General features: G+C 46.8%; 42 protein-coding genes (2 of these 42 running past the window's edge). 13 read left to right on the forward strand and 29 right to left on the reverse strand.

The window, feature by feature from the left end:
* The 4 genes in view from BUQ91_RS13825 to BUQ91_RS13840 are tightly spaced (at most 27 nt apart) and all read right to left on the reverse strand, a layout consistent with a single transcriptional unit that may run on beyond the window.
* On the reverse strand, positions 1-170 hold the 5' end (the start) of the coding sequence (locus BUQ91_RS13825; RefSeq protein ID WP_072830792.1) for a hypothetical protein. Its footprint begins 1,951 nt before the window's first position; the window shows 170 of its 2,121 coding nt (coding positions 1-170); the start codon lies at positions 168-170; its stop codon lies beyond the left edge, outside the window.
* A 15-nt stretch (positions 171-185) separates the two neighbouring features.
* The gene (locus BUQ91_RS13830; RefSeq protein WP_254842372.1) at positions 186-2,330 is read right to left on the reverse strand and encodes a hypothetical protein; all 2,145 of its coding nucleotides are present in this window, start codon (positions 2,328-2,330) and stop codon (positions 186-188) included.
* 27 nt (positions 2,331-2,357) lie between these two features.
* A complete protein-coding gene (locus tag BUQ91_RS13835) occupies positions 2,358-4,649 on the reverse strand; it encodes a hypothetical protein (protein ID WP_072830796.1) in 2,292 nt (763 codons plus the stop codon).
* Positions 4,650-4,658: 9 nt separating this feature from the next.
* Entirely contained in the window at positions 4,659-5,402 is a 744-nt protein-coding gene (locus BUQ91_RS13840) for a carbohydrate binding domain-containing protein (RefSeq protein ID WP_072830798.1), read from the reverse strand.
* 326 nt (positions 5,403-5,728) lie between these two features.
* Between BUQ91_RS13840 and BUQ91_RS13845 the strand changes: the two genes are divergently transcribed.
* Positions 5,729-6,877, forward strand: a complete 1,149-nt coding sequence (locus BUQ91_RS13845; RefSeq protein WP_072830800.1) for a glycoside hydrolase family 5 protein — start codon at positions 5,729-5,731, stop codon at positions 6,875-6,877.
* Positions 6,878-6,907: 30 nt separating this feature from the next.
* Here BUQ91_RS13845 and lpxA read toward each other — a convergent pair whose 3' ends face one another.
* Complete coding sequence (gene lpxA / locus BUQ91_RS13850) at positions 6,908-7,675, reverse strand: acyl-ACP--UDP-N-acetylglucosamine O-acyltransferase (protein WP_074209690.1); 768 nt, start codon at positions 7,673-7,675, stop codon at positions 6,908-6,910.
* Between the two features lie 34 nt (positions 7,676-7,709).
* Between lpxA and BUQ91_RS13855 the strand changes: the two genes are divergently transcribed.
* Positions 7,710-8,813, forward strand: a complete 1,104-nt coding sequence (locus BUQ91_RS13855; protein ID WP_074209691.1) for a glycosyltransferase — start codon at positions 7,710-7,712, stop codon at positions 8,811-8,813.
* Here the strand turns inward: BUQ91_RS13855 and BUQ91_RS13860 are convergent.
* The 4 genes from BUQ91_RS13860 to BUQ91_RS13875 form a co-directional block, all read right to left on the reverse strand.
* Positions 8,800-10,131, reverse strand: a complete 1,332-nt coding sequence (locus BUQ91_RS13860; protein WP_074209692.1) for a CCA tRNA nucleotidyltransferase — start codon at positions 10,129-10,131, stop codon at positions 8,800-8,802. The genes BUQ91_RS13855 and BUQ91_RS13860 overlap by 14 nt on opposite strands.
* A complete protein-coding gene (locus tag BUQ91_RS13865) occupies positions 10,131-10,496 on the reverse strand; it encodes a hypothetical protein (protein ID WP_074209693.1) in 366 nt (121 codons plus the stop codon). The genes BUQ91_RS13860 and BUQ91_RS13865 overlap by 1 nt, the downstream gene beginning before the upstream one ends.
* 10 nt (positions 10,497-10,506) lie before the next feature.
* The gene (locus tag BUQ91_RS13870) at positions 10,507-12,828 is read right to left on the reverse strand and encodes a ligand-binding sensor domain-containing protein (protein WP_254842373.1); all 2,322 of its coding nucleotides are present in this window, start codon (positions 12,826-12,828) and stop codon (positions 10,507-10,509) included.
* 65 nt (positions 12,829-12,893) lie between these two features.
* Positions 12,894-13,457: an RNA polymerase sigma factor gene (locus BUQ91_RS13875; RefSeq protein ID WP_254842374.1), complete on the reverse strand. Its 564-nt coding sequence runs from the start codon at positions 13,455-13,457 to the stop codon at positions 12,894-12,896.
* Positions 13,458-13,558: 101 nt separating this feature from the next.
* On the opposite strand from BUQ91_RS13875, the gene BUQ91_RS13880 reads away from it, so the two are divergent.
* A complete protein-coding gene (locus BUQ91_RS13880) occupies positions 13,559-15,442 on the forward strand; it encodes a protein-disulfide reductase DsbD family protein (RefSeq protein WP_254842375.1) in 1,884 nt (627 codons plus the stop codon).
* Between the two features lie 244 nt (positions 15,443-15,686).
* Here BUQ91_RS13880 and glgA read toward each other — a convergent pair whose 3' ends face one another.
* The 4 genes from glgA to folE form a co-directional block, all read right to left on the reverse strand.
* Complete coding sequence (glgA, locus tag BUQ91_RS13885; RefSeq protein ID WP_074209695.1) at positions 15,687-16,919, reverse strand: glycogen synthase; 1,233 nt, start codon at positions 16,917-16,919, stop codon at positions 15,687-15,689.
* 250 nt (positions 16,920-17,169) lie between these two features.
* Entirely contained in the window at positions 17,170-18,408 is a 1,239-nt protein-coding gene (locus BUQ91_RS13890; RefSeq protein ID WP_074209696.1) for a poly(ethylene terephthalate) hydrolase family protein, read from the reverse strand.
* 262 nt (positions 18,409-18,670) lie between these two features.
* Positions 18,671-19,960, reverse strand: a complete 1,290-nt coding sequence (locus tag BUQ91_RS13895) for an alpha/beta hydrolase family protein (protein WP_074209697.1) — start codon at positions 19,958-19,960, stop codon at positions 18,671-18,673.
* A gap of 256 nt (positions 19,961-20,216) precedes the next feature.
* A complete protein-coding gene (folE, locus tag BUQ91_RS13900) occupies positions 20,217-20,786 on the reverse strand; it encodes a GTP cyclohydrolase I FolE (protein WP_072831026.1) in 570 nt (189 codons plus the stop codon).
* Between the two features lie 354 nt (positions 20,787-21,140).
* Here folE and BUQ91_RS13905 point away from each other — a divergent pair, with 354 nt between their 5' ends.
* Together BUQ91_RS13905 and BUQ91_RS13910 are read left to right on the forward strand one after the other, a co-directional pair.
* On the forward strand, positions 21,141-21,965 hold the full coding sequence (locus BUQ91_RS13905; RefSeq protein WP_074209698.1) for a TIGR02147 family protein: 825 nt from the start codon (positions 21,141-21,143) through the stop codon (positions 21,963-21,965).
* Between the two features lie 8 nt (positions 21,966-21,973).
* On the forward strand, positions 21,974-24,142 hold the full coding sequence (locus tag BUQ91_RS13910; protein ID WP_074209699.1) for an FISUMP domain-containing protein: 2,169 nt from the start codon (positions 21,974-21,976) through the stop codon (positions 24,140-24,142).
* A 42-nt stretch (positions 24,143-24,184) separates the two neighbouring features.
* On the opposite strand, the gene BUQ91_RS13915 is transcribed toward BUQ91_RS13910, so the two are convergent.
* The 9 genes from BUQ91_RS13915 to BUQ91_RS13950 form a co-directional block, all read right to left on the reverse strand.
* Entirely contained in the window at positions 24,185-24,775 is a 591-nt protein-coding gene (locus BUQ91_RS13915) for a nitroreductase (RefSeq protein WP_074209700.1), read from the reverse strand.
* A 13-nt stretch (positions 24,776-24,788) separates the two neighbouring features.
* Positions 24,789-27,548 (reverse strand): hypothetical protein, encoded by a 2,760-nt coding sequence (locus BUQ91_RS15755; protein ID WP_074209701.1) that lies wholly within the window; start codon positions 27,546-27,548, stop codon positions 24,789-24,791.
* A gap of 1 nt (position 27,549) precedes the next feature.
* Entirely contained in the window at positions 27,550-30,309 is a 2,760-nt protein-coding gene (locus tag BUQ91_RS13925) for a hypothetical protein (protein WP_175566644.1), read from the reverse strand.
* Positions 30,310-30,320: 11 nt separating this feature from the next.
* Positions 30,321-31,991, reverse strand: coding sequence for a hypothetical protein (locus tag BUQ91_RS13930; RefSeq protein ID WP_254794514.1), 1,671 nt, complete (start codon positions 31,989-31,991; stop codon positions 30,321-30,323).
* Between the two features lie 12 nt (positions 31,992-32,003).
* A complete protein-coding gene (locus tag BUQ91_RS13935; protein ID WP_254842376.1) occupies positions 32,004-33,449 on the reverse strand; it encodes a hypothetical protein in 1,446 nt (481 codons plus the stop codon).
* A gap of 111 nt (positions 33,450-33,560) precedes the next feature.
* Positions 33,561-33,713 carry a hypothetical protein gene (locus tag BUQ91_RS15760; protein ID WP_175566645.1) on the reverse strand — a complete coding sequence of 51 codons (153 nt, stop codon included), beginning with the start codon at positions 33,711-33,713 and terminating at the stop codon, positions 33,561-33,563.
* Positions 33,714-33,736: 23 nt separating this feature from the next.
* Positions 33,737-37,852 carry a carbohydrate-binding domain-containing protein gene (locus BUQ91_RS13940; RefSeq protein ID WP_074209703.1) on the reverse strand — a complete coding sequence of 1,372 codons (4,116 nt, stop codon included), beginning with the start codon at positions 37,850-37,852 and terminating at the stop codon, positions 33,737-33,739.
* Positions 37,853-37,986: 134 nt separating this feature from the next.
* The gene (gene argA, locus BUQ91_RS13945) at positions 37,987-39,342 is read right to left on the reverse strand and encodes an amino-acid N-acetyltransferase (RefSeq protein WP_072830966.1); all 1,356 of its coding nucleotides are present in this window, start codon (positions 39,340-39,342) and stop codon (positions 37,987-37,989) included.
* 72 nt (positions 39,343-39,414) lie between these two features.
* Positions 39,415-40,227 carry an FKBP-type peptidyl-prolyl cis-trans isomerase gene (locus BUQ91_RS13950; RefSeq protein WP_083601289.1) on the reverse strand — a complete coding sequence of 271 codons (813 nt, stop codon included), beginning with the start codon at positions 40,225-40,227 and terminating at the stop codon, positions 39,415-39,417.
* A 173-nt stretch (positions 40,228-40,400) separates the two neighbouring features.
* Between BUQ91_RS13950 and BUQ91_RS13955 the strand changes: the two genes are divergently transcribed.
* The 4 genes from BUQ91_RS13955 to BUQ91_RS13970 all read left to right on the forward strand — a co-directional run bounded on the left by BUQ91_RS13955 (position 40,401) and on the right by BUQ91_RS13970 (position 43,654).
* Positions 40,401-40,655, forward strand: coding sequence for a hypothetical protein (locus BUQ91_RS13955; RefSeq protein WP_074209704.1), 255 nt, complete (start codon positions 40,401-40,403; stop codon positions 40,653-40,655).
* Between the two features lie 124 nt (positions 40,656-40,779).
* Positions 40,780-41,619, forward strand: coding sequence for a bifunctional methylenetetrahydrofolate dehydrogenase/methenyltetrahydrofolate cyclohydrolase FolD (gene folD, locus BUQ91_RS13960; RefSeq protein ID WP_074209705.1), 840 nt, complete (start codon positions 40,780-40,782; stop codon positions 41,617-41,619).
* A 268-nt stretch (positions 41,620-41,887) separates the two neighbouring features.
* Positions 41,888-42,727, forward strand: a complete 840-nt coding sequence (locus BUQ91_RS13965) for an alginate O-acetyltransferase AlgX-related protein (RefSeq protein WP_254842377.1) — start codon at positions 41,888-41,890, stop codon at positions 42,725-42,727.
* Between the two features lie 75 nt (positions 42,728-42,802).
* On the forward strand, positions 42,803-43,654 hold the full coding sequence (locus BUQ91_RS13970) for a hypothetical protein (protein WP_074209707.1): 852 nt from the start codon (positions 42,803-42,805) through the stop codon (positions 43,652-43,654).
* A gap of 17 nt (positions 43,655-43,671) precedes the next feature.
* On the opposite strand, the gene BUQ91_RS13975 is transcribed toward BUQ91_RS13970, so the two are convergent.
* From BUQ91_RS13975 to BUQ91_RS13990, 4 genes are all read right to left on the reverse strand, one after another.
* Positions 43,672-44,655 carry an SIR2 family protein gene (locus BUQ91_RS13975; RefSeq protein WP_074209708.1) on the reverse strand — a complete coding sequence of 328 codons (984 nt, stop codon included), beginning with the start codon at positions 44,653-44,655 and terminating at the stop codon, positions 43,672-43,674.
* A gap of 102 nt (positions 44,656-44,757) precedes the next feature.
* Positions 44,758-46,485 (reverse strand): FISUMP domain-containing protein, encoded by a 1,728-nt coding sequence (locus tag BUQ91_RS13980; RefSeq protein ID WP_074209709.1) that lies wholly within the window; start codon positions 46,483-46,485, stop codon positions 44,758-44,760.
* A 277-nt stretch (positions 46,486-46,762) separates the two neighbouring features.
* On the reverse strand, positions 46,763-47,440 hold the full coding sequence (locus BUQ91_RS13985) for a histidine phosphatase family protein (RefSeq protein WP_074209710.1): 678 nt from the start codon (positions 47,438-47,440) through the stop codon (positions 46,763-46,765).
* A gap of 6 nt (positions 47,441-47,446) precedes the next feature.
* Positions 47,447-47,992, reverse strand: a complete 546-nt coding sequence (locus BUQ91_RS13990) for a phosphatase PAP2 family protein (RefSeq protein WP_074209743.1) — start codon at positions 47,990-47,992, stop codon at positions 47,447-47,449.
* A 119-nt stretch (positions 47,993-48,111) separates the two neighbouring features.
* Between BUQ91_RS13990 and BUQ91_RS13995 the strand changes: the two genes are divergently transcribed.
* Entirely contained in the window at positions 48,112-49,293 is a 1,182-nt protein-coding gene (locus BUQ91_RS13995; protein ID WP_072830982.1) for an acetate/propionate family kinase, read from the forward strand.
* Between the two features lie 262 nt (positions 49,294-49,555).
* On the opposite strand, the gene BUQ91_RS14000 is transcribed toward BUQ91_RS13995, so the two are convergent.
* Positions 49,556-52,630 (reverse strand): Ig-like domain-containing protein, encoded by a 3,075-nt coding sequence (locus BUQ91_RS14000; RefSeq protein WP_074209711.1) that lies wholly within the window; start codon positions 52,628-52,630, stop codon positions 49,556-49,558.
* Between the two features lie 90 nt (positions 52,631-52,720).
* On the reverse strand, positions 52,721-54,577 hold the full coding sequence (locus tag BUQ91_RS14005) for an ATP-binding cassette domain-containing protein (protein ID WP_074209712.1): 1,857 nt from the start codon (positions 54,575-54,577) through the stop codon (positions 52,721-52,723).
* A 74-nt stretch (positions 54,578-54,651) separates the two neighbouring features.
* On the opposite strand from BUQ91_RS14005, the gene BUQ91_RS14010 reads away from it, so the two are divergent.
* Complete coding sequence (locus tag BUQ91_RS14010; protein ID WP_074209713.1) at positions 54,652-55,755, forward strand: BamA/TamA family outer membrane protein; 1,104 nt, start codon at positions 54,652-54,654, stop codon at positions 55,753-55,755.
* Positions 55,756-55,846: 91 nt separating this feature from the next.
* Here BUQ91_RS14010 and BUQ91_RS14015 read toward each other — a convergent pair whose 3' ends face one another.
* Positions 55,847-56,239 carry an NADH-quinone oxidoreductase subunit A gene (locus BUQ91_RS14015; RefSeq protein ID WP_072830988.1) on the reverse strand — a complete coding sequence of 131 codons (393 nt, stop codon included), beginning with the start codon at positions 56,237-56,239 and terminating at the stop codon, positions 55,847-55,849.
* A gap of 69 nt (positions 56,240-56,308) precedes the next feature.
* Here BUQ91_RS14015 and BUQ91_RS14020 point away from each other — a divergent pair, with 69 nt between their 5' ends.
* Together BUQ91_RS14020 and BUQ91_RS14025 are read left to right on the forward strand one after the other, a co-directional pair.
* On the forward strand, positions 56,309-57,193 hold the full coding sequence (locus tag BUQ91_RS14020; RefSeq protein ID WP_074209714.1) for an FISUMP domain-containing protein: 885 nt from the start codon (positions 56,309-56,311) through the stop codon (positions 57,191-57,193).
* Between the two features lie 107 nt (positions 57,194-57,300).
* Positions 57,301-57,671 carry the beginning of a TrkH family potassium uptake protein gene (locus BUQ91_RS14025; protein ID WP_074209715.1) on the forward strand. 1,033 nt of this gene lie beyond the right edge of the window, so 371 of the gene's 1,404 nt are visible here — the first part of the coding sequence; the start codon lies at positions 57,301-57,303; its stop codon lies beyond the right edge, outside the window.

Below are 57,671 nucleotides of genomic sequence, written 5' to 3' on the forward strand. Positions count from 1 at the left end.
CCATTAATCTTAAGTCCCAGCACAGCTGCATTGAGAGAATCCAGCTTTTCTAACAGGGATTTCTGTTGCGTAGCAACCTCAGCCTGATTTTCAGCAGCAAAAGCAGATGCAGCCGAGAAAGCAATTGCGGAGGTCAATAAAAGTTTGCGCATGTTCATATTGAAATTCATTCTAGTTACCTCCCATTAAAATTCCACATTAATGGAAGCTTCAAAAATAGACTGACTAAACTTATGCGTGTAAGTTCCCGTAGCACCGTCACCGCTCTTTGCGCTGAAGTAATCCGGCAAGTTACGGATAGATTCGCCAAGAGCAGCCGTATTGTAGTCATTCTGAACCATGATCATGCCGTAGTTGATGGCAAGCCAAGCATTTTCACCAACCAGATAATCAAAGCCAACCATCCAGTGTTTCTGATTGCTCTTTGTAACAGGAACATCCTGACCCACGAACGGATTGATAGAACCGATACCGTAATCGGTATTGATCATCTGGAAGCCAGCGGTAAAGCCGAGACGCGGCAAGAACTGGAACGAGAAACCAGCGTTGATAAAGTTGCTTGTGAGCTTTACAGATTGACCACCCACCAAGCTAGTTTCATTTTCAGAATGTTTGAAAGAACCGGAGAATTCAGCAGGCTTGCTGAAACCAGCGAGCTTAGCGATATCGAACTTTGCACCGGCACCGAATTCCATGTAAGAAACCTTGTCGATTTCAGGAGCGCTTGTCTGGACCTGGTTGAAGAGGCTTACGAGAGCCTGAGCTTCAATCTTATCCTGCCATTCGCCCTTGACCAAAGCGCGAACGCCCTTACGGTTTGCAGTAGCAAGGCCATTCGGCAAAGCAAGTTGGAGAGCCGGATCAATCATCATGTTCAAGAGAGCGATCTGAGCGGCGGAGTAGACATTGGAACCCCAAGAATTCTTGTTGTAGGTAGCAATGTTGTAGCTCTTGCTCTGACCGGCATAGAAAGCATCGTCATCGGTGCCCAAAGTACGACCCACCGGAGAGAACTTCGGAGAGTAGTTGTAAAGAGCATCGAAGGTGGAGTAAAGCGGAGAGTTCACGCCATACTTGACCGTATTACCGTCCTTATCGGAGTTCAAGACGCGCTGAGCGAAGAAACTCGGAGACTGGGCCATGTTGTTGAACCACTTTTCGTTGTTCATCAACACGTCAAGAGTAAGGCCTGCGCTCCAGGAATTATCAACCTTGTAACCTGCATTCACGGTAGCAAGGATAGCAGATCCATTTACGCTTTCTTCTGTTTCAGGAGCAAGAACGATTGTTCCCGTTTCGTCGGTAATAGCCGGAGTCTTAACCTTGTTGATAGACATGGCGTATTCGGCGACGAGATCAAGAGTAAGGTTCTTGTTATTGAGAATGCCAGCAACATCGGCACCGGCACGGGCACTCAGCACAAACGTGTTCTGCGGAGTGGTTTCGTACGGGTTGATTTCCTGACGAACGTAATCGTTAAAATTGATAACATCATCTTCAACCGGATGTCTGTAGACATAAGACTTCGAATTTTCGTTATCGAAAATGAGCATCGGAGTCACGCCGACGTAGACGTTCTTCTGAACCGGCAAGAGTTCGATGTTACCACCGACGAGCCACTTGTCCGTTGCAGAAGCAAGCGAAACACCAGCAACAGAATCATTCGGGAGAATGTTGCCTTCGGCACCGCTCAAGTCAAGCACAGACACGCGATTGACGCGAGCAAAGAATGCTTCGGCACGGAGTTCGCCAATCATCGGGTCGATTTCCTGGCGGAACTGGAGATTCACACCCTGAAGGTTGCGCTTGTTGCCGTCAAGGAGCTGTTCCTTCTGGGCCATGTGGCGCTTACGGGCGAAAATCGTCGGTTCGTACATGATTTCGATACCGGGATTGTAAATAGAGAGCGGGGAGATTGCCTGACGGAAATCACCGACCACCCAGTAGAAGTTCTTGCCGACATTGCCTTCGACGTTGAGCCACTTGGCTTCGAGAGTCTTAGCTGCAGCGGCGAAGTATTCCTGCATGCCGCCACCAAGACGCATAATCACGTTAGCGCGAACGCTTTCGTACGGACGGAAACCGAAGCTCAAGTCTGCACTGACAAACTCATTGCGTTCGACATCCGGCATATTGTTGATGCCGCGATTGTCCTGATCCGAAGAGAAGCTAGAACGCTGAGCAACAGCACGGATGCTACCGCCAATTTCGACACCGCGCTTTGCATTGGCGCTATCAGCCTTGGCTTGCAATGCCTTTTGATTATCCGCAACTACAGATGCCGATGCGGCAACCGATGCGGTAAGAAGGGCGATTAAAATATTTTTCATTTTCATATTCATCTTTAGCATCCTCCCTTAGAACCAAGCCTTGGTTTCGGCAGCAATGTAATGGGAATGCCAATCATTGTCAGATACGGTTTCATCAGAGTGCGTCATGAACTTGTAACGGAAGTGGAGACCCACGCGGTCAGAGAAGTCCCAGTCAAAGCCAAGGCCAATTGCGAAGTCCTTGTAGTTGATCGGAGCTTTCTTGACGAGATAAGAATTCACTTCGTAGATGTAAGTAGTCTTACCAGCCTGCGGTCTACCGAGAGTATTTGTTGCGGCTTCAAGGATGTAGGCCTTATCAGATCTGAACGTTTCGAAACCGAGGATACCCACCATGTGGAAAGTCGGTGTCACGGCGACGGTCGGTTCAAACTGGCCGTAGAAGCTCGTCAAAAGCATGTTGGACTGCTTTTCGGAAACAGCAAGCGGAGCAAAAGAAGTAGAAATACCAGAGAGGGCGAAGTAGCCAGTCATCATGATATTGCGGTCGGTACCGAACCAGTGACCGATATCGTAACCACCCATGAAGGAGAGGTAAGAAGACCACTTGGCATGCATCGGAACACTCGTATGGGCAGCCTGGTCGCCATTATCGTAAGCGGCAAAGGATTCCCACATTTCCCAAGTACCACCATAGAGACCACCGCGCTGACGGTACATCTTGACGCCTTCACCAGAATTCTTTTCAGCGCCAACACGATTAATATAACCAGCATTAGAGCTGTTACCAGAGTCAGCAACGAAGAGCGGCTTATGCTTTGTCCAGGAGTTTGTGCTTTCCCAAATATTGCGGCCGTTCAAACGGTAGTTGAAAGCAATCACGTCTTGACCCGGGTCAATCTGACGATGCTGAGCATACTGGAAGTCAAAGTAACCACGGTTGAAGCTCGGTTCCAACTTGAAGTTGATACCGGCCATGTTCGGGGAGTAGCGGAGCGCACCTGCGTTGAGGTAGGTTTCATCCTTGCGCCAGCCCGTGAAACGGGACGGGTTCGTGAGAGAATACGGAGAATAGAAGCCCGGCTGGAAGAACACGAGTTCAGCAGTCATCGGCCAACCTTCGAGGTACTTGCTCTGAGCCTTTACATAAAGACCGAGCTTCGGGTTTGCCATGCTAGAACGGTAGCCTTCCTTATTTGTGGTATAGCCCTTAGTTCTATTAACAGCTCCGGTTGCATCAACGGCATAATCAAGAGCCTGCGGATCCGGAATAAACACCGTGGAATCCGTAATGCTAACACCCACATCGGCCATCAAGTAGAGTTTCGGGGTAACGTTACCCTTCACATCAATTGTTGCAATGTGAGTATTGAGGAGGGTCGGGAAACCTAAATCGGTATATGTGGTCCACTGCGAACGGAATTCCGGTTCGAAGATGGTTCCCTTATCATAGGTAACACCCATGTAGTTCACACCGACGGTAAGGTTATCAGCAATCTTTTCCTTGGCGATACGGCCATGGAGCACTGTACCGCGGAAATCGTAACCACCGGACATTTCGAGTTCGCCCGGCTGACCACCGTACATACGGAGACCGTCACGAGTTGCCACGTCGGCATCGATCGGCTGGGCAACGAGGAACTGGGCCTTCATGTCGTACGGAAGCTGGTAGACGTTGGCAAAGACACCACCGAAAGAGCGGTTCGTCCAGAATGCACGACCACCTTCCTTGACCGGCTTAAATGCCTTTTCCTTATAGTAAGTAGACACGGTCTTTTCGTCTTCGAAAAGTTCGTACTGCCAAACGAAACGCGGGTTCGTTTCACGTTCCCACATGGTAAGCGGAGAGGCGTTTGCCCAAATAACACCGCCTGCGGTAATGTAGGCACCGAACACACCTGCACGGATATCGACACCAACGTTCAATTCTTCGTTAATCGTCGAAGAATAGTAGTCCGTAGAGTGGTCGAACAAGACACGTTCATTGTCGGCATTAGTCGGGGACTTGGTCGGATTCTTGGCCAAGTAGTTCGTATAAATACCGCTCAAGTCGAACGGGAACATGAGGTTCGTAAACAACGTAATGTAGGAGTTCGGCATTGCGACAACGTTGACGTTCAAGATAGCGTCGACGTTTGTGCGGGCCTTATCGTCCCTGACCCACGGGCTCTGTTCGGAATAGTGGAAATTCTTCAAACGGAAAGCCATGTAACCGGAGACTGCCAGTGGCAGATCGTCCTTACCCAAAAGAGTCGATTCCATGTTACCGGAAAGAGTATCCAACGAAGCGTGAAGGGAATCAAGCTGCAACTGCGGAGGGAGAGCCCACGCAGCACCGAGGCTAGACGCTAGTAAAAGAGAAGAAACTGTTTTGCGCATAAAATCCTCTTAAATCTCGTTGCGGAACGGATAATGAGCCGGGCCTTCGTACGGCTTGCCATGCTTCTTAATCACAATATCGTCGATCCAAACCTTGAAGGATTCGTTTTCATCCTTACGGACTTCGAGACGGAAGCCCTTGAAGTTGGACCATGCGAACGGGAGCATCACTTCGCGCGTGTTCTTTGCATCCCAGTAAACACCGGTATTACCGAAGAGTTTCAGAGGAATGCTGAAGTGCTTCCATTCAGTCGTAATTTCACCAAGACTCTTGGAACGGAGCTTGACCTGGAGGGATTCGCCGTTGCTCTTGACGCCATCGTCAACGAGCACGAACAAGGCGTTTTCACCACCCTGGGCACCCTTGATCCAAAATTCGAGAACACCTTCTTCCAAATAAGGAGTCAAGTCCACGGAACCCGCAATACAAATTGCAACGCCGGAATAGTCACTTGCGATAAGTTCGATTTCCATGGAAAGAGCACCTTCCATAGCGTACTTATCCGTGAGTACCGGTTCGGGGTTTTCACGCGGATACTGGTAGGTATAACCACCACCGCGAGGAATAGCCTCACGCATGACAACGGTGACAACTTCTTTATCAGGACGGAACGGCTTGGGATCCTTCATGACAAAGTGGGACTGGTCGCGGTCGCGGTAATCGCTAAAGCCGTAGCCAGCAAAAGAAGATGAAGCAAGAAGCATCGCCGCTAGAGCGGACTTCCAAATGGCTTTTTTTAAGTTTCCATTCATAATAGGTACAAATCTCCAAATTCGGATCGTCTACAATATAGCTTGTTTTTTGAGAAAACAACGCACCTGCATTGCAAAAAAGGCTTTGCAAACCTCGATCCCTCAACGAAATACCACTATCAAAGCCGCATAAACGCTGGACTCAAGCGTATACAGAAATTTTTAGCATCGCAACGTTTCGGAATGTTTACAAATTAAGATTTTTGATAGGCGTCACATGGACTCAAGCGTAAACACAACATAAGCATGTTTTCATTTTTCTATTTTGCAATTGAATATAGATTTTGAGAACAGGTATTTATAGCGAAACCTTTTTGGGGGTCAACATGTTTAAAAAAGTTCTTTCTTCTTTGGCTATCGGCTGCGCCCTCGGATGCTCATTCTGGGCATGCGACAGCGGGTCTGCAACAATTCCTACTGCACCCACTACCACCAAAGCCACTCCCGTAGACTACACCTTGGGCAGAACCATGAACGCCATTCTCGGGCGCGGTATAAACCTTGGCAATTCTTGGGATTCGGAAGGTGCAGACGACAGCGGTTGGGGAAACCCGATCAACGACGGGGATTTCGCGATTATCAAAGCCGCCGGTTTCAATTCCGTGCGCATTCCGGTTCGCTGGCAATACGGTTCCGATTACGGCACTCATACGGTAGACCCGGACCGCTTAAACGGCGTTCTGGCAGACATTCGACTCGCCATCGCAAACGGACTTGCCGTAGTTGTTAACTTCCACCACTATGTAGAATTGAACTGCGCCGGTGGCGGTGGCACAAAATCGGATGGCTCCAAGTGCAAATACGACGCCAATGAGTTCACAGCCGAAAAAGCGCACTTCCTTGCCTTGTGGGCGCAAGTGGCAGCCGCAATGGCAGAATTTCCCGATAACATGGTCGTTCTTGAAATTTTGAACGAACCTTCGATCCCAAACGCTACGCTCGTAGACCAATTGATGAACGAAGCTTATACCGTTATCCGCACGTATGCTCCGGGCAAAACCATCATGTTTGAGACTTACCACTTGGCAAAGTTCGAAGACATTGAAAGCTTGCACATGCCTGCAGACGGCAACATCATCTTTAGTGGCCACTATTACCTCCCCTACAACTATAGTCACGAAGGTCACGGCTATGAATGCAAGGGCGATGCCACATTGACATCCACTGCAGTTGATGATTTCGCTTACTATGTTTCTCTCGCCTACAAATTCTACCCCGATATAAACGGAATTGACCATATTCCTATGAACATGGGTGAATTCGGCGTTGCCGGTGGAGACAACAGCCCCTGCCAGTGGCAACAAGGTGATGGCCCCAGCGAGACAGGAAAAGCCTACTGGGCCGAAAAAACCGCAAAAGTAGCCGTCCAGTACGGGATATCTTTCCATTACTGGAGTTTCGGTCAAACAGGTGGGTTCCAAGCCTTCGATGGCAAAAATTGGCTTCCTGGATTCCCGGAATCTTTGATCTTCTAGAATCTAAAAACCGCCCCAAAGGCGAAACCACTACGGGCGAACCAAAGTGCCCGACCAGTGTTCATCAAAGAAGGCTTGGAACAGAGGTTCCGGGCCTTTTTTCAATTCTTCGATAACTTCGGCAATCGGGCGTTTGTTGCGGTAAAGTTCACGGAAAGCACGCTCGAAAAACGCAATGCGTTCCGGCGGGAATTCTTCGACATGCAAGCGAAGCGCATGAAGGTTGAGGGATGCAAAGCGAAGCGGGTTACCGAAAGCGCGACTGCACGGAGGAACATCGTAATCGACCTTGAGCGTGCCGCCCACGAAAGCGTAGGCGCCCACCTGATTGCGCTGCTGCACTGCAGTTGTTCCGCCGAGAGTGGCGAACTTGCCGATGCGCACATGCCCGCCAAGCTGGCAACCATTTGCAATGACCGCCCCCTCGCCAATTTGACAATCGTGCCCCACATGAGCATAAGCCATAACGAGGACACGGGAGCCAAGGCGCGTGCAACCACCCCCCTGCGCTGTACCGCGATTGAGAGTCGTATATTCGCGAATGATGCAATTTTCGCCAATTTCCAAGCAAGTCGGTTCACCGGCATACTTGAGGTCTTGTGGAGGCGCCCCTAAAATTGCACCGTCATAAACGTGCGTATTTGCCTTGATGGTCACGCCGCCATACACCCGCACTCGTGATTCGAGTACCACATTTTCGCCAATTTCCGCACCTTCATCAACAACGCACCAGGGGCCAATAATTGTAGACTCGTGGATTTTTGCAGAAGGATGAACGTAAGCGGAAGGATGGAGCATACCCGCAATTTAGTAATTTCCTATATTTCCCCGCATGGGTGGCATTATTATCGCATGCCTGACTGCACTTTACGCGTTCCTGTTCCTATTCTTCATCATAGGACTGTTAAAGACACATCGCTATAAAGGCCCCAAAGCGACCCCGAGCGTTTCTGTGGTCATCCCAATGCGTAACGAAGAGGAATTTGCAGAACGCACGCTCGAAGCAATAGCCGAACAAGACTATATCGGAGAATGGGAAGTTATTTGCGTTGACGACCGTTCTACCGATCGTACACTCGAGATTCTCGAAAAGTTCGCCGCCACGCACCCGCGATTCCGCGTTTTAAGCCTCCCGCAAGATTTACCGCAAATTGCAAGCCCCAAAAAGCGAGCCCTCGAAAGCGCCTTCAAGATTGCCAAAAACGAAGTTCTTTTGACGATGGACGCCGACTGCATTCCGCGCAAGAGCTGGATTACCGCCATGGCCGGACGATTTGTCGATGGCATCTGCATTGTGCAAGGCCCCAAGCAGAACAACGGCACACGCTCCATGCCGCACCTCTACCAGAAACTCGAAACGCTCGGCTACACCGCGATGGAAGCTGCAGGATTTAGCTGGGGCCGCCCGATTGTCGCGAGTGCCGCTTGCCTCGCCTACAAGAAAGACCTGTTCTTTAAAGTCGGCGGATTCGGAGACCTCATCAACCTCTCGAGCGGCGACGACGACATGCTCATCCACAAGATGATGAAAATTCCGGGAACAAAAGTCTGCTACAACCTCGATCGCGATGCAGTAATCGAGACCGCCCCGGTACATACGTGGAAACAATTGTTTAACCAGCGCGCCCGCTGGAGTAGCAACGGCACGAACTACGAAAGCAAATCGTACATTTTGCTCCTCACGCTCATCTACACGTACTACATCTGGATGTTCGTGAGTCCCTGGTGCGCCATATTCCTAGACTTTCCGTGGGAATGGTGCGTGTTCAGCATACTGCCGAAATTCCTTGTCGACTTTATCTTCCTCTCCATCGCATCGTGGAAGTTACATTCCAAGCGCCGCATGTTTGCGTTCTTGCCGGTGGAGCTGATTCAAATTCCGATGATTGTATTCTGCGTTCCCGCAGGAATCACCGGAATGTTTAGATGGAAGTAAGCTGCGGCTTCGCCCAGGCGAGGGCTTCTTCTGCACTCTTGATTTTGCCGTCGAGCTGGAGTTCAAAACTCTGCTTGATAAGTTCTCCCATTTCCTTGCCAGGCTTCATGCCCATTTCCATAAGCATTTTACCCATAAGGAACGGTTGCGGTGCCGAATCAAGCAAGTTAAGCTCTGCAGCCGCTTGCCACAATTTCTCGGGGAAATTCGCATCGCTAGCGTAGAATTCGTGCGGCGTGCTCTTTACAAGCAAGCACAAAAGCTTCAAACCGCCGAGTTTAACAGCGAGGCGGCGAAGTGCAGGCGCATTGTCTACAATGGCAAAGTCAAGATTGCGGTACTCGTTCAAAAGCAGCGGAACGATTTTCAACAAATGAGTTTCATTGGTGATGCGTTCCAGGAACTTGAGCGAAGTTTCCGGATTCCCGCAAAGGAATGCGGCAAACGCAAATTCCATGGCCTGCGCATCCGAAAGCGGCGCGCATTTAACTTTTCCAATAACCTCAGCATGAACATCCGCGAGACTCCTGCGCATGGATTCCATGTTATCAAGCATTTCACCCAAAGCATCCCAAGAATCATGCAGCGGAAAAACTTCTGGGAAAAATTCATTCAGCTTAATATCCAAGAACGCACGGAGGCCCATCGACGGCTTGCCGGGCTTCAAAAGCCACTTTTTGAATTCTTCAAAAAGCCTTTCGATAGAAAGGTCGGCAAGCGAAAGCGTCTTGCAAAGTTCTACCGTCTCGGGCGCAAGTTTAAGCGCAAAGCGGCTCGCGAACTGCACACCGCGCAAAATGCGCAAGGAATCTTCGACAAAAGCAGGCCCCACATGGCGGAGTAGCCCCTTTTTCAAGTCATCGATACCGCCATACGGATCGCAAAGCGTAAGCTCCGGCAGTTCCATGCCCATCGCATTGATCGTAAAGTCACGACGAAGTGCGGCTTCCTTGAACGAAAGTTTCTCGTCCGTATGCACCACGAATCCGCGATGTCCATAACCGACTTTACTTTCTGTACGCGGGAACGAAAAATCAAGCGAAAGGCCCTTCATCGCCAAATGGATGACGCCAAATGCTTTCCCGACCAAATTTGTACGGCCATATTTCTTTAGAATAGGGACAAGTTCATCTTGTGTAAGATCGTAAACTTCGACATCGTAATCGCGGCAATCCTTGCCCAAAAGCGCATCGCGCACCCAGCCGCCCACCAAAAAAGCGCGACCACCGGCTTCACGAATTTCACCAGCAATGGAAAGCAAGCGCCTGGGCAGATCCGGTTCAAACGACTTGCCCGCAAGAGTCATTATGGTTGGCATTACTTATTTGCCTCGACAGACTTATAGCGGTCGTAAATGCTTGTGGTCTTTTCTTCAGAAGAATCCTGCAACAACGTGGAAACAGGAATAACGCTCTTGGACGTATCGCTTATCGAAGAATTTTCCGTATTGGCGTAGCGCTCATAAATGCTCGCATTCGATTGCCCGGATTCATTTTTCTTTCTTGATTCTTCTGCGCGGCAAGTGCGAAGTTCATTTTCAATATAAGCGCGCTGGTCCGGGGAATACGTCTGCGTATTCAAGCGGTATTCGATTTCTTCACAAACAAGTCCCTGGCGTTCACCGGCACAGCCAGCAAACAACACAGCAACAAAAAAGAGAGCAATTCCAACAAACTTATTCATAGCAACCCCATTAATGGATAATCAAGAGTTTTCCTTTTCTCACCTTGGTGCCGCCACGAACAACATACTGATAAACACCGGGCGCCACGATAGATCCATTTTCCATGCGGCCATTCCATTCGGCTCGGCCACCAGAAATCTGATTACCACTCAACGATACCACCAGTTTTCCGCCCCTGTTATAAACGCTAACGATAGCATCATCGGCAACATTGGCAAACGAAACGTACGGCTGTAGCTTCGGTCGGAACGGGTTGGGGTAAACCTTCACGTCTTCGCGGGCATCATCGGTCATGTTATTTTCGGTACTGCGAACATCGTCTCTCTTGTAACGGGTAATTCCATTGTCATGGGCAAACCAGACCATGCCAAGCACAGTATCAACAGCCACATCCTGAATCTTTTCGCTTAAAAGACCATGACGGGACGTAAAATGCAGCACAGACAATGTATCGGGGCTTGTCGGGCGCGGAGTCAAGCGGTAAGCACCTTGCGATGACGTTCCCACCCAGAGATTTCCTCGGCTATCGACATCAAGACTTGTATAGACCGCACCGCTAAGACCATTTGTCGAAAGAGGTGTCTTCAAGTCATTTTCATCTTTATCCCAATACACCAAGGAAGATGTCGTCACCATCCAAACATTGTCCGTCTTCGGTTCATAAACCAAGTCCAGCGGAGTCGAAATGGATTCACCGGAATACGTTTTTCTATAAGTCGTATCGACCCTAGAAATGTCTCCACCCATCTTATTCGGAGGCGGGAAGGTAAACACATCCAGGCCACCATTTGCATCGGTCGTCGTTGAAGCACGGGTTCCTACATAGACAACCCAATTGCCGTTTTCATCGATTCGAGCAAACATCGGCCCACCAATAGGCGCAGAACCGACATTGCTTGCGCAGGACATCGGATTTCCATTTTCGCCAAGTTCAACATAAATCAAGCTATACCCTTTATTCGATGCCGAAGTCGTCAAATAGCCCATGTTGTTAGGCGCAGGCGTTGTAGACACGGCAATCGTAAATCCCGACTTGCTCGTTTCTTCGGTAAAGTCATCCATGCAATAATCTTTTTCCTTATTTGCAAAAGAATACGATTCTGCAAGCGTTTCGGCCCAGCCGCTATACAAAAGATAACCCAACCCCCAAATATGGTAGAAGGTTCCACCCGTAGGGAGCACGGACAATGTTTTCAAGTTATGGACTCGAGCGTCTGTTCCATTCCTAAAGACAGAATACGCCGGCTTAGGATCAGTCCATCTAAAGTTTTTATCCTTGCCAGAGAAATAATAGTACGACAAATAGCCATCTTCGGTAGCGGCCAACACGCCCCCCTGAGGAAGCGCTTGAAGTTCGTAGGTATATCTCAGCGGGAACGGCTTATATTCCGTCAAGTCCGTAAATTTGCCATTATCGTAATAGAGGATAATTTCAGGACCACCCAAGACTGCAACACCCTTCGGCTGCAATGACACCCAACGTACACGGGACCTGTAATAATAACGGTGAGCCTTTTTACCATCAGGACCCTTGATTTCAACAGAATCGCGCTCGTACAGAATGGAATCCTTCAACACCTTTCCACGTACAGAAACCATCGATTCCGTTTCGGTAAACACAGAGAATGTATCAAGAGCAACACGCGTCTCGCCATCCTTGTCCCAGATTCTCATGCCTTCCGTAGCAAACGTCTGGATTTTGCCGTCTTTCCAGGCAATCGACTTGATGGGTTCATTGCTGCTTGACGCGCTCTTGATGATTTTCCAAGAATCCGGGTTATACAGCTGGACATCGGAATCCAAGTTTTCCCAATCCATTTTGCGCATGTAGATGCCACCACCTGCAGCGACAATCAAAGAATCACCTCGAATATCCATCGCACTTACTGTAAAGGCAGAAACGCTAATATCCGCAATACGCTCCACAGTGAGGATGGATGTCATGGTCTTAAGGCTAAAAAACGAAAGTCGGTCTTCAAAAGCAATCACCAGCACCGGGCCGCCCAAGAGCGCCATTCCCGGAACCACATGCGTATTGCTGCCGGCATAAGAGCGGCTAAGGACCTGCCAAGAACCACCCGGCAACATCGTCGAAATAACACCAACATCGCTTACCGCGAACACACCAAGGTCAGAGACCGCAATGGCACTCATAGCCTGGTCGCCAAGACCATTCGATGTCGTGTACAAGTCATCGGCATTATTCGCTCGATAGCGAATGCCTCCTCCCGTAGCCATGAGCAAGCCTTCGCCACTAGGAATCGCAGCCTTGACCGGATAAGGGCTAGAAAAGTTGAGCCACTGGTCTTGCGCCAAAACCGACGTGACCATGGAGAGGATACAAATAAGATGGATTAACGCTTTCACAATCTAAAATTACAAATTTTAAAAACTTTTCAACCAATGTATTCAATAATTTCCCGCAATGAAGCCTCACGTCCCGTTATCATTTTAATCCGGTCTTTCTGCATGGCCATTTTTTCTTGCATTTTTTGAATCGCCACCTGCCGGCGGTGAACAACGCTCCCCTTAGAAAGCCCCGTCAACAGGCTCAAATCACGGAGACTGAGCCCGCCCACAACAGAAAGTTCCAAAATCATTTTTTCAAGCGGGTTTAAGGCCTCGAGCAACAACGAAAACTCGCCCATGACCGCCTCCATGCCAAGATCATCATCGGGAGCCACGCACGCATCGGCTCCACTCGCCTCGTAAGCCGCTTTAGGCTCGGACAGGCAAGAAAAGGGGATTTCGTGAATTTGGTGCCTTTTGCGGTAATCGTTGTAGTGACAATGCAAAAGTACGGTCTGGAGCCACGCAAAGAGATGGATTTGGTTGTTCAACTCCCCTGCATTTCTACAAAAACGTAGTGCCACTTCCTGAAACAAGTCATCAGCTTCGTCTTTTGTCGCACACTTTTGCAAGCACAATTTGTATATTCTGTAGGAATATTTTTTCCACACAGAACCTACCCAATTGGGGGGACGGTTACCAAGGAAACCCTTATATGACATATTTTTTTGAATTCTGATTTATCCGATTACTTTTAAGTGAGATTCAATTTATGAAAATTTTAGACAAATTTAAGGTTTTTGAAAATTTTGCAAACAACCGTTTGCAAAAAGCGTCATTTTGCATCCTATTGTTTGCAGCCGTTGCCTTTGCAGAAGAATTCAACATGAACAATATGCCTCCTCCCGAGGCTAGTTTGCACTATTCTACGGGAGCACTCAAAAAGGGTTCTAGCGTCACGGTAGACATTACCATTCCTGATAATTGGCATGTCAACGCCAACGTTGCCGCCGATGAATTTTTGAAGCCGTCGTCTATCGAAATTTCGGCACAAGGAATTCACTTTGGAGAACCCAAGTGGCCTGAACCCCTCAAGGAATACAGCGAAGCCTTGGATCTCGAGAATCTTGTTTTCAGGGGACATTTCCAAATCCATCTCCCTATCGAAAGCATCGACAACAATTACGATAGCCTCACAACTTCGGCAACATTCCATTACCAGGCATGCGATAATTCCATTTGCCTTGCGCCTTCCCAAGTCACATTTGGGCTAAACGCACTCGGCTTTGCGCAAAAAAGCGGTTTGCAGCCAGCACCTTTAAAAAAAAACGATGACGACGAAACAAGCAACACGCCCAGTTTCCAAGAATCGGTAAACTCGACTGTTGCGAACAAAAGTTTCGCGGGTACGATTATTTTGCTTTTGTCCGCACTGCTCGGCGGTTTGATTTTGAACCTGATGCCGTGTGTGCTGCCAGTGCTTTCGCTCAAACTGTTTAGCTTAATGAAGCAAGCACGGGAAAGCCGCGGGCGCCTACTTCTGTTAGGCGCCACAACGACAGCGGGGATACTTGCAAGTTTCTGGCTGCTCGCCGCTGTCGTTGCCGCCGTCAAGGCGGGCGGCGGAAATGCAGGCTGGGGAATGCAATTCCAGAGTGCAGGCTTTATCGCGTTCATGGTCGTGATTCTGAGCGCCTTTGCGATGAGCTTCTTCGGAGTCTTTGAAATTTGGCTCCCCGGAAGTGCCACAACCAAAATGGACAGCGCCGGTCGCAAGCAGGGAATTATCGGTGCGTTTTTCACTGGCGCGCTCCTCGTTCTCTTGAGCACGCCGTGCTCCGCACCGTTCCTCGGAACTGCCATGGGTTTTGCCTTTACCGCCTCGACCCCTGTGCTGTTCCTGTTTTTCACAGCGGCAGGCGTCGGGCTTGCACTCCCCTACATGCTCGTAAGCGCATTCCCTAAAGTTCTAAAAGTATTCCCGAAACCGGGCGCCTGGATGGTAACGCTCCAAAAGATCATGGGCGTTCTGTTGCTCGCCACCGTCGTTTGGCTTTTGTGGATTGTACACGAACAGTCCGGCAATTTTGGCGTAGGCATCTTTGCAGCGATTTCGCTATTGAGTATAGCCTTGAGCTTTGCCATCGGAAACATCGCGCCACCGGGCGTCGCATTTTTCCGCGAAGTTCTCGCCGTTGGCGGTTCTGTAATTTTCCTCTTCGTAATCTGGTTTGCATTCGCTTCACCAAAATACGAAGATGAAGTAGACGCAAGATTCAAGGCAAGATCGGTACAGCTCGTTACTGAAGACGGATGGTACCGCTACACGCCGGAAGTCATTGAAGAATTCGCCAAGGCCGGACGCACAGTATTCATCGATGCCACCGCAGACTGGTGCATCACCTGCAAGGCAAACGAAGCCGCAGTTCTCAACCGCGAAGATTTTAGACGCGCCATGGACAGCCTAAACGTCGCCCTCGTAAAAGCAGACTGGACTCGCGAAACGCCCGAAGTCACAAAGCTCCTCCGCAGCATGGGCAAGTCCGGAGTGCCGGCTTATGCCATCTACCCCGCCGGTGACAAGAGCAAACAAATTGTGTTGCCGGAACTGCTCACGACAAATGCGATTGTGGAAAAAATAGCCGGCAGTAAATAGCAGAAAGTGGTTGATGATTAGCAAGCCATAGGCTGTGTTTACGTCATTGCGACCCTCGTAGAGGGGAAGCAATCCATCCCATATGATGTATGAAATGAACAGTTTCATCGGAGCAGTCATCCTGAGTGGTTTTAACCGCGAAGGATCCAGTTAAATCTCGAAATTCTTGACATTAAAAAAGGTGGCTTGAGGCCACCTTTTTTCGCTTTACTGGCGATGCCGGAATAAATCCGGCATGACAACATTAAACGCGCTTGCCTTCGCGCTTGTAGCGTTCGATGCATTCCTGGTAGAAGTCGAATGTCTGCTTGGCAATCGTCTTCCAGCTAAACACGTCAATGGCGCGCTTGCGGCTGACTTCGCCCATCTTCTTTGCAAGTTCCGGATTTTCGAGAATCTTGTTAAGTTTGTTCGCAAAATCCGTCTGGAAGGCCTTCGGATCAGCCGGTTCAAAGTTCGTTGCAGACACAGCCTTGAGCGGCACGAGATAACCCGTTTCGCCATCGACAATGATTTCCGGAATGCCACCGACAGCGCTACCCACAACCGGAGTACCGCAGCTCATGGCTTCGAGATTGATAATGCCAAACGGTTCATAAAGAGACGGCGTTGCAAAAACGGTTGCATGGCTGTAGAGCACGCGAAGTTCCGTGTGCGGCACAGCATCCTGAATCCACACGACGCCATCGCGTGTCTTCTGGACTTCTTCAATCAAGCGCTTGCATTCATCGGCAAGTTCCTGCGTATCCGGCGCACCGGCACAGAGCACTACCTGGGCGTTCTTGTCGATTTGCGGAATTGCCTGGATGAGCTGGCTAATGCCTTTCTGGCGCGTAATACGACCCACAAAGAGCACGAACGGACGCTTCGGATCCACGCCCCATTTCTTCAAGATTTCTTCATCAAATGTCGGCTTGTAAAAGTCCGGATCAATACCATTGTAGATAACCTTCACACGGTCTTCCGGTACACCATAAAGCTTCATCACATCGCGCTTCATGCCTTCGCTCACAGCAATCACGCCATCAGCGGCTTCATAAGCGGTACGTTCAATCCAGCAGCTCATGTTATAGCCGCCGTCACCAAGCTGTTCAGCCTTCCACGGACGGTGCGGTTCAAGAGAGTGCGTCGTGAGAATGAGCGGGCACTGCAAAAGGCGACTTGCAACAACGCCACCAAAATGGCTATACCAAGTATGGCAATGAATAACGTCGATATCCTTGAGCGATGACATCCACTGGAGATTGATGTCCAAAGGCTTCAAGATTTTCTTGAAACGTTCGTCAGCTGGATTGCATTCAAGCTTCTGGCTAAAGCCAATCGCACGGATGTTGTCGGCATCATCGTTCTGCGGGCCAAAACAACGGGCTTCGATATGGCAGAGCTTGGAAAGTTCCTGGCTCAAGAACTTGACGTGAATACCTGCACCGCCATAGATTTCTGGCGGAAATTCATTAGTAAGGATTGCAGCGTTCATAATACAGCAAACAGTGTTTAGTGGGCAGTGGTTAGGTGGATGTCCGCAAACTGTTTTCACTGATAATATTAAAAATTTACACTCTGAAATTCAATAGTTTCACTATCGCAAACTATTGAATTGTCTCCATCATCACTTTACAATTTCTTGTGCTTTTTCAATATCGCGTATAATTAAAAAAATGCATAAAACAAACGCCCCGACCATAAAGATCGGGACGCTTGGTGTTTGGAGTGTTTAGAATGAAAAATTAGAAGTTCTTGCAGGTGCCTTTCCAGTGGCCACGTTCACCGATGATTTCACCGTTGATGTAACGACCGCTCGAACCGACAAAGTCTGCCTTGCGGAAGTCTTCGCCACCGAGGTGCCAACGCATCCAGGCAACCGTTGCAGCCATGCCGCCCCACGGACCGGAACCATGACCCCAGCCGCATTCGCCCTGCTGGCATTCATTGCCCTGGCCGCCCGTCATCTTGATGAGGCATGCCGGAACCTTGACGCCGGGGTTGTTGTAGTCGGCTTCGGCGTTCGGGCGTTCCATACCGCCTTCGCCATACACGATACCGATTGTTTTGCCCTGCGGAACTTGAGACATTGCAGTATGTCCAAGGTCACCGCTATTGTTGAGCATAGCGGTAATAACGCGCTTGTCTTGAATGACCATTTGTTCGGATTCGAGTCCACCCATAGAGTGTCCGGAACAACCAACAACATTCATGTCAAGTTTCTGGTACAAAGGATCATTCGGATCGTTATTCTTCTTTGCAAGCCAATCGAGAGCGGGCTTACCCTGCGAAGCGTTACCCGGAGATTCGCGGAGCGCAATCACCACGAAGCCATGAGAAGCAAGGCGACGGATCATTCCACCGTATGCACCCGGTTCCGTGCCGCCACCCGGCCCCCACACGACAATAGCGTGCTTCTGGTCGTTAGAAAGCTGTTCCGGATAAGCAAGGATTCCTCCACCATCGTGACCGGTGCGTTCAATGTACTTGACTCGCATCTGGTCCTTCGTTTCGTCCTTACCTTCGGCAAGGAAAACGCCCTTCGGCTTCGGAGCTTCACTAGAAGAAGATTCCACCTTTTCTTCGGAGCTGGAGGAGCTTACAGCAGGAGCCTTTTCAGAGCTGGAACTTACAGCCTTAGCTTCGCTAGAGGAACTTGCCGGTGCAACATCTGCGCTTGAAGCAGGATCCGCTACAGAGCTGGAACTTGCAACAACATCAGCGGAAGATTCCGGATTCTGGGCTGTCGCGCTGCTAGATTCTGCAGCAGAGGATATTTCGGTGCCACCTTGTTGATTTAATTCGCCACCGCCCTGAACATCGGATGTAGAACTAGACGATTCATCGCCCGGCTGAACTTCTTGAACAGAGCTAGACGAAAAATTGCCATAGTTATTCATCGCAGAGGTGACTGCGTCTTCACCGCAATTCATGAAGGCCAATGAGCTGGCCAACACCATTGTCTTTAAGAGTTTAGATTTCATTTTGTTCTCCTATTTACCATAACCTGATTAGAAATTACCTAAAAAATCCTTGATATTACAAGGGTTGGAGAAAGTCTCATGGATAAAAAATCCAAATGATCAATTTATTCAAAATTCACAATTTACGAAAACATGATTTTCGAAACCACAATTTTTCAAATTCGCAAATCACAAAAATTAATTTGTTATAAACACAAAAAAAATCCCGACCGCATGGGTCGGGACCTTTGGTTGTTGGAGTGTGGAAATATCTATTGCTTAATTAGAAGTTCTTGCACTGGGTTTTCCATTTACCCTGCTTACCAATGATGGAACCGTCAATGTACTTGCCACTGCTGCCGACGAAATCAGCCTTGCGTTCCGTTTCGCCACCGAGATGCCAACGCATCCATGCAACTGTTGCAGCCATGCCGTCCCAAGAACCGGAACCATGACCGTAACCGCCTTCGGAGTTACGCGGACCACCCGTCATTTCGATGAGGCAAGCCGGAGCCTTCACGCCAGCGTTGTTGTAATCGTTCTTGGCGTTGTCCTTTTCCATACCGACTTCACCGAAGAGGATTGCAATCGTTCTGTCCGTTGCGACCTTGTTGGCACCTGCACCATTCCAGTCACCACTGTTGTTGAGGAACGCTGTCAAGACGCGCTTATCCTTGATAACAGCCTGTTCAGATTCAAGACCACCCATGGAGTGACCGGAGCAACCGACCGTATTCATGTCGAGCTTGCCAAACAGCGGGCTATTCTGATCCTTGTTCTGCTTGTCGAGCCAATCCAAAGCCTTTATGGCCTGGGAAGCATCACCCGGAGATTCCTTGAGAGCAATCACAACAAAGCCATGCGAAGCCAAGCGACGGATCATGCCTTCATAAGCACCCGGTTCGGTACCGCCACCCGGTCCCCAAACCACGACGCCGTGCTTTTGAGTCGAAGAAAGTTGCTTCGGATACGAGAGGATTCCACCGCCATCCCAGCCGGTGCGGGTCTTGTATTCCACCTGCATCTGGTCCTTTTCTTCTTCCTTGCCACTAGCAAGGAAAATGCCCTTCGGGGCTTCGCTTGAGCTGGATTCCACCTTCTTTTCGCTGGAAGAAGACTCCACTTTCTTTTCGCTCGAAGAGCTTGCCGGTTTTTCAGCTACGCTGGAGCTAGAGGCCGGTTTTTGCACATCAGCGCTAGAAGTTGCACTTTGGGCGCCGGCGCTAGAAGCAGGCACAGCATCGCTGCTAGATGTCGGAAGCGGATTCGTGCCCGGGCCACAAGCGTCAGGCAAGCTAGAAGCCAAGCAGCTTTCATCGCTGCTAGAACTGAATACAGCATTCTCAGCCGTCGAACTGGACGAAACTTCGGCAGCTCCATTCTGCCCCTGCTGCTGACCAGCCTGTTCCACAGAGCTTGAAGAGCCCTCAACGCCCGGCTGGACTTCGCCTGCGGAACTGGAAGAGAATCCAGCTGCATAATTGTTAATTGCAGAAGTGACAGCCTCGTCTCCGCAATTGAAGAAAACCAATGAGCTGGCCAACACCACTGTTTTTAAGATTTTTGATTTCATTCTTTGTACTCCTCGTGTTTTTGGCAAAACCTACAACCCATCCATTAGCCCTTGAGGAGGCTATTTTTAAACTAAATCAAAACGGAAGGAGTAAATACTTATGTAAAATTCCTTTTATTGACAAAAAATCCATAACACCCCTAAAACAAAGAAAAAGCCGGAACAAAAATTTCCGGCAAAATTGCATAAAACAGAATTTCAGCCCCAAATTTCGCCCAGTTTTGAACTGGGTAGGGCTCAAAAAAAGCATTATAGGCTATCTGGGAGCGTAAATGCGCGACATGAATTCCGCGCGGGTCTTTTCGTCCGTCTTGAAGCGTCCGAGAAGCTGCGTCGTCACCATGGTTGCACCCGGCTTTTTCACACCGCGCATCGTCATGCACATGTGGCTAGCTTCGAGAACCACGGCAACACCCTTCGGCTGCAAAACCTTCTGGATGAGTTCTGCAATCTGGCGGGTCATGCGTTCCTGAATTTGCGGGAAACGGGCGTAAAATTCCACCACACGCGGGATTTTCGAAAGACCGACCACGCAATCACCCGGGATATAGGCCACGTGAGCCTTACCCGTGAACGGCAGAAAATGGTGTTCGCACATGCTCGCGAACTCGATATCCGGCACGATAATCATTTCATCGTACTTTTCGTGGAAACGCGTCTTGAGGATGTCCTCGGCCTTCATTTCGCCCGTAAGGCTCGTCATGAGTTCGGCGTACATCTTCGCAACACGCTTTGGCGTATCGATAAGGCCTTCACGGTTCGGGTCTTCGCCCATGCCTTCCAGAATCATCCGGAAGCCGTCTTCCATTTTCTTGAAATCCATCATGCGAGCAATTATAAAAAAATATCCAGTGTCGGGCAACCGCAACCGGGTTGAAATTGCATCACGGCTTTTAAATCCAGCAATTGCGCCAGCGAGTAAATATCACTTTTTTACAAAGTAATAAGAACGTTTGCAAAGTCTTTCGCGTTTTGATTGTTAGACTATATGATACGCTATTTAATGATACACGAACGTATCATTATTAAAATTTCGCTTTAAAAAATTAAAAAAATTGATGTTTTTGATCAAAAATTCGAGACTTTGTAATATTTTTTGTTGTTTTCAGGAATGTCGCGAAATTAAATTTATAGATGTCGGGGCACATTAGCGCCAACAGAAAACGAAAGGGAAATGAACATGAGGCCCATTCTTGATTATTTGGATTATCGCTGCTACATGCGCGATTTCTACGAGGAGCGGAAGAAGTCATCCGCGTTTTCGTGGAGGGAATTCGCCAAGCTAGCCGGATTCGTCTCGCCCACGTACTTGAAACTGGTGTGCGACGGAAAGACAAACTTGAGCAAGCCCGGCATTCAAAAAGTCGCGAAGGCTATGGGTCTCGAGGGATTCGAACGAACCTTCTTTGAAAACCTAGTGCAATTGGGCCATGTGAAAAGCGATGCCGAGAAGAAGACCGTGCTTGCAAAAATCCTGCAGTCGGCCAAGGAGAACAAGATGCACGTCCTGAATGCGGACGGTTTCCGCTTCTGTGAACATCCGGTGTGCCCGATCGTGCGGGAACTTGCCCCGCTGATGCCCGGCGCACTTCCAAGCGAAATGGCCGCAAAAATCAATTCCGAGGTCACGGCGCTCGATGTCCGCGATACACTCCAGTTCTTGGTAAAGACAGGACTTCTAAAAAAGACGGGCGAGAATTCCTACGAGCAGACTTCGAAAATGGTGAAGATTTCGAAGGACGCCTTGCCCCTGACGGTACGCTCCATGAACCGCGAAATGGGCCGTCTCGGCTTTCTGTCGCTGGACAACACAGAAGTTGACGAACGAAGCGTCTCGGGCCTCACCATGGGCGTCGACGAAATTACCTACCGCCGTATCGTGCGCGAGGTGGACGAGTGCCGCCGCAAGGTGGCCGCCATCGCCGGCGAATGCAAAAAAATTAACCAGGTCTACCGCCTGAATCTGCAACTTTTCCCCCTGACGAAAAAAGTCGATGAAACCTAGAGGAATGTATGAATATGCTGAAAACTTTGAGTAGCCTACCAATTGCCGCATCATTCCTTGCCGTCGCATTTTTCGGCGCCTGCTCCGAAACCGAGAACCCGCAGGATGCCGGCGTCTGGGTAGACGAACCCGCCATTGCGATTAATGAAAGTTCGTCCAGTTCAGAAAATTCGTCTAGTTCACTTTTGGAAATCAAATCCTCAAGTTCTGTCGTGGAGGAAAGCAGTTCCTCGGTGAAAGTAGAGTCATCAAGTTCATACAAAGTCGGAATACACTTTCCGGAACATAACGGATGCGGAATAGCACCCAAAATCTACACAGACCCACTGGAAACAATGCCCACTGCGAAAGCAGCAAAGATAAAAGCGGGATCCGCCAAGGAGCCCTCGTACGCAGCCATTATGATGAAAGATGAGGAACATGGAGTCCTGAGCGCCTTTGTCGAAAAACGTCTCGAGGTTCTTGAAAAACAAGGAGCAGCACACGATTCCGCTTGGATACAGGCGGCAGAAGAACTGTTGCAAGAACTCGGTCTAGACTCCCTACTTGCCGATCGTCAAATGCCGGTATATTATATGGAATATACCTTGTTCTACCTTTACAGAAGTGGCAGCGATCAATTGAAAGCGTATTTGGTCGACGATTTTGCAGACGGCAAGCTTGAACCGAAAAATTACTGCTTCAGTAATAAGCCATACGATACATTTGACCAAGTTGCCTTTAATTTCATGCCCATAGGGTGCGTATACGATGAGCACGATATTTTGGACCCGGAAGCCATCATCAAGAACATCTGGCGCAAGTGCTCCGGAATGCCGTACTGCAGCGATGCGATGGTCGGGATGTTCAACAAAGACAGTTCATTAGTATGCAAAAGTAGCAGGTATTACGCTTATACCATAACTGACAATTATACCATAAATGACGATACCTATACCAATTGGGAAATAGCCTCTCCACTGGATGTCGAAACGTCGGGAAACCCTTGCGACGCCGACGGCAAGTTCATCGTGAGCCGCAAGAACCCCGATCGCTCCTATATTTGCACAGCCGATAGTGGATGGGATTCAACAACGACCGTCAAGATCGAAATGAAGCAAATCCCGTGCGATACAGTAGGAGCATTGTTCAAGAGCAAACTGAATCCTGGAGGGGTTTATATTTGTAGGGATACCGTCTGGACCGGGGAATATCTCTGGAATCGAGAATATACCCTAAATACATGGGACAAGGCGACTCCTTTTGAAGCCGAAGTCGCGGACGTTCCCTGTGAAAAAAATGGGGAAATGATAAAAAGCGTCGTGGCTCCGGATTCATTCCATATTTGTAGGGACGGCATTTGGGGATTAGCCACCCGCTTGGAAAGGGAAACCTACAAGATCCCATGCGACGAAGAGGGCAAACATTTCGAAAGCCAAGAACTCCAATCTATGTATTATGTGTGCCATGAAGGCAAATGGCATCAATTTGACGAAATCACTTGCGAAAATGGCGCAAGGTACTCTACGGCCAATGAAAAGGACAAAAAATACAAGACGAATTATGCCTGCAAAGACGGAAAGTGGTATTCAAGCAAAGACGAATCCTGGGAAATTCCATACGAACTTTATTTCAATCCCAACATTGAATACGGCTCGTTTTCAGATCCGAGAGATGGTCGCACCTATCGTACCATTGGCTACCGAGGAACAACATGGATGGCCGAAAATCTCAAGTATCAAGGAACTCCAGAAACCTTTGAAGTTGACAAAAAATACTGCAAAAGTGACAATTGCAAAAATTCAGGTTACTACTATACCATAAATGCTGCGGAACAAGCCTGCCCGGAGGGATGGAGATTCCCGACAGATAACGAAGTTGCACTTCTAAGTACTCCTGACGACTCAGAAGAAGTTAGTGTGTCCTCGACGCGAAAGTTGTTCAATGCATTGTTCTCGCAGATGAATAGCTTGGGCCTTGGCTATGATGGATTGGATAAAAATGGACTGAGTTTCACCAAGACCGGCCTATTTAATAGAGAAGTCTATGTGAATAGCGACTATCAGTACTTCTGGATCCAGGATACCGGATGGAAAGACATAACGGTAGCGGAAATAACAACCTACGAAATAAAGTCTCGCAAATTCTCCAGTGACATAAACAACATCAAGGCTCCCGTCCGCTGTGTCAAAGAATAAAAAAATAAATCCCGCGATTTTTTAACCGCGGGATTACCTGTATTAAACAAACACGACTTCGTTGCCTGTGCGAGGCGTTTCCGCGCGGTTCGGGAGTCCCGATTCCGTATCGGCATAGCCAATCGCCACAGAAGCGTAAACGCGTTCATCTTCCTTAAGACCAAGACCGCGCAGGTATTCCAAAAGCGTCGGGTCTTCATTCAGCCACTTGAGCTGATTGATGTAGCAACTGCCAAGGTCGAGTTCATTCGCGGCAAGCATCATGTTTTCGACAGCGCAGGCGACATCCGCCATGTTGTTGCCATATTCTTTTTTATTCGCAACGACAATAAGCACAGGCGCCGTATAGCAGAAAGAATAATTGCCCTTGCGCGAAAGCGTGATGGAATTCTTGAGGCTCTTGTAAAGGTCTTCGCGGAGTTCCATCGCAGCAAAAGCAGACTGCACCAGTTCCTTGAGTTTTGCAATCACCGTCGCATCCGAAATCACAAAGAAGTGATTGGTCTGGCAGTTTCCGCCGGTAGGTCCAAAACGGCCCGCTTCGGCAATGGCTTGCAATTTTTCGAGTTCAACAGGCTGTGCCTTGAACTTGCGCGTGCTACGACGAGTCTTGATAGCTTCGAGTGTATTCATATAATCTCCAAATTTATTTATCCTTGACACAAAGTGTTTGCACCATCGGGTACAAATCCTTCGGGCAATCTACAACGCGACGACCTAATTCACCGCGGTCACGCCATGCAATTTCAAAACATTCCTGCGTTTTAGAATTCTTCTCAGTTGCAGACCAAAAGATGTCAAAATATACGTTATTGTTCTCGTAACATCCGCTCATATACAATTTAAAATACCACAAAACAGGAGAATCGTTCCGAAGCATCAAATCAGTCGTCAAATACGAAATATAATCTTCTTGCTTAAATTCTTCTATCGAAGGAATATGGAAACCCTCGGGACAAAACGACATTGCACTTGCCCAATCCATATAGGCAGTTTCATCAAAGTCCAACAAGGACACCGTTTCAACATTTGCGGAACGTCGGTTACACTCGCTATATTTCTTGACATCGACTTTCCACGTTTCATAAAAAGTCTCAAAACTTTCACTTTTATTATCCAAAGAATCTAACGACAATCTTTCTTTTGAACGTTCCCGATGCAAGAATAAATTCTTATTGTAGAAATACGCATCATACCCACCGCTTGCCAAATCTACATGGGAAAGGTACATCGTATTTTTTGAAAGGATAAAACGGTAAAGATTGTTATCGACCGTTACAGAATACACCGAATCATCCGTAAACGTTCCGCCCTTGAATTTTTCTTTTTTAAAGGACTCCGGCATTGTGTAAGGTTCTTTTCCCAAGCGAATTTCTCGCCAATCCAAAACGCTATCGATTTTTGTACAGCCAAAAAATGCATCCGCTTTTTCACTCCAATAAATCGTCTTTTGCAAATTCGAATTGCATTTGCCCAAGCTATCACGGAATGCATAAGGTCCTGCTTCTAACGCAGGCATTTCACGCCACGACCTTACAGAATCGCACATATAATAAGTTCCGCCATAACGCTTCACAAGTCCATACAAACTATCTGTACAGAACAGGCCATCTTTTTCAGGAGGCATTACAGAATCAGCAACTACAGGATACCAACGCCCATCCCTACATATAAAGAAATCATCTCCATAGCCAATTCTCAAATTAATCCGGTCCCTTTCACAAGGGATATTATCAATCATCGGCGGAATCATTTCGTCATCTTTTATTTTACGCCAATGACCGATACCCCAGCAACCGAATTTCACAAAGCCATCTTCTTCAATGCAATATTCCGCTTCGCAAATAAAATATGTACTATCATATTTTACAACATGATTTTGGAACCTAGAATCGCAAGTATCGTTAAAATACACAGGCGGATAAACTTCTCGCCATACAGGCGAATCAGAACCCGCCCAATAATCTTTACATGAATAGTAGACCCCAAGATGTTTGCCCACCTGATTAGTTTTCGTGCATCCGCCCAAATAATATATCAAGGAATCTAGTTGCACCCATCTTCCAAAAGAGCAATGCACAAAAACACTATCTAGCTGTTTTTTATTCCCATCGTCCTTACATTCCCCAAATTGATCAAGTGCTTTCGCATGCAATACTTCTGCATACAAAGAATCTTTTTCGTTAAAATCAGTTTTCACATATTTATCGGTCCAAGCGCAATTTTTCTCATCGAGACATTCACAATAGAAAAGCGAATCGTGCATATAAAAGGCATGATTCTTGGTAGCGTAACTACCGCATGTTCCAAACTTGTACGTCAGCAAAGTATCGCGGTTATTTTCGATTTTCCATACATTTTCATCTTTCTTGCATAAATAATTTAAACCGTTATGTTCGACAAGAGCCGTCTTCGACAGCAAACATGCTCCGATAGAATCTTCGAAAAGAGTCGCCAAACGGATATAGGAATTAGACCCGCCCCATTTTTCAAATTCACATACAAATCTACGACCATAAAAGTCGCTACTCTTTTTTTCAATTATCGCTTGGCAAGTATCGCACATCGAGAATTTTATTCCGTAACTATTTTGAATAAAATTATGCCAATATTTATACTCGTTCCAAAAGGTATTCCTCGAAGAACTCTTAAACGTAGGCTTACCATTCTCACCGATTGTATTTTCAAAAGTAGCAAGCCACGCATCGGCTGCACGAACAATCATCGAAGAATCGATACGGCCCGTCTTGCTAAAGCTATCGTACAGTTCCTTGTAATCGCTATAAAAAAGGCTATCTGAAATCTCGTGTCGGCAATAAAGATACGGTTTATACATTTCCCATTTATTTGCATAATGCACACCGTTATACTGGTTCGCATGGAGCGCGTTAAAATCCAGGCCAAACAATTGTGTCATTTCCGAATACGCCTTTTCTTCGGCAACGGCAAAATCAAGATTTTCTTTTTGCATCAAGTAATCAATACGCCCTGCAGCCAACGCCTCGTTAAGATTCAATTTCAAATTGCCGTTATTTTCTGTTAATCGAACATATTGCGGAAATTCAACTTTTTCATTTCCGTTCAAAAAAACAGCCACAATTTTAACATACGGATTTTTGTAATCGCGTTCGAAAGCCCTAAAAGCAAAAGCTGTCTTGATATTAGGATTTATTTCGACCTCAATCGAATCCATCGAACGGAAAGAGTCATCTAGGCGTTCAACCCTTACAAATTCAGGCACCAACGGGAGCGCATATTCAACCAAGCCCTGCAATCCCGTGGGAGAATATTGGAATCCATTGTCATCGTATCGGGAAAGAACAACACCTTCATCGCCATCGGAGCATGAAATTGCAAACAAGCTCAACAAAACAAGCAATAACGCAAGCATCTTTCGGAAATACATTTTACCTTTCCTTGATGCAAAGCGCTTGCACCATGGGGTACAAATCCTTAGGGCAATCTACAATACTCTTTTTCGATTTAGATCCGGCTGGGGTATTGATCCGATCATCTTCATAGCATTTTTGCGTTTCAGAATCAGTTTCATCACTCGTCCAGAAGAAATTAGAAACCAAATTACCACCTGAACAATTTTCTCCACTATCCATTTCATAAGTCCACACAGACTGCGAGCCCAATGCAGAATACGTAATATCAATTATGGAGTTCGTAAATTCCTCGGCCTTCAAAAGACGGAATCCCTTGGGGCAGAACTGGCTTGCGTGCGCAAAGTCCATGTAGGAATTATCATTAAAGTGATAAGCCAAGACAGACGCATCTTTGACCTCGGCCTTTTGCGTGCTGCATTCGCTATAACCCGTTGCGCGAGTTTTCCAGTCTTCGTAAAAAGCATCAAAACTAGCACTCTTATTTTCTATCAAATTCAATTGGACATTTTCGGCGCCGCGCTTACCACGTATAAACAAATTATCTTTATAAAAACTTGCATCATACACAGTTCCAGAAATTTCGACATTATCCAACACCCATTTATAAATATTGGAATTGTACCTACGGAACGTATATTTATTACCGTCAACAGTCACCGTGTAAACGCTATCGCCATCAACAACGCCTCCTGCAAACTTTCTTTTGTCCAAATAACTTGGAATAGAATCGTTGGGCGATGCAGACATTGGGGCCGTACTCCAAGTGTACTTTTTATCTACCGTTTGGCAGCTGTAAAATGCTCCAGCCTCTTCATTCCAAACAATAGTCTTGTGAGAAATCGTATCGCAAGTACCGAGGCTATCTTTATATTTATAAGGCGCCGCAGAGCTAGCGTTCAATTCAATCCATTGATTAGATGTATTGCAAATATAATACGCCCCTTGATAGCCCTTTACAAGCCCATAATCCTTTATCGAACAAAGGAATCCTGCTTGTTCAATGGGCAATAAAGATTCTTTTTTTACATGAGACCAACCACCTATAAAGCACATATAAAATTCACCGTCATAGGCTTTTTTCATATTGTACTGATTCACGCCGCATGTATCCATATTTATTACGGGAGGAATCGCTTCTGCACTATCAAGCTTACGCCATTTGTAGACAACATCGGAAACGTCATTTCCCTCGCTACTCTTTTCGCAAATAAAATAATTTGTACTATCTGTTGTTACCTTTTTTAAATCTCCAGCAACAGAGCACTGTTCGCCCGCATAGACTGGCCACGGAATTTCGGCCCATACGGTATCGCTAGCATCGTAATCAGTGAAAACACGGCACCCATAATAAGTTCCATTGTATTCACCTTTCACACGATCCTTTGCGCAATGGCCAATATGGTATGTCAACGAATCCACCTCAAGCCATTTGGACGAAATGCACTGTATATACAAATCATCTAGCTTTTTCGTAGCGCCATAACCATTCGTATAGCATCTTCCGAATTGCTCGACCGCTTTCGCTTCGATATATTTTGCAAAAGCCGTAGAATCCTTTCGTGGAACTTCCTTGCCGGCATACTTATCGCTCCAAGCGCAATTGCCCGATTTATCGCACTCGCAAATAAACAAAGAATCCCTAGTATAAACAGCATCGCCATTATTTGATTTTTCGCAAACTTCATAATAGCTATCTAGCAGTTCATCATGAGATACATTCTTTCTCCAGATATTTGAGCCTTTGTCGCATAGATATTCATTGCCCTTATACGTGACAAGAGACTTTGTCTTAAGCAGGCACAATCCAAGGGTATCTTCAATGGGATTTTTAAATCGCCATTTAGAACTATAACGATCATTTTCTTCATTGTCATAATAAAAGTATTTTCCATAATAAGCACTAGACTTTTTATCAATCATCACAGAATCTTTCGTCGTGAATTTTATTTCGTAAATCTGACTGAAAAAATCCTTCTCCATATATCTCAACTTCACGCTAGTATCCCTCGAAACGCTTTCAAACTCAGATATGTGCGTACGTTCGTTAGGGATATTTTCAAACGTAGAAAGCCAGGCATCGGCTGCAGCAATGGCCATCGCTGTATCGACAAAGCTTTTCTCGGCATAGTATTCACGCAACTTCTTAAAATCACTAACGAACAAGCTATCCGAAATTTCATGTCTGCACATCACGTACAAAAGCAGATCATTAAGTCTAATGTCGGAAGAAGGGAATTCATACGTCATGAATCGATTTGCATTGAGGCCAAATCTTTCCGACATTTCTTCCATTACCGTATCCTCGGCATCTGCAAAGCTGTAATTTTCCTTCTTTACAAAATGCTCGATACGCGAAGATGCAAGTGCCATGTAAATATTCTGGCTAATGGTAGAGCGAGTTTCAGAACTCAGGCGATTGTACTGCGTAAATTCCACCTTGGAATTTTTGCCATACGGGAACTCCGTTATAATTTTCAAATACGGATATTTAATATCCTGAGATTTCATGGAAAAATATTTTCCCATCCAAGCCGATGTATCTTTGGACAGCTCAATCGTATCTACAGTATTCAGCTGGTCATCGACAACCTCAATACGGACGGCCGAAGGTTTCATCGTCGGCAAATACTCTACTACCACACTCAATGACATCGGTGAATACTGATACCCGTTTTCGTCAATTCGGGCAATGACAACACCCTCATCGTTATCGGAACATGCGGCAAAATATAACGCCGCAAACATTGTCAAAACTGCACTTTTAAAACTCATCATTTCCTCCAAAATTATTTATCTTGCTTTTGCCAAAAGAAATTACAACCAAGAGCGCGTTGCCTTTCAGGTACAGCAATTCCCTCTTCATTTTTACATTCATCTGTCGATTCACAAATAAAAGAATTACCATCATGTTCTACGACTTCGCCAAAATGCGAAACGAAACATTCATCGCCATAATATTCCGGAGCCGAAATTTCCTTCCATATATTCTGCCACGCCAAGTAATGTTCATCATACCGGCTCCCTTCACACGAATAATAAGCATCTAGATGTTGCGCTTTACTCCTCTCACAGCCACCCAGATAATACGTCAGAGAATCAATCCTCCCCCATTTATCAAATTGGCATTGGACAAAGACACTGTCAAGCGGATATTTATCGCCCGAATAAGTATTATTAATTTGGCACTTTCCAAACTTTTGCAAAGCCCTCGCATTCAGAACAGTCGCGTACAGAGAGTCCTTTTCGTTAATATCCTTATTCACATACTTATCTGTCCAAGAGCACTTATCACCATTACATTCACAAAAGAACAGCGAATCATTCAAGTAAAAAAACTGATTTTTCGTTGCCGAATTACCGCACTCCCCGAACTTATATTTCAACAACGTATCGATTTCGCTTTCCGCCCTCCATACATTGTCCTTTTCCTTACACACGTAATACGAGTCATCATATTCAGCAACGGTAGAAGTCTGCATCAAGCACAAGCCAAGCGAATCTTCAATAGGATCCAACAGACGATAATAACATGTGGACATCCAGCCATCATTTTCGCAAGGGCAAACAAACTTGCGACCATAAAACTCACTTTCTTCTTTTTCTATCACTGTTTGGCGATTATAGCTATCACATGATGGCATGGTTATTCCATACATACGCTCAAAAACGCGGCTATAATTAACGTAATTGACAAACAACGTATCTCTCGAAAAATTCTTGTAAGTTGGCCTTCCGTTTTTATCCTTTCCTGGCGCAAATGTAGTGAGCCACGCATCCGCCGCACGGACAATCAGCGAAGAATCGATTTTCCCCGTTTTGGCAAAATATTCACTCATTTCCTTATAATCGTCATAAAAAAATCGATCCGAAATTTCATGACGGCAGTAAAGGTACGGTTCATACAATTCCCAGCGGTTAGTGTAATTTACACCATTAAACCGGTATGTATTCCATGCATTAAAATCAGCCCTGAAAATATCCGTCATCTCGGAATACGCCTTTTCTTCGGCTTTCAAAAAACTATAGCCTTCTTCCCGGACTAGCGTTTCAATGCGGCCCGCAGCAAGCGATGCATTCAAATTCAATTTCAAATCGTTATTGGATTCCCGCAAAGAAACGTACTGCGGAAACTCCACCTTCTTTTTTCCGTCCGAAAAGACCGCCACAAGCTTCACGTAAGGATTTTCATAATCGCGTTCGTAAACTTTAAAGACAAACGCATTCTTAATGGTCGAATCCAGAACTACATTGATGGAATCCAGCGAATTCAACATGCTATCGACACGGATAATCTTCACAGATTCTGGAACCAAGGGAGGAGCGTATTCGATAAAGCCTTGCAACTCCGTAGGAGAATACCGGAAACCGACATCGTCATACCTTGCCACGACATGTTCCTCACTTTCGGAACATGCCACCAGACTCAACAAAGCAAACAAAAGCCAGATTGCACTCATTCTCATCGCCAATTACTCCTCGTCACTTTCCACCAGTTTCCACAAGCTTCGGTAAGCGTCGTAATAAAATGAGCAACTCACAGATACGCTATCGATCTGTCTCACCTCACCATTCAATTCTTTCGAGCACCGACCAAAAAGCTTGACTGCCTTCGCATTCAATGCAGATGCATACAGCTTATCGCCTTTCTTGAACGTACTATCGATGTACTTATCTGTCCAGTCACAAATATTTGAACTATCACATTCACAGACAAACAGGGAATCACTCAAATAGCCCGATTCGCCACTAGATATAGAGTGCCCTTTACAATATCCATACATCTTGTTCAAAATCGTATCGCGATTAGACTCTACATTCCATACCGCGGAGCCATATCTACAGCGGTAATAAATACCATTGCTCACAGCAATAGAATCCTTCGAATACAGGCACACTCCAATCGAATCATCTAGCAATGTCTGCAAACGCCAATAGTTAAGCCCCTCATCATAAACAAATGTACGTCCTTTCAATGAGCTGTATTTATTATCCAGTTCAAAAAATTCGTTCTCGTACGATCTAGTTCTAGTTAACTTAAAAGAAACTCCATACGTATGCTTAAAAAAGTTCTCATCGAAAGCGCCCACGTTCACGACAGAATCTCTCGAAAAACTCCTATACTGAGTTTTTCCATTATCATCATCATAAACAACAAATGTAGAAAGCCAAGCATCGGCCGATTTCGCCATCAAAGCGGAATCCGCAACACCATTCTTGGCAAAACCTTCACGATACTCCTTGAACGTGCTATAAAAAACGCTATCCGAAACTTCGTGACGGCAATAGATGTACATCAGCAGGCCATTCAAGTTAGCCTCGCTTCTCATATATTCGTAGACATCTAAGCGTTTATCAAAAACGTCGTTCCATACAGTGCTATAATTGGTGCCAACATTCGATACGAGATTATAGGCGAACTGCATTTCTTTTATCGCCTGAGTCATTGCCGAGTCAAATTCAAGTCCCTTTTCCCGCACCAACGTTTCAATACGCCCAGACATCACCGCTTCAGGGAGATTCAGCCTGATTTCAATATTAGATTCTCTCAAGCGCACATACTGAGCAAATTCCATCTTTTCATTTTTATCTAGCGGGAACACCGGCACAATCTTTACAAACGGAAATTCATAATCACGATCGTCCACCTTAAAGGTATACTCCCCGTCATAATTCTTTTCAACAGGCGCTTCAATAGAATCTACAGGATAAAGCTTTTCGTCAAGACGCATGACCTTGACATATTCCGGTTTCATGTCCTTCAGATAATGGACCGTCCCGCGCATATACGTAGGTGAATATCGATACCCGTCCTTATCGTAGCGAGCGAGGACATCATCAGTGCCATCGATGCTAGAACAGGCCATCAAGCCCAAAAGAGCCAACAGCAGCGCAAAAGCCGCTTTTTTCATTTTCATTTCTCCCTATTTTCTGTAAATATACAAACTCTATTTAGAACAGAGTATATAAAAAAGATAATCCGGCCTAATGGCCGGATGAAATGTCGAAAGACGGGGATTATTTTAATTCTAGTATTCTAGAGCATCAAAAGAAGCTTGGTCCGCATCAGGTTCCACTGGCGGATCACCCGAACCCTGAAGCAAGGCACATTCGCGAGCAAACCCAATTATTTCCATCACCGGCTTGACATATTCTTTTTTCTGTTCAGTTTTGTTATTCATAATATTCATTCCAAAAGTTGTAATTATTTCCTTTTACCATAGTAGGCGCCACGAGCCTTGCGCACGCCGTTTACCCTGCGGCCCTTCAGGTCATAAGTCTGCAAGGTCTTCAACTCGCCCGTACGGGTATTGATACGCCCGATAACAGTCGTTTTTTCATCGCCGTCACCTTCATCTTCAATAATATCGATTTCGTCAGGGAGCCCTATCGATGACGTTGCCTTTGCGCCAGCATAATTGGACTTGACCGTACTTGCTTCAGGAGCCTTGTAGAGATAGGCACGAAGCGGGCTAATATAGGCATCTGCACCAACCTTGACAAATTCGCCAACCTTGATACCCGACATAGCCTGACCCGCAAAGCCATAGACATGTCCGAGGTCACCGTTACCTTCTTCCCATTTTTGGTAAGCAAGGGTTCCACGGAACTCCCAACTTGTATTCCCCACCGCAGAGACGGGCTCTTTAGACTTTCTGAGCGTTACGCCACCCTTAACAACGAGAGTTTCATCCTTCATCATGACCATGTACGGCGTATTTGCGCTGAGTTCTATAGGAGTTGTAGACTCATCCGTCCAAAGGCGTTTTATACGAAGAGCCCAGCGTCCATTGTCTTGCAGAACAAATCCATCACAACGGCTAACTTTTTGCACGCCTCCAAGTTGATCCGTATTCACATCGAACGGGAACACAATCGTCGCATAAGCCCCAGCCGTGAACGTGCGCACGAAATCAATGGCATCAACATAGGTATCCTCGGTGATATTGACTGGTTCTGAACCCATGAAATCACCTTCAAAATATGCATGTTTGTGACCTTCTCCATCGACAGACACGATAAGAGGATGCGTCGTGGGAGCAAGCGTTTTGCCTGCAATAGCATCAATCTGTTCGTCAGTGAGCGTTCCAAAGTACAGATTTCCATCACCATCCGTAAGAATCTGACCATCCTTGATTTTGACGGGAATAGGAGCATGCTTTATGACATCAGAATATTTATTAGCGGTGATATGGTCAGCATGACTGGAATAACCGAGTGTGACGGGACCTGCCAATAAAGTTTCAAAGCCATTGTCACCTGTCGCCGTGACAGCACCTCCATTAATGACTATGCTGAACAAAGCAGAAAGACTAGTTGTAGTGATCTCACCACCATTGATTGAAACATAAGAACCACTCATTCCAGATTCTGATGTAACGGATGCAGCGATAGAACCATTATTAATGATAAGACTATCGCCAGCAGACATTCCACATGAATTCGCCGTTATGGTGATAGAGCCACCATTAACTTTAATGCTTTTGTCCGATGCGATACCATAACTACCCGTTTCTTCAGCCGCAACAGCAACAACACCGCTATTGATAGTAAGCTTTCCTGAATAGATTCCCCCTATTGTTGTAACATCGCTATTGATGACAATATCATTGGCAACATCAATACTATAGCCTTTCCCGCACGAGGCAGTAACAGAACCACCCTTAAGAATGAAACTTCCCTCTTTAGAATAAATCCCTTTATTTTGACCACTTACAATGACATTTCCACTATTGACAATAACGTCTTTTTTGACATAAACACCATAAAAACCCGCACTAGTTTTCGCTTCAAGAGAGCCGCTATTAACAACGAGATTACCGTCTGCAGAGAAGATTCCTCTATTTCGACCATCTACAGAAACGAATCCCTTGTTGATGGTTATATCTTTTTTTGCATAAATACCATATTTACCGAACGAAGAAATCGTCCCTCCGTTCATGGTCAAATTTTCGACAGAAATAGCAGTATCACTTGTACCAGCAGCAAAAATTCCAAGTACACCCGTTTGATTTTCCTGTCCATAAATTGTCAAATTGCTAGCACCTTTTCCATCAAGACCATTTCCATAGTGAAAGTCTTCCGTTGATCCGATATTCATTGAAGACCCATCGGCAAGAATAATGTTAACATCACCAGACATTTTTACAGAACGTTTATAATCAATATCGCCACTAGCCAAATACCAGCCCTCGGCAAGTTCTTTTTCATCACCAGTCAGTTGAGCAATTTCATATACAGCCTGTTCATCACCATTCTCGTCTACATATTTGACAGGACTTGGAATCCTGAGTTCCGCATCCTCAATACTATTAATTTGTTCACTAGACAATGTACCTTTATAAAAATGTCCTTTACCATCAGTGAGAATTTGGCCATCCTTGACTTTGATGGCTACAGCATTAGGACCGAAAGACATTCTGCTAATAAAGATACGGTCCGAATCATCTGTATAGCCTAAAGACACGCTTCCACTCAAAACATAAATACCCAAGTATTTACCTTTCGCTGTAAAATGACCACCATTGATTTCAGCATCACAATCGACAATAAGACCAGCATCATAGTCACCAGTTGTAAAAAACTCGCCTCCATTGACAATCATCTTTCCTCTAATCATAATTCCATCGAAACTGTTTGAAGATAAAGAGCCACCATTAATAACGAAATCTCCTGAAGCGTATATACCCATTTTATTTTTACTGAATATCGTTACAACGCCACTATTGATGACAATGCTACCTTCAGTAACATGAAAACCATACCCCCCTTCGTCGCTATCTTCATTAACATTAAGAGAACCTCCATTAATAGTGATTGAACCTTCCGAGATAGTTATCCCCGTCCCATTCGCACCACTTGCAATTAAATTAACTGAACCACCATCAAGAGTAAACGTTTTGGCATAGAAACAATCTCCCAATTTCCCGGTATTCGTCACATCGACGTTTCCGCTTTTGATAGTGACGGATTTAGCATAAATGCCATATGTAGATTCTTTGGTCGCAGTCACACTAACCGATCCACCATCAACAACAACATCATTATAAACTTCGATACCTCCACTGTTATTTCCATTTACAATAAGAGAACCGCCATACACAGCCAGGTTGCCAATATAAACAGAGCGCCATCCACCTGAAGCATAAATTCCTAGCGTACCCGTTTGATTTTTCTGTCCATAAATTTTTAAATCAGTATCCATATATCCACTAAGGGCTATGCCATCAACGGAATTTTCAAGTGTTCCAACATTCATCGAAGAACCATCGGTAAGGATAATCTGGACATCTTTAGATGGCTCTACAGCCGTACTGAAATTGACATTTCCAATTACCACATACCATCCACTAGTAAGTCGCTTTTCGTTTCCGGTCAAAACGGTGTAATCCTCAATAGTTTGTTCACTTCCATTTTCATCGATGTATTTGACAGGAATTACAGGAACAAGCGTCTTTCCCGCAATAGCATTTACTCCTTCATCGGTAAGATTTCCTGTGTAATGGTTACCATTTTCGTCTTTAAAAATTTGATCTTCTTTGATAACAACAGAGCCACCATAACTGCTTGCATTAATACGAGTAAATCTATCGGTATAACCAAGAGTAATATTCTTATTTGCATAGATGCCGCCATAGGCATATTCAGTTTCAGTCGCAGTAGCACTTATAGAACCACCATTAATGGTGGCGCTTCTGTAAGAAAAGATTCCGCTTTCTCCTCCTACCGCTGAGACCTCACCACCATTGATAATGAAATCATAATAAGTTACGATACCTCTACGTTTGGCAATCGATGAAAAAGAACCTCCATTGACAACCATGTCGAAACGAACAAAGACGCCCCAATCAGAATTAGAATTAACAGAGACCGAGCCGCTATTGATTATAAGGTGATCACTATTAATAGGGTAATTCCCAGAACCTTCCGTATAGACATTTAGCTTGCCCGTTTGGCCACTCTGTCCGTAAATTGTCAAAAGGGTAATAGTTGCCGATTTATCTATACAAATACCACAACCATTAATGGGACTTTCATTTGTCCCGACATTCATCGAAGAACCATCGGTAAGAATAATCTGGATATCTTCGTGTATCTGTATAGTCGTACTAAAATTGATATCACCTATTACAACATACCATCCGTTAGTAAGATCCGTTTCGTTGCCAGTCAAAACAGTGTATTGGGTGATAGTCTGCGTTTTGCCGTTCTTGTCGATATATGAGACCGGGGTGGCAGCCCACGCCATCGAAGTGCAAACGAGAGCAACAAGGAACGTCAACAGAATACGCACCTTGCCAAACATTCTGGCCAAATTCATACAAATAAGCTCCTATGAAAAATTTGTAGCAAATTTATAATAAAATTATCATTTCATCAATAACAAATGCCTTATAGACAAACAAAAAAGGCGCCGCAAAAACTGCAACGCCTTTAAAAGCAATACACAATATTTTACTTGTCCAGCGGGAACATCAATATTCTGGATTTACGCTTTTGGTTGTAATGATCACGTTTAGAAGGCGGCAATTCTTCAACAGTCCCATCAACAAATCCAAGCTGGTAAAACCAATCGAGAGCCTGCGTCGTGAGCAAGAACAAGGTCTTGTAGCCCTTCATGCGGCCAAGTGAAATCAGGTGACGCACAATCGCTTCACCAATGCCCGACTTGCGATAGTTCGCACCGACGGCAATGCCAGCCACTTCGGCCATATTGTTTTCGAACGCATGGAGAGCTCCGCAACCATGAATACTATTATCGATGCTATATACAACGTAATCAGCAAGCTTTTCGGAAATTGAATCCTGCGTACGCGGCACAAGGTAACCCTTTGCAATGTAATCCTGCATAATGCGCAAGATATCCGGAATATCTTCGATTGTTGCCGGACGAATACAAGAATACTGGTTTGCATACACCATCGTTCCATCACCGCGAGCAGAGAATACTTCTTGCAGCACGCTGCCCTGAAACTCACCGCTCAACAAATGCACACGGTTCGCACCTGCTTCGCATGCATGGATGGCGTTCATCAAGTAATCCATCTGCGCAAAGTCAAGCACATCCGAATTGAGTTCCAAAAGTTCCTTCGCCTGATCGATATCCATAGCCGATATAAGCCCGTTATCGGTCGGTTCCAGATACTTCGTGTTCTTGCCAGTCACAAGGCCTTCGAGCTTAATGCCGCTTTCGCTTCCGATAAAGAACAGTTTCCCAACTTTAAGATACTTGCAGAGTTCGGTTGCAAGTTCAGTACTCGAAATATTGTAGGCATGCCCAATCTTGTTCCAGCCAATCGGCGGAATGATAGGCACGAACTTCTCGTTCATGAGCTGTTCCAAAAGGTCGCGCTGGATGCGTTCGATACGACCGGTGCGCATGTAATCGACACCGTTAATCACACCCATGCTGCGTGCCAGAATCCAGTTACCCTGAATACCGCTGAGACCGCTCGCCGTAAGGTGGCTCATGATTCTTTGCGCAACGCCCAAAGACGCCTGTTCCACAAGCGGCAGCGCTTCTTCGTTCGTTAAGCGGACACCATTGTGAAACTTCGTTTCAAGGTCCCAGGCCTTAAGCTGTGCGTCGATGCTATTTCGCGTACCCGGCACAATGATAATGCGAATGCCCGCCTTATGCAAAAGGGCGATATCGCGCATCAGCACGGGGAACATCGGATGGTCCATCAGGCTATCGTCAATTTTCAAGACGAAAAGCTGGCCCTTGAACCTATCCATGTAGCCAAACACTTCCCGGATGAATCCGGCAACTTCGAAGTGTTGAGAATAAAAATCAGACGCTGTACTCATAGCCTAAAAAGTAGCAACAAAAAAACGAAGGACTTCAAGTCCTTCGCCATTTGAGCAAAAATTTGGCAATTTTTATCGAGATGTTACAATCTGCAGAAGTTCAACCTCGAACACCAAAAGCGAGTTAGGCGGAATTGAAGGCGGAGCACCAGCCTCGCCATAGGCAAGCGAACTCGGAATCCAGGCCTTTACCTTTTCGCCGACCTTCATTTCCATAAGCAAATCCTGCCAACCTTCGATGACGGCAGAAACAGCAAATTCCAGCGGAGCGCCACGCTTGACGCTATTGTCAAACTCCGTTCCGTTAAGCAAAGTACCAACGTAATGAACCTTCACCTTGTCGGTTGCTCTAGGCTTATTGCCTGTTCCTTCCTTAAGGATTACATATTGCACGCCTTTTTTTGTGACCCAGACTCGCGGATCCTGGATATTTTTCGCAAGGAACGCCGCCTGATCGCTAAGCGCCTTCCGTGAAGCAGCAGCTTCGTCAATATCCTTCTGCATTTGCATCTGCGAAAGCAAATCCTGAAGTGCAGCTTCGGACTGCGAATCCGTCATGAGAACTTCACGGCTGGAATCAAGGACATCCCGCATGGCATCTACAAGAACTTCAAACTTTATAGGCACGTTGATATTCGAAAGTGCCCTACCGAAATCCACACCAAGCGCGTAGCTATAACGATCGACAGCATTATCCAAGAAAACTTTCTGTTCCTGGGTCTGTACAGGTTCCGGTACAGGGGTCAAATCGGGTACAACGGGAGCTGCATTGACTTCTGGGGCAGGAACAGTGCTCGGATTAACAGCAGTAGCAGGTTTGCTACCACCACAAGCAATAAGGCATCCCCCCACAAAAATTACGGGCACATAACGAAAAATTTTCATAAAAACGGATCCAATCCTAAATTTTGCCCTTTAAAAATACTTTTTTATGCGAAAAAAACACTAGGAAATGTGATTAAAACAGATATTTCAACATAATTGTAAAGAAAAACACACACTACCCCTTTAAAATTACTTACATTTTTGCTATATTCCTGTTCAAAGGAAATTTTACAATGAAAAACAGCTTTCAGTGTTATATTGATTCTGCAGCAGCTCAAAAAAAGCTGTTCGATGAATCTATTGACAGTGTCAAAGATTCATTGGTGGAAGTTGTAGCGGAATCTACCGCTCTCAGCGAAAAGAATCCGCAAATCCTCAAAAAGTCCGAGCCCGTCTACTCGACCGGTTGGCTTAAAGGTTCGCTCTCCTACCCCTGGGCAATTATCGTCGGAATTATCATTCCATCTTTCTTCGGAAACAAGTTTTAATTAAAATCAGCTAAGATTAATTTTTCATGTCACGCCCGCTACCAAGCGGGCTTTGCTTTTTTTAAAGAAAAATCCCTTTAGCGATAAGCCCAAATTTTTTAAATTTGGGAAAAACGGAGATTTTATGGCAGCACTCATTTTAGACGGCAAGGCTCTTGCCAAGACTACTGAAGAAGAACTCAGCGCCCGCGTGGCAAAGCTCAAGGAAAAGACCGGCAAGACCCCGATTCTTGCAACGATTCTCGTGGGCGACGATCCGGCTAGCGCCACTTACGTCAAGATGAAGGGCAACGCCTGCGCCCGCGTCGGCATGGAAAGCATCCGCGTGGTGATGGACAAGAACACCACAACGCAGGAACTCCTCAACAAGATTCAGGAACTCAACGAAAACCCGAACGTGCACGGCATCCTCTTGCAGCACCCGGTTCCGCGCCACATCGATGAACGCGCCGCATTCGAAGCTATCGATGCACGCAAGGACGTGGACGGCGTGACCTGCCTCGGCTTTGGCCGCATGTCCATGGGTGAAAAAGCTTACGGTTGCGCAACGCCGGCCGGCATCATGAGACTCCTCAAGGCTTACAACATTCCGCTTTCTGGCAAGCATGCCGTGGTCGTTGGCCGTAGCGCCATCCTCGGAAAGCCGATGGCTATGATGCTCCTCAACGCCAACTGCACCGTGACCATTTGCCACAGCAAGACCGAAAACCTTCCGGAATTCGTGAAGCAGGCAGACATCCTAGTCGGTGCCGTCGGCAAGCCGGAATTCATCAAGAAGTCCTGGATCAAGCCGGGTGCAGTCGTCGTGGACGCTGGTTACCATCCGGGTGGCGTCGGCGATATCGAAAAGGGTCTCGAAGAAGTTGCTTCCGCATACACTCCGGTTCCGGGCGGTGTAGGCCCGATGACCATCAACACCCTCATCTACCAGAGCGTGGAATCCGGAGAATCTCTCATTAAGTAACGGCAAAGTTATTCTGATCGAAGTGCCAAAGAATCAAATGTTCATACCGTGTCATCCTGAGCGAAGTGCCGCAAGGCACGAAGCCGATATACGATACTTGGCAACTTGTTGCCTTAGTAGAGTTAGGTTCGAAGGAGCAGGATCCAGTTATTTCTGGATGATCAGCGATTTAATGAAAGGCGCCCTCGTGGCGCTTTTCGCTTTATGCACTTTGTGGCCCGCACAAGCGATCGCCGCCTCCGAGCTGCAAAAGCAAATGGTGCGCGACATGAAAAAATGCGGTAGCACCACCGAAGAAGTCGCATGCGCAATCGAAGGCAAGGATGGCTGGCTCTTTTTGCAAGAAAGCCTGCTGAACGCCACCAAGCGCTGGAACGACAACACACCACAAATCATCGCGTTCAAGGACTCACTCGAAGCACGTGGAGTCAAGCTGATTATCGTCCCCGTTCCAGACAAGCTCTTAGCCGTCCCCGAGCAATATTCCGACAAGGCGAAAAAAGGAATCAAGCTCCCGCAATATGAAAAATGGGTCGAGAAACTCCGCAAGCATAACGTCACCGTCATCGACGCGCTCGACAAGATTAAAGAACTCCACAAAGAACAAAGCAATGAAACGCCCATGTTTGAGCCGTACGAAAGCCACTGCACAGGTCATGCAAGGTTCGTACTCGCAAAAATGGCCGCCGATTCCATCGCGCCTCTCCTCTACGGTATGAACCGTAAGCGCTACCCACTACGCGATACCATCGTCGATGGCACCGGGAATCTCTACGACTTGCTCCACGGCGAAGAAATTGAATACAAAATAAAAGAACAAAAAGTTCTAGGCACCGATGGCTACAAGTATCGCGGTTCCAAAAAAGCACCCATCGTCATCATCGGCGATAGCAATGTCGGGCAAGGAAAATCTTACGGAGCCCACATCGGTGCATACATCGCAGCAGCGACAAGCGTCGAAACGTTCACCATCAGCAAAGTCGGTGGAGGCAATATCGGACCGCAAATGTTCAAAGGCAAGTCTAGCTTTCTAGAAGGCAAAAAAGCCGTCGTCTGGGTATTCGACGGCCGCGAACTCTACGGGCATTTTAAAGCACCGGAATTCTAGCACGTTCCCCCAAGTTTCCTTTCTTCACAAATAAATTTTTATATTAGCATCTATAGAAATAAAGGGGTGAGAATTATGAAAAACACTTTATTCATCATTTTACTAACGATTACATATTCCTTTTCTTTAAAATGCACGGATTTAACATATAAAATCATTCCTGCATTACAACATTTAAACCATGAATACGTTCTCACTAAAAACACGATAACAACAGAACTAAAAAAAGACTCCATTGGATATTTAGAAGAAATATACAAATGGACGGGTTCATCAAAAAATCAAAAACTAGAATCACTCACAGAAACATACATTACACGCAATAATCTAGCAGACAGTATTATCTATTCAAATGAATATAAATACAACGATATATATTATACAGAAAACAATTCCACAGGACTCTTTACATATGGCGATTCTGGTCAAATCATTTTCGGGAAAGACACATCAATAATAACGGTTCATTTTATAGATATACAGAATGTTGCACAAGGTGATTTAAAAACAACCGGAATAATGACTAGTAAATTATATCTATTGAATGATACTTTGCATACAAAGAATTTATTTCATTACGATTCCCTACGTAAGCCGGACTCTACTTCTTACATAACCATCAACGATCCAAATGACGAACTTTCATGCATTAGTTACAAATACGACAAGGATTCTCTTAAATTTATTCTTGATCCTGAAAGTAATACATATTCCATCGTTCAGCATGCAGATACAATTATACAAACAACTTATTCAAATCAAATAATTAAAAACTTTTTTGTTTCTACTAGCGTTGTATTCCAAAATGAAAATACTTCTATCAGAATCAAGCAGCGAAAACAGAACTCTAAAGAGATAAAGAATAAATATTACGATTTAAAAGGACGTTTTTATACAAAACAGATTCCATATCGCGTTTTCTTCTAAATATTTTCTTCAAAACACTACTTCAGCTTTTCCAAGAATTTCTTCGCATCACACGATTCGACAAGGTCTTCGCCTAGCAATTTCTGCAAGCGTTGCAAGTCATGGCGATCGACGCTATCGAGCACAACCGCTTTTTTAAAACGGTCACGGTGGCGTAACAGGAATTCCAAATTGTTGATGTCCGTCTTCGGGAAACCGTAACCGATAAAGTAAATCTCTTCGGCATTTTTCAGATAGTAATCGGCCTTGGACCAAAGCAAGTTAAAAAGGCTCCCGCGCAAGAAAGATTCCTTGGCATGCGCCATTGGAATGAAGATGGGAGTGTCTTCGCAGTAGATGGGGAAACTGCGGTCTTGCGGTTCGACTTCGCAGACATTTTTCAAGTCGAGTTCGTCGCTTGCGCCCTTGACGGGGAACCAGTTGAGCGAGCCGTGCAATTTGATAAGGTCTATAGTGCGGTTGGATTTGCCGCGTTTCGCCGAGCGGTCAGCAGGGTCGATTTTCACGCCGTAGTCCACAGAAACTTGTTCGCGAAGTTCCTTATCCTTGGCAATCGCTGTTTCAATCAGCGTGTCGTAATTGAACGAAAGCAAAAGCGTTTCGCGAGAGCCCGAAGTCGAATCATTTTCGCACGACACTAAAAAATTTTTGAGAATCGCAGCAGCCGATTCATCAAGCGCATTGTCGCTACGGATAACACTTGCAATAAAGCGCAACAGTTCAAAGCGGAGCGATGCATGGTAAAGCCGTTCACGCTCGCCCGGGAAAATCTGCGCCGAAAGAATTGATGTCGCTAAAGGTTCAATACCCAAATACTCGTCATCGCCATTGCAGAGTGTCAAAAAGCGTTTGCAGTAATCGCGAAAATGCGGAAACTCGTCCGGGATTCCAAAAGGGATAAGTTCGTTCAAGTCGCGGAGCGTGGGCATCTGCGGCGAGAAAGACTTGCTGAATCCAGAACCAAGTACAAAAATACGGCGATAACAATTCGACTGCATCATACCGTTAATGTATAATTTTTAGACGAAAAAGCACTCTATTGCAAGAAAAAGAAAAACGGGCTGGATTTTTCCAGTCCGTTCTTTGCATTTATAGAATATTACCTAGTCCTTAACGCAGCGGATTGAGCAATAATTTTCTTTTGAAATCCATGTAGTTTTTGCGTCTGTATACGTATTCCCTAAATACAGACCATACAAAGCGTCTTTACTCCCTTGAGTAGATGAAACAAAATCTACATAGAGTCCTTCATAATCAAAACGAATTTCTTCACCTGTATCCGTCTTATATAGGACACCGTATCCAACAGGATAACCCGCAAATCCATAGCTGTCAAAACCATTACCATCACTATCATCACCATAATCGTCCCAGCCGGTCCGTGATTTCAACAAGCTTCCTACAGAACTACTAACGTCACTCAAAGCTTTAACCAAATCGTCCCATTCCCCCTTACTTGGCAAATGCCAACCATCAGGACAAATCCCCTTGATATTGCCATTTAAATCTTTCTCCAATTCACATGAATGACCCAAACCACATTCGTCTTCCGCTTTATTCACAGCAGCAGCCCAACTGTAAAGACGCCCCTTATCCTTGCAATCTTCGGGAGCTTCATTTTCAGTTTTACTTTTATAACAATAACTATTTTCCACCTTGTAGTTCAAATTTTCTGCCATCCATGTCTTGGAATAAGTAGTTCCCTTTGGCTCAATAGTAACGATATTATAAACGACGCCACCCTCTCGCTCATCGCAAAGTTGCATCTTGGGTTTATACGTATTTTTACCGCATTCTTCAAGATCATAGATTTCTTGACTATAACAATACTGCTTGGAAGGATCAAAGTACAGTTCACCGCAAGAGCCATAAATTAATTTATTATGGCATAATTCTTTTTTCGGGTTATAAACTTTGCCATTACACAATAAATAGAGTTCGTTATTGTAGCAAAAATGAGTTTCTGGGTCATAAGACTCTTTACCGCAAACAGCCATGGAAGATTGCCCATCCTTACCATTTTTAACTGTGACAGTTTTTCCATCGCACGTAATTTCAACACCACCCTCGATTTCCTTGGCAGTACATCCCTGGCCAGGTTCGCCCTTCAGCGAGGCAAGCCACTCGTCAATATCGGTAATAGTCTCATCCTTTTCCTGTGCAAGTTCAAAAGCAGACTTTCCGTCTGTTCCGTTCTTAAGTTCACCAATTGTCTTGTCGCCGCAATTTATCTGAATATTGCCGTTTTCAAGCACCGCGCCCGTGCAGCTTTCACCCTTCGGTCCAGTGATGCTTTCGCCATCTTTCCCGTTCGTAATCGTAACAGTCTCATCACCGCAAACAAGGTCGTAGCCGTTCTTTTTATCGTTCTCTTTCACGGTGCAACTTTTGCCATCATTACCATTTTTGCCATTGTCGCCTTTTTCACCGTTCAGCAATTTGCCAACAACCTTGTCGCCACATAACACATTGTATCCCGAACCATCTTTCAGAGGTTCGACAGTGCACGATGTTCCATCCTTGCCATTAGAACCATTGGTACCATTTTTTCCATCTTTGCCATCGGAACCATTGGCACCTTCTTTTCCATTCTTACCATCATTGCCGTTTATATCGTTCCACTTCTTGTCGGAACACAGATAAACCGCACTGGAATCTTTTACAAACACAAGTTCACCTTCGTTCTTGTCTTCGCATTTTGCGAGGTCTTCGTAAGCCACCACAGAAGACATGCCCGTATTCGTGATTTCAGTAATTTCATCACCGCAGGAGCACAAAAGAGCCATCGCTCCAACAACCGCAATGGCTTTTTTCTTAGTTACTTTATTCATGCTACAATTCCTTTATATTAATTAATCATACCACTTCATCTGCCGACATCAATAATTGCAAGAGACTAGGAGCAATGGTAGGATAATTATTTAAAATATAAGCATAATATAACAAAGCAAATCAAAAAAAAATAACTCCAACCTCCGGAGTAGAACCGTTATCGGAACGAACCTACCTCTCATAAAGATGATTCGGTCACTTTTTTGCATAAAGTAATTAAACACCTGCACACATTGCAAATGTTGTATTAATTTTACAAAATTTATCTAAAATATTTTAGAACTTCAACCAGCCCGTTTCCATTACGGTTACAGGAGTTACTTTAACATTACCCTTTTCAGGGACCTCAAAAGCAAGGCCCGTCAAGAAGTTCATCCAACATTTCGGTTGGAACTTGAAATTGCAGAAATGCGAGAGGCACGGCACAATCCAGGCATCGTGTGTCACGAAGATGTTGAAGCGTGTATCGGCTTTTGCAAACATCATTTCGCGCATCTGTTCCGCACGTTCATGGAGCGGATAGAACGCATCATGTTCGCCCGAGTCTAGCCATTCACAAATACCTTCGTAAAACCCTTCTCTCAAAGTTTGCTCATATGCAGGCACATCACGAACAAAGAAATCGCCAAGTTCATTAAGCGGCGTGACATTAACCGAGGCGCCCGAGCAAACTCCAAAACCCGCAAGCTTGCGACCCTCGCCAATGCACTTTGCTGTTTCTACACAACGTCCGACCGGGCTCGAAAAATACACAGCATCGCCAATTGCAGGAATCATTTTTCCAAGCATTACCGCCTGGCGGCGCCCGCTGTCCGTAAGCCCTACATGCGCACCAAAGTCCTTGTCGTCAGGCGTGATGTGGTTGCGTTCGGCATGGCGCAAGAGCAAATAAATTTTAGAATTCCAGTCAACCTGGGCAAAAAAGTCGGAAATTTGTACAAAGTCGTTAGTCATCGGTCATTAGCCACCAATTGCAGCAGAAATCGGAATCCACAATGCATGTCCAAGCACAAAACTCAAAATGCCAAGCAAGAATCCACAGACAATGTCCGAGAACCAATGAACGCCAAAGTACACGCGCAAAAGTCCCCACGTGAGCGGCAACAGCATCATGACCCAGCCATATTGCGGCACACAATAAAATACCGTACTAGCAACAGCCAAGTTGTTCATCGTATGGCCCGACGGGAAACTGTACTTGTCAAGCGGCGGGACTTCGGCCTTGATTTGCGAATTTGCAGCAAACGGGCGCGGACGCTTGGTGCTAAGCTTGACACCTTCGTAAATCAAAAGGCTCATCGCCAGCGACACAAGAGCCTGCCAAAGAATCGGCAAAAATCCATCGACCCCAATCATCCAAATCAAAAATGCGATGAACAAGGCCCAAATGTAGCCATCGCCCAAACGCACATAAAAACGGAGCCAGCCGTTCACTTTGCGCGAAAAATGGCGATTGGTCCAGTAAACCGAAACGCGGTTATCAAAATCTTTAATTTTATTAAGCATCAACGTGAATTTAGAATTTTCCCAATGCACCCTCCCTTGGAAATTCCTATTATTTAAACAAAACAGGTATTAGGTTTTACAGCCTACTAAACATTAACCACTAACCACTGACTACTAAAATGCGCGTACTCGTTCTTAACTGCGGCAGCTCTTCTGTGAAATTCGCTGTCATCGACACCCAGACCAAGGAATCCATCGCAAGCGGCCTCGTCGAAAATATCGGCGTCAACGGTCACACCAAGGCCAAGGGCCCCGAAGGCAAGATTGACTTCAACTTCGACTGCCCCACGCATGCCGAAGCCGTCGATCAGGTCAAGAAGTTCCTCGACGCCCAAAAACTCACTTCTACAATTGAAGCCATCGGCCACCGCGTCGTGCATGGCGGCAAGTACATCAAGAGCGAAAAGGTCTCTCAGGAAGTCATCGACTACATCCGCAGCATCACGCTCTTTGCCCCGCTCCACGAACCGGCACACGCAACGGGCATGGAATGCGCCACCAAGTTCTTCCCGGGTCTTCCGCAGGTCGCCGTGTTCGACACGGCATTCCACCAAACCATGCCGCAAAAGGCTTACCTCTACGGTATTCCGTACAAGTTCTACGAAAAGGACGGCATTCGCCGTTACGGCGCTCACGGCACAAGCCACCGCTTTGTAACTGCCGAAGCTTGCAAGGTTCTCGGCACCAAGCCCGAAGAAACCTGCCTTATCACGGCTCACCTCGGTAACGGTTCTAGCTGCTCCGCTATTTTGAATGGCCAGTGCGTCGACACTACGATGGGCTTTACACCGCTCGAAGGCCTTATCATGGGTACACGTTCCGGCAGCCTCGACCCAGCAATCCTCTTCTACATCGCTAAGAAGTACGGCGAAGAATACGGCACCATCGACAAGCTTGACCACCTCGTGAACAAGGAATCTGGCTTGTTGGGCCTCTCTGGTCTTTCTAACGACATGCGTACTCTCACGCAGGCAGCAAGCGAAGGCAACAAGCAGGCTCAAATCGCTCTCGATGTGTTCTGCTACCGCCTCACTCGCGAAATCGGCGGCATCGCCATGGCTCTCCCGCGCATCGACGCCATCGTGTTCACGGGCGGCATTGGCGAAAACAGCTTCTACGTCCGCAAGCAAGCTTTGGACAACCTAAAGCTCCTCGGCTACCAAGTCGATGAAGAACGCAACCTCAAGAGCGGCAAGGAATCCAACCACCTCATCACGAAGGATGGCACGCCGAAGGCAATCGTCGTTGCAACAAACGAAGAATTGCTCATCGCTCTCGACACCGAAGCATTGGTGAAGTAACACTTCGCGTCATCCTGACGCCTTATAGGCGGAAGACAACCTTAAAAGGCGAGCGTTGCAGCCATGCTTGCATGGATATAACCGAGCCTTAGAGGTTGGGGCTTGCCCCCACCCAGTCACTTTTTTATATAAAAGAAAGGCTCCGCAATGCGGAGCCTTTCTTTATAAAAAAGTCGCCCCCGGAACAAGTCCGGGGTGACATCTTAAACATCTACTGGATCCTTCGCGGTCCATGACCGCTCAAGATGACACATGCGGTGCCTTACTTAATCGTCCAGGTCTGATTGTTCACGCGGAGAATCTTGCGCCCCTGAACCTGAGCAGAAGCACTCTTCACATCAGCCGGGTTCACCGGGAGTTTGGCCTTCCAGACCACACGGCCCTTCATATCCATGATAGCCACGCTTCCACGCTTTGCCATCACAGCATTCTGCCAAGTGTTCTTCGGCTGAGCAAGCTGCGGCTTCATGCCTGCGCGCTTTTCATCAACGATAACATACAAAGGAATCGTAACGTTCATGCCACTCGGGTCAGAAACCTTAACGCCGATAGCGTACTTGTTACCTTCCTTGAATGCGAGATCCTTGACTGCAGTCACTGTCAGCTCAGAACCCTTCATAGAAATGGTCATGTACTTTGCCAAGGCGCTCGTTTCGTTCGGCGAGAAGGTAAGCTTGTCACCATCAACATCCTTGACAAGCGAATCAAGATTCCACTTGACGCTCCAGTTTGTGCCATGCACAAATGCTGTATCGCCATGCAAAAGCACAGGCTTGTCGTTCACCGGAGTAATATTCACGCAGAATTCAAAGCTCTTGGAACCAGACTTCTTATCGGTTGCAGTCACGACCACATAAGCCTTGCCTGTAGAATCCGGAGCAGAGTTGACTTCAAGAATACCCTTGTCCGTAATTTCGACCTTGAGCTTTCCATCCTTGCTCTTTGCGGAATATGTCAACGAATCGCCTTCCGGATCCTTGAACCAAGAAGCAACCACAGACTTCGTGTACTTCAAAGCTCTCGAAGACGGGAAATCTTCCGTGACAGTCGTATCGAGCGTTTCTGGCTTCACGACAACCGTCGGGAGCTGGTTGCGCTTTTCGACCACAATCGTTGCAACCCCAGCCTTAGACTTAGTGCCATTGATAACGGCGTAATAACCAAAGTAATCAACGCCTTCGAAGCCCTCAGCCGGCTTGTAAGTAAAGCTACCGTCCTTGTTAAGGGTAAGCGTACCATGAGCAGGCTTCTGAGCAAGTTCAGCTTCCATGCCCTTCGTTACACCTTCCGGATACATATCGTTAGCAAGAACACCCTTCTTAGCATCTACGGTAAGAGTGCTGTCGTTAAACGTGGTGTATTCGTCCTTCTCTGCCTGAGCGACATCCTTCGGGGAGACGAGCTTTACATAAAGAGTTACGCCCACGGAGTCCTTTCCATCAGATGCGTACAAGAAGATAGAAGCCATACCACTAGCCTTGGCCACCGGCTTCAAAGAAATGAAGTAATTGCTTGCATTCACGCTATCAACGGTTGCAACAATTTTCGTTCCGACAGCCTTGTAAGTGAACTTCTGCGTACCTTCAGTCACTTCGCGATCGCTAAAGACCAAAGCCTTGGTCGAAATCTTGATTTGAGACACGGTATCTTCATCGAATTCCATGTCAAGTGCCAAAGTATCCTTGAGGAACGTGCTATCAGCAACCGTGACCGTCGGTTTTGCATTAATTGCTTCCACATGGATAACCACAGTAGCCTTGTTACTAATCATATCGTGGTTTGCAGTTTCCACAAGAACGTAGGTCAACGTGTCATCGCCACGGAAAGAGCTATCCGGCGTATAGACGAACGAGCCAAGCTGAGAGAATTCAGTCAACTTACCATGCTTGGTCGAATCTATAGGCACAACAAGGAAGTCATCGCCATCCGCATCAAAGCCAATCACAGCAAGGCCGCGGACAATCGGAACGATCAAGGATTCACCTTCCGTAACCGTGTACGAAGTATCTGCGGCAACAGGCGGGGTGTTAGAATCCTCGATAGTCACAATATAGTTGACCTGGACCAAGTCCGATTTTCCATCCGTCGCAAAGACAGAAACAACAAAAGTCGTGTCCTTCTTAACACCAAAAGGAATAATCTTAACAGTATCCTTCAAGGTGGCCTTGTCGTACGGCGTCAAGACTTTCATCAAATCAGCAGAAAACTCTACAACAAAAGTGAGATTGTCATTATCTTCGTCAGCGAAAAGATCGCCAAGCGCAATTTTCATCGTATCCGCTTCTTTCATGCCAAAGACAGTTGCCTCGACATTGTACGGATCAAGCACAACCGTCGGGTGGTTCTCTGGAGGAGGATCATCCGGGCATTCCGGGTCATCCGGGCAAGTCGGGCCGACAGGACCTTCACCTTCATCGGTAATCGTAATATTAAACTGGGTCTTTACAGATTCCGTTCCGCTCAAAGCCAAAACGGTAAGCGTCAAAGAGGTATCCTTATCAAGGTTCCTCGAGACATAGACGAGATCGTCACTCAAAGTCGGAGCACCCTCGGGCTTGACCTTCGTCAAAATATTGGCAACGGTCAAAGAGGTCGCAATCGTTACTTCAGCCCCTTCCTTCGCTGCAAAAATCTTCGAAAGAGGAATTTTCAAGGAATCAGTTTCCTTCATGGTCACGGTCTGGACCTTGTCATACGGCTCGAGGAGTTTGAGGTCCGACTCTTCAACAACGGTCTCGCATTCACCAAGGGAAACGGCAGAAAAAGTAATAGTATTCTTGTTTCTTTCGGCATCGCTTTCTTCAAGATTCTTTGCAATGCCTTCCTTGTAGTTCACCTGGATAGCAGTCTGCTGGGTCAAATCCAGGGCAACTTCAGTACCCCAGCCACCTTCCTGGGCAAAACTCTGGAAATCAACGTACTTCGACACAAAATTTTCTTGTGCCGGAAGAATAATGCCATAGAAGTTATAGTCCGTCACGGAGGTCTGCTTCAGGTCTACACGGAACGGACGATCGGCCTTATACGTGATGCAAAGACCGGAATAAGCAGAGAGATCTATCGGAGCATCCTGGTTATTCGCAGATTTCCACACGAATCCGAAGCCACCAGTGCTATATTCACTAGAGTTCAGGTCCAATGCCACAGTAAACTGCTTATAACCCTCTTGGGTATCAACCAGCTTGCCCGTAGTTGAACCACCCTGAGCAAAGCTGAACCAGTTTTTTTCGGGCTGCACGTCATTGCCCGTCGGCTTATCAAAACTCCAAACCGTTGCGGCGTGACCCATCGTGACGCCAGCCAACGCCATCACCAAAGACAAAGATAGCGATTTCATTTCTAAAACTCCTCTAAATAAACACCAATACCCATTCAATGTAAATCTATATTATCCAATGAGAAATGTCACTAGGGGAGCGAAAAAAAATCACCCCAAATTGTCAAGTATCTCGAACCGCTCGTAAGCCTGTTCGAGCAAAGCCTCGTCATCGGCAATCTTTTTCTGGAGTTCCACAATGAGGGTCGCATTCGTATAGACCTCTGGTTTGGAAAGTTCCAGCTGGAAATCGGCGATTTCTTTTTCGAGTTTTTCGATTTTTTCGGGGAGGGCAGCGTATTCGCGCTCTTCGTTGTAGCTGCGCTTTTTCTTTTTGGCGGGTGCGGGGGCCGCAGAGGCGGCGCCGGCGCCAGCATTTGAGCGGGCTTGCTTTTCGGCCTCTTTTTCGGCGGCAATGCGGGCGGCGTTGGCGGCTTCCTTGTCGCGAATCTTCTTGTTCGCCTCGTAATCGGAATAGCCGCCGACCGCTTCGAAAACATGGCCGCCATCTTCGATGGCGAGGATGCCGGTAGCCACGGAATCGAGGAAGGCTCGGTCATGACTGACCGTCAGGACGGTGCCGTTATAGTCGGCCAAAAGTTCTGCCAAAAGGTCGAGCGTTTCCATGTCCAAGTCATTCGTCGGTTCGTCAAGCACCAAGACGTTGCTCGGGTGGCTAAAGAGGCATGCGAGCAAAAGGCGGTTGCGTTCACCGCCGCTTAGCGCACTGATTGGGCCGCGAGCGCGATCTGCCGAGAACAAAAAGTCTTGCAAATAACTTAACACATGGCGTTTGACACCGTTCAGCGTAATGTAAGCCTGACCGTCACCGATATTTTCGATGAGCGACTTGTCTTCGCGAAGGCGGGTACGCATCTGGTCGAAATAGGCAATATGGAGGTTACTGCCCAGGCGGACTTCACCCGATTCCGGTTGGAGTTCGCCAAGAATCAAGCGCAAGAGCGTTGTCTTGCCGGAGCCATTCGGCCCCACAATGCCAATGCGGTCGCCACGGCTGATTTCGGTCGAGAGGTCACTAATGAGCGGGCTCCCGTCATACGAATAGCTCACGTTCTTGAGGCGCGCAACGAGGCGCCCGGAACGGTCGGCTTCCGTAATCTGCATGTTCACATTGCCCGTACGGGAGCGGCGAGCCGCGCGTTCTTCGCGCATCTTGATGAGGGCGCGGACTCGCCCCTCGTTGCGCGTGCGACGTGCCTGAATACCCTTGCGGATCCAAACTTCTTCTTCGGCCAATTTCTTATCGAAAAGTGCATTCGCCTTTTCTTCTTCGGCAAGCGCCTGATCCCTAAACTGCACAAATTTGTCGTACGGGAAATCCCAGCTGCGCACACGCCCACGGTCCAGCTCAAAAATGCGGGTTGCCGTACGGCGCACAAATGCACGGTCATGGCTCACGAACATCACCGCGCAAGAAAGACGCGTCACAATCCCTTCCAGCCACTGGATGGCGGGAATGTCCAAATGGTTTGTCGGTTCATCAAGCAGCAACAAATCCGGATCTTCGGCCACGGCACGAGCGAAAAGCACACGGCGCTTCTGGCCACCGCTCAAGCTGTCATAAGGAGCATCCGCATCGATACCCGTCTTGCCGAGAATCGCCTCGGCAGTTGCATTATGGGCGCCATCGTCCAGAATCTTTTTCGAAATCACGGAACCGCCACTCACCACGGACACACGGCCCATCACAATGTCACGAACGGTCCCGTCGAGATGTGCCGGGATTTCCTGAATCATGCGGGAAACCTTGAGTCCCGTCTTCTTGACGATTTCACCGGAATTCGTCTCCATTTCGCCCGTCAGCACCTTCAAAAGTGTGCTCTTGCCCTCTCCATTACGGCCCACAAGGCAAATGCGGTCGCCCGCCTCGATATCGAACGAGACATTATCCAAAAGCGGCGGACCGCCAAAACGGAGCAAAATATTCTGAGCAGACAAAATGGGCATAAACAAACCCTTCTATAATTACTTTTTCCCGTAGAAAAATAGAAAAATCGTTTATTTATCTAAATTTGGGCGAAATGCGTTTCTTGACACAAAAGCTACTGGCACTTGCCGCCTTCGCGGCACCGGCATTCGCGGGGGAGATAGCAAAACCCTCCACTGACTCGACAGACAACTTCCAACGTTTTTCTGCCGTTCCGGTACTTGGCTACACCGAAGAAACGCAGTACCAATTCGGCGCCATGGCTATCATCTTCTTCAAGCCCGAATTTGAAGGGGGAAAAGCCTCCGAACTGGACCTGTCCTTTTACGGGACATCGCGCAAACAGGTTACCGGCTCCATATCACCCAAATTCTACCTCTTGAACGACCGTATTTTGGGCAATGTAGAACTTCACTACGAAGACTGGGTCGGCAACTACTTCGCACGCAAGAACAATCCCGATATAGACGACTACCGCAAGTTCGATCGCCAAACTTTTTACCTCAAGACGCACATCAATACAAACTTCGGTACAAAGCAATGGCACCCCGACTTTAAGTACGGACTGTTCTTCGAATTCAACAGCACCAACATAGACTTCAACAATTACCACTACCACGGTAGCATCGAAGAACCCGAAAACACAGACGGATGGCGCAACGGCATCGGTTACCACCTGTCCATCGACACGCGCGACAACACCAACTGGGCCCGACATGGCTACCTAGTCCAGTGGGGGCACTACTTTTATAACAAAGGTTTAGGCGACTACAGCTACACCCATCAGGAACTCGACATCCGCGGCTACTCCGAATTTATCTGGAACACATCCATGGCCGTTGGCTTCCTCTGGCAGCGCGTCGACGGGAACGCCCCGTTCGACAAACTAGCAGGCTCAGACGGTCTCAAGCGATTCCGAGGAGTCGAAAAGAACTACTTCTACGGGGAGCAGGCGATGTTCTTGCAGGTCGAATTCCGCAAGAAGCTTTTCTGGAGACTCGCCGGAGATATCTTCTTTGAAGGCGGAAAAACAGGCGATTACTTTAGCGACCTTATGCGCAACAAGTGGCACAGGAGCCTAGGCTTCGGGGGGCGGTTCGCCCTCAACAAGAAGGAAAACCTGTACGCCCGCTGCGAACTTTCATGGGTTGACTTCAAGAACGTCGGCATGACAATGTACGTCCGCGACGCGTTCTAGAGTTTAGGAAATAGGGGACAAACAAAAAGCGGATGCAAACCCGAAAGCCTGCATCCGCCATTTTGAGATAGAATAAACAACGTTTTAAGGACTAATCCTTAACGCTATTCCAGTCCAGGACGCCCTTCTTCAAGAGGTAGATGTAACCTGCTTCGAGAATCAGGAGGAATCCGAGGAGGATGAACAGCAATTCCCAGCCACCAGCGAGGAACTGGATGGTCCAAGGATAAATAAAGGCCACTTCGAGGTCAAATACCAAGAAAAGCATGGCAACCATGTAATATTTCACCGGATAACGTTCATTTGCGGTACCGGAAACATGAGCCAAACCGCATTCATAAGCAGAACCCTTGATAATGGTATGCTTAACCTTGCCCGGGTGAAGCACCCAGTTGGCAACAAGAAGAACGGTCGGGATGCAGAGAGCCATGATCACGAGAATCGTCATGGCGAAGGTTGTGTCGAATATTTCAACATTGCTCATAGTGATTCCAAAGATAGTAAAAAAGTTTTTGCCATTTCAATTCATTTTTGTAAACTATATTTGGTAATCATGAAGAAAAAAATTGCTGCCATTGGTTTTGTAGGGGTTGTTTCTTTATTGTTTGGTTGTTCTGATGACGCACCGAGCCCGGCTGCGCCACCTATAGCTTATAATGAATCTTCGTCATCCGTTGTTACGGGAGCATCCTCCAGCTCCTTCCAACAGCAGACGCCAACGTCTTCTGCTGTAAACAATGGTGGAAAAACCATCTATGAGCACAAGATTATAGACGTTCCGGCGGAAAACGTCGATTATCCGAACATCGTCGAAGAAAAGATGTTCTGCTGGACACCTGGTTGCGAAGCAACCGTGGTGCCGCCGTCATCTTCGTCTAAGGCCGCTCCGAAGTCGTCTTCGCAAAACGCGATCACCATCGATACGCCCGAAAACAAGCCGCCTGTCGTTAACGGCATGACAATGACCGACGCCCGCGACAACAAGACGTACCAGCTTATGCAGATTGGCGGAAAGCTCTGGATGGCACAAGACATCAACTATGCCGGTGTCACGAGCGAATGTTTCAACGAACAAGAATCTAATTGCACTTCTAACGGCCGACTCTACACCTTCAACTCGGCACAAAAGGCATGCCCGACAGGTTGGAGACTCCCGAACCGCGAAGAAGCTCAAGCTGCGCTTGACGATGCAACCGTCCCATGGAGCTACAGCGGCCGCTGCAAGGATGGCGACTGCAATTTTATGGGCCAGATGGGCTTCCACTGGACATCTGCAACACCGCAGGACGGCGACAAGAATTTCGAAGATAACAAGGGTGATTCCTACACTGTTATCATTGTAGAAAAAGACCCCGATTACGCAGGCGAAAAAGAACGCCTGTTCTTCCAGGTAGACTCGAAAACAAAGCGCTTTAGCGTCCGCTGCGTCCAAGAGTAATCTTAAAAGTTTCCTCCTTACACAAAGGACCTTGCTTGCTTATGCAGGCGAGGTCCTTTTCCATTTTAAGCGATAACGCGACTTTCAACTTTACTAAATTCTGTCTTATGCTACGTTCAAAGTACCAAATGTTCGCAGACTCCCTGTCCGAGAACGTTTTCAAGACGAAGACCCAGGCCAACCCCATCATGTTGGTGGTCCTCGCCTACCTTCTGCTCATTGTCATTGGCACGGCGCTACTCAGCCTTCCGCAAGCGGCAAGCCGCCCGATCAGTTTAATCGAAGCCTTTTTTACGGCCATGTCTGCCGTCTGCGTCACAGGACTTTCTGTTGTCGATATTCCTTCCACGTTTACGCACACCGGACTTTGGATCATAGTCGTATTGATGCAGTTCGGCGGTCTCGGCATCATGACCGCATCTACAACGCTTATCCTGCTTGCCGGCATGCATCCGGGATTTAGCCACCAGTCCGTATT

Origin of the sequence: Fibrobacter sp. UWB11 (assembly GCF_900143015.1) — a bacterium.
In the GTDB taxonomy this organism is placed as follows: domain Bacteria; phylum Fibrobacterota; class Fibrobacteria; order Fibrobacterales; family Fibrobacteraceae; genus Fibrobacter.

What these genes read in the sequence shown, in the direction of transcription:
- BUQ91_RS13975 (WP_074209708.1), bottom strand. Translation starts at nt 44,655, where the DNA reads ATGATGCAGTCGAATTGTTATCGCCGTATTTTTGTACTTGGTTCTGGA.
- BUQ91_RS13860 (WP_074209692.1), bottom strand. Translation starts at nt 10,131, where the DNA reads ATGCCAACCATAATGACTCTTGCGGGCAAGTCGTTTGAACCGGATCTG.
- BUQ91_RS13865 (WP_074209693.1), bottom strand. Translation starts at nt 10,496, where the DNA reads ATGAATAAGTTTGTTGGAATTGCTCTCTTTTTTGTTGCTGTGTTGTTT.
- BUQ91_RS13985 (WP_074209710.1), bottom strand. Translation starts at nt 47,440, where the DNA reads ATGACTAACGACTTTGTACAAATTTCCGACTTTTTTGCCCAGGTTGAC.
- BUQ91_RS13905 (WP_074209698.1), top strand. Translation starts at nt 21,141, where the DNA reads ATGAGGCCCATTCTTGATTATTTGGATTATCGCTGCTACATGCGCGAT.
- BUQ91_RS14000 (WP_074209711.1), bottom strand. Translation starts at nt 52,630, where the DNA reads ATGAAATCGCTATCTTTGTCTTTGGTGATGGCGTTGGCTGGCGTCACG.
- argA (WP_072830966.1), bottom strand. Translation starts at nt 39,342, where the DNA reads ATGAGTACAGCGTCTGATTTTTATTCTCAACACTTCGAAGTTGCCGGA.
- BUQ91_RS13835 (WP_072830796.1), bottom strand. Translation starts at nt 4,649, where the DNA reads ATGCGCAAAACAGTTTCTTCTCTTTTACTAGCGTCTAGCCTCGGTGCT.
- BUQ91_RS14020 (WP_074209714.1), top strand. Translation starts at nt 56,309, where the DNA reads ATGAAGAAAAAAATTGCTGCCATTGGTTTTGTAGGGGTTGTTTCTTTA.
- folE (WP_072831026.1), bottom strand. Translation starts at nt 20,786, where the DNA reads ATGATGGATTTCAAGAAAATGGAAGACGGCTTCCGGATGATTCTGGAA.
- BUQ91_RS15760 (WP_175566645.1), bottom strand. Translation starts at nt 33,713, where the DNA reads ATGAATAACAAAACTGAACAGAAAAAAGAATATGTCAAGCCGGTGATG.
- BUQ91_RS13950 (WP_083601289.1), bottom strand. Translation starts at nt 40,227, where the DNA reads ATGAAAATTTTTCGTTATGTGCCCGTAATTTTTGTGGGGGGATGCCTT.
- BUQ91_RS13880 (WP_254842375.1), top strand. Translation starts at nt 13,559, where the DNA reads ATGAAAATTTTAGACAAATTTAAGGTTTTTGAAAATTTTGCAAACAAC.
- BUQ91_RS13830 (WP_254842372.1), bottom strand. Translation starts at nt 2,330, where the DNA reads ATGAAAAATATTTTAATCGCCCTTCTTACCGCATCGGTTGCCGCATCG.
- BUQ91_RS13930 (WP_254794514.1), bottom strand. Translation starts at nt 31,991, where the DNA reads ATGAGTGCAATCTGGCTTTTGTTTGCTTTGTTGAGTCTGGTGGCATGT.
- BUQ91_RS15755 (WP_074209701.1), bottom strand. Translation starts at nt 27,548, where the DNA reads ATGTATTTCCGAAAGATGCTTGCGTTATTGCTTGTTTTGTTGAGCTTG.
- BUQ91_RS13845 (WP_072830800.1), top strand. Translation starts at nt 5,729, where the DNA reads ATGTTTAAAAAAGTTCTTTCTTCTTTGGCTATCGGCTGCGCCCTCGGA.
- BUQ91_RS13925 (WP_175566644.1), bottom strand. Translation starts at nt 30,309, where the DNA reads ATGATGAGTTTTAAAAGTGCAGTTTTGACAATGTTTGCGGCGTTATAT.
- BUQ91_RS13870 (WP_254842373.1), bottom strand. Translation starts at nt 12,828, where the DNA reads ATGGTCACGTCGGTTTTGGCGCAAGACCAGTGGCTCAACTTTTCTAGC.
- BUQ91_RS14005 (WP_074209712.1), bottom strand. Translation starts at nt 54,577, where the DNA reads ATGCCCATTTTGTCTGCTCAGAATATTTTGCTCCGTTTTGGCGGTCCG.
- lpxA (WP_074209690.1), bottom strand. Translation starts at nt 7,675, where the DNA reads ATGCTCCATCCTTCCGCTTACGTTCATCCTTCTGCAAAAATCCACGAG.
- BUQ91_RS13915 (WP_074209700.1), bottom strand. Translation starts at nt 24,775, where the DNA reads ATGAATACACTCGAAGCTATCAAGACTCGTCGTAGCACGCGCAAGTTC.
- BUQ91_RS14010 (WP_074209713.1), top strand. Translation starts at nt 54,652, where the DNA reads ATGCGTTTCTTGACACAAAAGCTACTGGCACTTGCCGCCTTCGCGGCA.
- glgA (WP_074209695.1), bottom strand. Translation starts at nt 16,919, where the DNA reads ATGAACGCTGCAATCCTTACTAATGAATTTCCGCCAGAAATCTATGGC.
- BUQ91_RS14015 (WP_072830988.1), bottom strand. Translation starts at nt 56,239, where the DNA reads ATGAGCAATGTTGAAATATTCGACACAACCTTCGCCATGACGATTCTC.
- BUQ91_RS13995 (WP_072830982.1), top strand. Translation starts at nt 48,112, where the DNA reads ATGCGCGTACTCGTTCTTAACTGCGGCAGCTCTTCTGTGAAATTCGCT.
- BUQ91_RS13910 (WP_074209699.1), top strand. Translation starts at nt 21,974, where the DNA reads ATGAATATGCTGAAAACTTTGAGTAGCCTACCAATTGCCGCATCATTC.
- BUQ91_RS13895 (WP_074209697.1), bottom strand. Translation starts at nt 19,960, where the DNA reads ATGAAATCAAAAATCTTAAAAACAGTGGTGTTGGCCAGCTCATTGGTT.
- BUQ91_RS13955 (WP_074209704.1), top strand. Translation starts at nt 40,401, where the DNA reads ATGAAAAACAGCTTTCAGTGTTATATTGATTCTGCAGCAGCTCAAAAA.
- BUQ91_RS13980 (WP_074209709.1), bottom strand. Translation starts at nt 46,485, where the DNA reads ATGAATAAAGTAACTAAGAAAAAAGCCATTGCGGTTGTTGGAGCGATG.
- BUQ91_RS13965 (WP_254842377.1), top strand. Translation starts at nt 41,888, where the DNA reads ATGAAAAAATGCGGTAGCACCACCGAAGAAGTCGCATGCGCAATCGAA.
- BUQ91_RS13940 (WP_074209703.1), bottom strand. Translation starts at nt 37,852, where the DNA reads ATGAATTTGGCCAGAATGTTTGGCAAGGTGCGTATTCTGTTGACGTTC.
- BUQ91_RS13935 (WP_254842376.1), bottom strand. Translation starts at nt 33,449, where the DNA reads ATGAAAATGAAAAAAGCGGCTTTTGCGCTGCTGTTGGCTCTTTTGGGC.
- BUQ91_RS13890 (WP_074209696.1), bottom strand. Translation starts at nt 18,408, where the DNA reads ATGAAATCTAAACTCTTAAAGACAATGGTGTTGGCCAGCTCATTGGCC.
- folD (WP_074209705.1), top strand. Translation starts at nt 40,780, where the DNA reads ATGGCAGCACTCATTTTAGACGGCAAGGCTCTTGCCAAGACTACTGAA.
- BUQ91_RS13990 (WP_074209743.1), bottom strand. Translation starts at nt 47,992, where the DNA reads ATGCTTAATAAAATTAAAGATTTTGATAACCGCGTTTCGGTTTACTGG.
- BUQ91_RS13970 (WP_074209707.1), top strand. Translation starts at nt 42,803, where the DNA reads ATGAAAAACACTTTATTCATCATTTTACTAACGATTACATATTCCTTT.
- BUQ91_RS13855 (WP_074209691.1), top strand. Translation starts at nt 7,710, where the DNA reads ATGGGTGGCATTATTATCGCATGCCTGACTGCACTTTACGCGTTCCTG.
- BUQ91_RS13840 (WP_072830798.1), bottom strand. Translation starts at nt 5,402, where the DNA reads ATGAATGGAAACTTAAAAAAAGCCATTTGGAAGTCCGCTCTAGCGGCG.